This window comes from Methanocalculus chunghsingensis, from assembly GCF_018132105.1.
Classification (GTDB): Archaea; Halobacteriota; Methanomicrobia; order Methanomicrobiales; family Methanocorpusculaceae; genus Methanocalculus; species Methanocalculus chunghsingensis.
Genome location: NZ_JWHL01000001.1, coordinates 1 through 56,963 on the forward strand (window position 1 = coordinate 1; position 56,963 = coordinate 56,963).

A 56,963-nucleotide genomic window follows, 5' to 3' on the forward strand; every position below is an offset into this window, starting at 1 on the left:
CGCTGAGAATTGCGGCACGCTTCTCACCATCTGCCCTGAGGATTGCAGCACGCCGCTCACGTTCCGCAGATGTCTGCTCAGTCATCGCCTTTTTGACGGCACCGATCGGATCGACTTCCTTAATCTCGACACGCTCTACTTTGACGCCCCACTGGTCGGTCTCCCGGTCAAGCATGTCCCTGAGCTTGTTATTGATGAGATCCCTGTTGTAGAGTACCTCATCAAGCTCCATATCACCAATGATACCACGAAGGCTTGTCTGGGCGAGTGCAACGGTTGCAGCCTTATATGCGGCAACCTCGAAGTATGCCTTCTCAGGATCCATTACACGGACGTAGATGATTGCATCAACATTCGTCGGAGAGTTATCCTTGGTGATAACTTCCTGTGATGGGACATCGATCACCTGGGTTCGGAGATCCAGCTTGATCACTTCAGTGATGAAAGGAACGATCCACCGAAATCCGGGATTCATCCTGCCTGTATATGTTCCAAGCCGGATGGTCAGCCCCTGCTGATATGGCTGTATGATGACAACACCGCGGGCAAAGATGAATACGATCACTAAAATCAGAATGAACGTGGTTAAGTTTAATGTAAACAGATTATCCAGAATTGACATTATAATTGTACCTCCTCAACAATAACATGCACTCCCTCGGAACTGACGACCCTGACGGGAGTTCCGGGGGAGAGTACTCTTCCAGTTGAGCGTGCGCTCCACTCGACACCGGCGATTAAAACCTTCCCAAAGACTTCCTCACCGCCAACCTCCCGTATCACTTTTCCTTCCCTGCCAATCAGCGAATCCCTGCTTAGCGTGGTTGGTAGCTGTTCGGGAGAGAGGCGCCGATAGAGGAGGACGGAGAGGCTTGCTGCAATCAATGCCGAAGCTACTCCGAGGATAACGCCCCAGACTGTATTGAATACATCGATACCCATCAGGAACATGATACCCAGAACAATCATCGTCGTACCGGGTACCGCAGCAAAGAAGCCCGGATTGATGGCCTCATAGAGGATAAGGAGTGCCCCGATAATGATCAGTGCAAAATACAGGTTGGTCTCAAGCACCATATGGATAGATGGCAGGGAGGGGGTATAATTCCTTCCTTCAATCCATTTATCTGAGGATGCGGGCGATCTTCACACCTTTCGGAACACCCAGATCCCGTGCGATCGGCTCACATTTCACCATCATCAGAACTGCAATTGGGGGGAGTTCCTTATACTCTGATAAAGATTCATAGTTGGCAAGTCCTTTGGAGATAATAAGGGTCGCTCTTTGAAGCGCCTGCTGCAGATCAACGGGGATACAGTTGAGGTTAATTCCAAGTTCTGCTCCACCTCCTGTGGTGGTCAGGTGGTCGGCGACTTCTTCTATCCCGGCATCCCGTGCTTCATCCAGTGTCGCGTCGTTGAGCATGGGGGCCTCTTTGACAGCAACAGTAACATGTGCCCCGAGGTTCTTCAGCTCCTCGATCAGGAGTTTGTCAAAGAGGATTTCTCCGGTATTATCAGTTAGATAAACGACTCTGCGCGCACGCTCTGCGATTTCATCCGAGTCATCATGGTAGAGCCCATCTTCAAATTCGCGCCTGAAGAACCCGGTATAATCTTCGGCAATTGTATGGCCAAGAACTCCATAATCGATTGAATTACCGATCGTTGCTGCAATGATGGCTGATTTGAAGTCGGTTATATATGGCCGTACCTTTACCAGAACCTCACGTGCGGTCTTCGTATCATTATATTTCAGCGCTCTGTATGGATCCGTTGATCCAACGGATTTGTAACAGCAACGGTGAACTGCCCCGGCAATAACGGGTGCGGGAACATCATCGTTCCATCGTTCTTCAAGCAGGATTTTGGCGGAATCCACTGCTTCATCAATCCGGTCCGGATCATCTGTGCAGAGTGATGCTTCAAATCGTACGCGGGAAAGGAGACAATCCCTGCAATCATCGGTAATTCTCATGTGATCAACCTGATGTAAGAAAGAGTTGAAATGGGGCCACTGCGATTTGAACGCAGGTCAGAAGACCCCCAGTCTCCTAGGATGGCCAGGCTACCCTATGGCCCCGTCCTAATTACATTCGACAGGATGATTTATCTAGTTTACTCTTTTGTTGCCGGATAGCGGCTTTCCTGGTGATCAGGATGATTGAGCGTGGTGATATTCCCTTCAGCCCCCAAAAAAAAGCAAAAAGGTATTTATGTATACAGTTAATCAATCATTGATTTGTCTGTTTCAAACATTCATCTGTCGTGATCACCTGTTCGATCTTCGGATGATTGGCAGGATAATGATTTCAGGGGTTGGAAAATTACTGGAGAATACATAGATGTCATCACCAGGTACACTTAAAGAGAAGGTTCGTCATTATATCGATGATATACTGGCGGTTCCGGGGATTATTGATTGTGCCCTTGTTTCAAACGATGGTATCCTCATAGGCAAATCTTTCGAAGACTCAATTTCGGCACAATCATTTGGGGCAATGTGTGCGACGATGATTGCCTCCTCAGAAGCCGCAGCTTCAGTTGTAAATGTAAAATCTCCTTTTTGGGTTCTTGTAAAGAGTGAAGATAAGATGATCATTGTTATTGGAGCTGGTGCCCGCCTTCTGATTGCTGCGATTGTCGATGTAGGTGTGGATGTTGAAGTTCTCTCAACAAAACTCCTTGAAATCGGGGAAAGTATTGGGGGTACTCTCTGATGACTGCGACAATTCTGGTTATCGATGATAATCCTGCTATCGTTGAAGTCTTTGTCACCATGCTCAGACGGGGTGGGTATGAGACATATTCAGCCGGAAGTGGTCAGGAAGGTCTCAATCTCCTTGATGAAATATCCCCTGATCTGATACTCCTTGATATTATGATGGAACCGATGGATGGGTGGGAGACGCTTGAGAATATCAAACTGAATCCACAAACCCGGGATATACCGGTCCTGATGCTGACGGCAAAACAACTCACTCCTGATGAAGCGCAGGAGTATGGGATATATATTGAGGATTACATCATCAAACCGATCACCCATAAAGAGCTTTATGATGGAATTGAGCATGTTCTTGCCCGAAGGCGGGAGATCGCTGAAGCTATCCGTCTTGCTGAGGAACGGGGGACAAATATAGCTCTTGTCTCTGAATATGCGCGCCTTGTCAAGAGTGTGGATGTCAACAGGCGTCTTATACGAATACTTGAGAATACCTATTCGCTCAAGGATCTGCAAACGGGAAGTGTCGACAAGATTGAGATTGCAATGCGGAATATGAAAAATGGCCTCTCTATTCAGGAGGCCCGTCTTGAAGAGTTGCGGGATCAGATCGGGGTTGAAAAATCCGAATAATCAGAATCCTTTCTTTTATCGTCTACATTTCCGTCTTCCAGAGGACATAAATACCTGCGACCAATACTCCGATGATCCCGATGATCGCAATGGACTCTGTGATATGCATCTCTTCAATGTTGATGATCAGAACCTTTCGTACCATGGCGGTCAATCCTGCAATAAGAATCGGCCTGACAAGAATGCGCCCTGTGCGGAAATATGAGGTGACTGTCTCGAGTACCTCAACGACAATGATCGTCAGGAGAAGGACATAAAGGATCTCGACAATTCCCTGGATGAGGTTTTCGTGTGAGAATATTGTCAGTATCAGATAGGCTGCATCGAAGAAGGTGAGCAGGGCAATCACGATAAGCAGGATGGCGATCAGGGCATAGATGATGAGGGTGCTTCTTGATATGATATCAAGAACAGTCTTCATGGTGGGGCTGAGATGATCATAGTCTGACATATGTTCGTCACTTCTGTATTGATTTACTACTTCTTGCGCGTCCAACAAAAGGATGTCGATCTACAATTGATTTGATAGTATTAACAGTCGGGTCGGGGTTCTGCCAAGAATGATGGTGGGGGAATATCCGTTAAATTTATATGTGTAAATGACATTTTTATAATGCTAGGTTTCATTGACCAGTGGGTCCGTAGCTCAGTCAGGCAGAGCGCCTGGCTTTTAACCAGGTGGTCGGGGGTTCAAATCCCCTCGGGCCCGTTTCCACGGTCAAAACTGTGGTTTTTGTGCGGTGAGATCTCTGAACATCATCCAATTCAACACTATTTGTAGGGGCTATCATTGATGGGCACCAGGTTAAATGTTCTGATGCATGATATGGTGCCAAAGCATCAGATCATGGAAAATGAAGAAGTGAGCAAACTCCTCTCTGATTATAATATTACGATTGAGCAGTTACCAAAGATATATCATGATGATCCGATAGTTAAAGCTGTCGAAGCTTTACCGGGGACCGTCTTACGGATCACCCGTAAAAGTCATACTGCTGGTGAAGCTGAATCGTATCGCCTTGTCGTGAGGAGACCCAAGAAATAATCGGAGATGATCCATCTGATTGATAGAAGCGTATTATCGCAGGCATATTTTTCCAAAGATCATGTTGCACGTCACCAGTTTGAGTCTTATAACAATTTTTTAGATTTCAATCTTCAGAAAGTCGTCAATGAGCAGCGTATCATAGAAACTGATATTGAACACAGAGGGAAGAATAACGACCCGGTCTGGGTGGAACTTGGAAAGATCAGAGTTGAAAAACCGATCGTCCGGGAAGCTGATGGTTCTCAGAGTGAGTTGTTCCCAACCGAGGCGCGGCTTCGTAACCTCAACTATGCCGCACCAATGATCCTCGAGATGACTCTCTGCCAGGGTGACATACGGTATGATCCAATTGAGACGACGATTGGGCAACTCCCCGTGATGATTGGATCAAAAGCCTGCAACCTCTATGAACTCTCTGATAAAGAGCGGGTCGAACGTGGTGAGGATCGCCTTGACTCAGGAGGGTACTTCATCGTTAACGGGACTGAGCGTGTCCTGATGACGCTTGAGGATCTTGCATCGAATAAGATCATGACCGAGTATACTGAACGGTACAACGAACAGATACATGTATCAAAGGTATTCTCGCAGTATCGCGGTTATCGTGCGCTTGTGGTCGTCGAGAAGAATAAAAAGAATCTCCTTGATGTATCATTCCCCTCGGTGGCAGGAAACCTCAGGTTTGCTGATCTGATGCGCTCGCTCGGCCTCGAGACGGATGCGGACATTGTTACTGCCGTCTCACGGGACGAGGATATCCTCACATACATGCTTCAGAACCTTGAAGCGGCTGAATGCAGTTCTGTCGAAGAAGGAGTGATGTATGTTGGTAAGAAACTGGCTCCCAACCAGACGAAAGAGTATCAGCGGAAGCGTGCAGAGTTCGTCCTTGACAATTATCTCCTTCCACATCTCAATTACCTGATCTCGCCAACATTAAAAGAGGGTGATCCTGGTCATTCCGAGATGGTTCTGAATGTCAGGCTTGCCAAAGCTCACTTCCTCGGCCGGATGGCAGAGGCCTGTTTCCATCTCGCCCTCCATAAGAGAAAGCCTGATGATAAGGATCATTATGCCAACAAGAGGCTGAAGCTTGCCGGTGATCTGATGGAGGATCTCTTCCGGATATCACTTAATCGTCTGACAAGGGACATCAAGTACCAGCTTGAACGTGCGAGCATGCGACACCGTGATCTTTCGATCCAGACAGCAGTCAGAGCCGATGTCCTGACTGAACGGTTGCTCCATCCACTTGCGACAGGCAACTGGGTTGGTGGGAGGACCGGTGTCTCACAACTGCTTGACCGGATTGACCATATGTCGGTCATCTCCCACCTGCGAAGGGTTATTTCCCCTCTTTCAAGGTCCCAGCCACACTTCGAGGCTCGTGATCTGCACCCGACCCAGTGGGGCCGTATCTGTCCATCAGAAACTCCGGAAGGACCAAATTGTGGTCTTGTAAAGAATTTTGCCCAGCTCGTTGAGGTTAGCAAAGGTACGGAAGATGATGACCATCTCAAACAGGTGCTTCTAAGCATCGGTGTGGAACCTCTCAGAGGTGAGAACTGATGATGCAGAAAGCACGAATATTCGTCGATGGTGCCCTGATCGGTGTCGCGGATGATCCAGTTGCGCTTGTAAAGAAAATACGCGAGCTCAGGCGGCGTGGTGATCTCCCCTCCGAGGTCAATATCTCATTTAAGGAATATAGTAACGAGATTGTCCTGAATACCGATCGTGGACGTGCCCGCCGCCCTCTTATCATTCTCGAAGGTGGAAAACCGGTCATTACTGATGAGGATATTACAAGGATAAAATCGGGTGAGTATACTTTTGATGATATGATCATGCAGGGGAAGATCGAGTATGTCGATGCTGAGGAAGAGGATGATCTCTTCATCGCCGTCAGCCAGGATGGCATAACCACTGAGCATACGCATATGGAGATCGATCCCCAACTGATTCTTGGCATTGGTGCAGCACATGTTCCATTCCCTGAACATAATGCATCACCACGTGTAACGATGGGTGCAGGAATGATCAAGCAGGCGCTCGGATTTGCTCAGGCGAATATGAAGCTTCGGCCGGATACACGTGGCCACATGCTCCACTACGGGCAAAAGCCTCTTGTCAAGACTCAGGCAGCCGAGCTGATCGGATCTGAGGAGCGCCCTCAGGGGTACAACCTCGTCGTTGCCATCCTCAGTTATGAAGGATATAACATTGAAGATGCGCTTATCTTCAATAAGTCTTCAATTGAACGTGGTCTTGGTCGATCTCATTTCTTCAGAACCTATGATGGAGAGGAACGTCGATATCCTGGTGGTCAGATCGATCGGATTGAGATCCCTGACGAGGATGTCTCCGGCTCCCATGGAGAGGGTGCATATCGGAATCTCGATTCTGATGGTATCATCGGCCCTGAGACGATCGTCTCTGAGAAGTCGGTTCTCATCGGAAAGACTTCCCCACCCCGGTTCCTTGAAGAGCCGACAGCAGAGCTGATAGCTGTTGAGAAGCGGCGGGACACCTCGGTTACGATGAGGAGCAATGAACATGGCATCGTTGATACTGTCATACTGACCGAGGGTGAGAACTCCTCACGCCTCGTCAAAGTCAGAACCCGTGATCTCAGGATTCCTGAGATCGGTGATAAGTTTGCGTCACGTCATGGTCAGAAAGGGATCATCGGGTTGATTACCCAGCAGGAGAACCTCCCCTTCACCGAATCAGGTATCACTCCTGATCTTGTCATCAACCCGCACGCCATCCCGTCACGTATGACCATTGGTCATATGATTGAGATGATCGGTGGTAAGGTTGCGAGCCTTCAGGGGCGCAGGATCGATGCGACGCCTTTCCGTGGAGAGAAGGAGTTTACTCTTAGAAAAGAGCTCCAAGACCTTGGTTTCTCTCATAATGGAAGAGAAGTGATGTATGATGGCATCACCGGCCGACGCTTTGCTGCTGATATCTATGTTGGTGTCATCTACTATCAGAAGCTCTACCATATGGTCTCAACCAAGATGCATGCCCGTTCCCGTGGACCTGTTCAGGTTCTGACCAGGCAGCCGACTGAGGGACGTGCCCGTGAAGGAGGTCTTCGGTTCGGTGAGATGGAACGTGATGTCATGATCGGCCACGGTGCAGCCATGGCATTAAAAGAACGTCTTCTTGATGAGTCGGATGCTGTGAAGGAATGGGTATGTGCTCAGTGTGGCATGGTCGCGATGTATGATGCCAAGAGGAAGGTAACCTCCTGTCTTGCGTGTGGTGCAGAGACAGATATCTATGAGGTTGAGATGAGCTACGCCTTCAAATTGCTACTGGATGAGATGATCAGTATGGGAATTGCCCCACGACTGATATTAGAGGATATTGTCTGAGGTGATCGAGATATGCCAAGCCCAAAAAGAATAGGAATGATTGATTTTGGCCTCTTTTCACCAAAAGATATCCGTAAAGTAAGTGTATGCAAGGTGATCTGGCCGGATACCTATGATGATGATGGGTTTCCATACAGCAAAGGCCTGATGGATCCAAGTCTTGGAGTCATCGATCCTGGTCTCCGTTGTAAGACATGTGGCCAGAAATCCGGGGATTGCCCCGGTCACTTTGGTCATATCGATCTGGCGAAACCAGTAATTCATGTCGGGTTTACACGGTTGATCAGGAAACTCCTGCGTGTCACCTGCAGGGCATGTGGTCGTCTTCTTCTTGAACCCCAGGAGATTGAGAAGTTTTCTGCACTGGAAGAAGATCCTTTCTCTGCTGAGGTCGTCTCTGAGAAGGATATCAAGAAGGAACGGAGTTGCCCTCACTGTAATGAACAGCAGTTAAAGGTGAATTTCGAGAAACCGACGACCTTCATGGAGGTCTATGTTGATGATGGCAGAAAGGTCGAGCATAAGCTGACACCCGCAGATATCAGGGCCCGGCTTGAGCGTATTCCATCTGACGATCTCCGGATTCTTGGGATTGATGCCAGTGTTGCCCGTCCTGAATGGACGATCCTGACGGTTCTCCCTGTCCCACCGGTGACGATGCGTCCTTCTATCATTCTGGAAAATGGTCAGCGTTCAGAGGATGATCTCACCCATAAGCTCGTTGATATCATCCGGATCAACCAGAGGTTTAAAGAAAACCAGGATGCAGGGGCACCTCAGTTGATTATTGAGGATCTCTGGGAACTGCTTCAGTACCATGTGACCACCTACATGGACAATGAAGTGGCAGGATGTCCACCTGCACGCCATAGATCCGGCAGGCCGTTAAAAACCATCTCCCAGCGTTTGAAGGGTAAAGATGGCCGTTTCAGGGGTTCTCTCTCCGGTAAGCGTGTTAACTTCTCAGCCCGTACGGTTATATCTCCCGATCCGAATCTCTCTGTATCCGAGGTCGGTGTTCCACTTGCAATAGCGAATGAGATGTCCGTCCCTGTCAGGGTTACAAGCCATAACATTGAGGAAGTTCGTTCAATCGTCATGGTCGGACCTGAACGTCCGACCCTGCGTGATCCTTGTGGTGCAAACTACGTGATCCGGCCGGATAAACGGAGGATTCGCCTTCATGGTGGATCCGGACCTCTTGATAACCGTGAAACAGTTGCCCAGATGATTGAGGTTGGTTGGACCATTGACCGCCAGCTTCGTGACGGGGATATCGTCCTCTTCAACCGTCAGCCATCACTGCACCGGATGAGTATCATGTCCCACCGGATCAAAATTATGGGTGACAAGACGTTCAGGCTTAACCCTGCTGTCTGTCCCCCATATAATGCAGATTTTGATGGTGATGAGATGAACATGCATGTCCCGCAGACCGAGGAGGCACGGGCTGAGGCATATCTTCTTGCATCTGTTCAGGAGAATATTCTCTCCCCCCGTTTCGGGGGTCCCATCATCGGTGGTATTCATGACCACATCTCGGGCATCTTCCTGCTGACGCATATGCCGAAATGGCATACCAAGGCAGAGGTACTGTATCTTTTAAAGCATACCAATATCGAATACCTCCCAAAACCCGGTAAGATCGAGGATGGCATTGCATACTGGACAAATAAACAGGTCTTCTCCCTTATCCTTCCAAAAGGATTGAATATGGTCTATCGGGCCACGTCCTGTAAGAATTGTAATGAATGCAAACGCGAGCTCTGTGAACGAGACGCATACATCAGGATCGAGGATGGAGAACTCATTACCGGCACCATCGATAAAAAATCGGTTGGTGCATTTGATGGGGCTATCATGAACCGGATCATCCGTCAGCATGGACTTGAGCGAGCCCGCCAGTACATCGACGATATGACACAGCTCTCGATCCGGAGTATCATGCTCATCGGTTTCTCTTTTGGAATCGATGATGAAGATCTATCCAGAACCGAGTATGCCCAGATACGTGATCTCCTTGATGAGGCAGAGGTTGATGTTGAGAAGAGGATCAGCATCTACACGAACGGCCAGCTCGAACCAATGCCGGGCAGGACTGCTGAAGAGACGCTTGAGATGCAGATCATGCAGGTCCTCGGAAAGGCCAGGGATCGCACTGGTGATATTGCCGGCCGGCACCTTGGACTTGGAAATTCCGCTGTGGTTATGGCCGTCTCCGGTGCCCGTGGTTCGATGCTGAACCTGACCCAGATGGCAGGGTGTATCGGCCAGCAGTCGGTTCGTGGTGAGCGTATCGTTCGTGGATATGAAGGACGGACGCTCCCTCACTTCAAAAAGTATGATCAGGGTGCAGGAGCTCATGGTTTTATCCGGAACTCTTATAAGAGTGGTATCAATCCGACCGAGTTCTTCTTCCACGCGATTGGTGGCCGTGAAGGTCTCGTCGATACAGCAGTCAGGACCTCGCAGAGTGGATATCTCCAGAGGAGGCTGATCAATGCACTTCAGGATCTGAAGGTCGCCTATGATGGCACCGTCAGAACAACAGGTGGCCGGATCCTCCAGTTTAATTATGGAGAGGATGGAACCGATCCGACGAAGAGCGCGTTTGGAGATCCGGTGGATGTCAAAGGCATTATTGAGAGTGTTCTGAAGGAGGAGGTCTGATATGAGCGAGAAATATATTGAGAGACTTGAATCATTCAGTCTTCCGGAGACGATCCATGATCTGATCACAGAATGGCTCTCTGGAAAAGAAGTTGAAGAAGACGTCTTTACACGTATTCTTGATCGTATCTGCCGTATCAATGATGCCCATCTTCCCGTCAAGACACATGATCAGCTGATCAGTCTCCTTCTGAAGAAAGAGGATCAGGATAATCCCGTTACTGATGAGCAGTTTGATGAGATTCTTACACGTGTCATCAAGGAGTATGGTCTCACCAGAATAGAACCATGCGAAGCGGTCGGGATCATTGCAGCCCAGTCGATAGGTGAGCCTGGTACACAGATGACGATGCGTACCTTCCACTATGCTGGTGTCGCTGAAATTAACGTCACCCTGGGTCTTCCACGTCTCATTGAGATTATGGATGCACGAAAGGAGCCATCGACCCCGACAATGACGATCTACCTTGAGGATGGATTCCGCGAAGATCGTGACCGTGCCCGTGAGGTTTCCTGGGATGTTGAGGCATCTCCACTCCATGAATTTGGCGACATCGTCACTGACATGGAAAATATGCGTGTCATCGTCACCCTGAACAAGGCGGTCTGTGATAAGCGGAGGATAAAAATCTCCGAGATTCTTGAGCGCGCACCCGCGAAGATCCGCGAGCGCCGCCATTACCGGGACTTTGAGTTTGAGGTGAATGAGGCCGAGGGCATCATTCGTTTCATCCCAAAAGACCAGTTAAGCTATCAAAATCTCTTCCAGCTTGTCGAGCATGTCAGAAACGTCATCGTGCAGGGTATCGATGATATTCAGCGTGTCGTTGTCAGAAAAGAATCCGGAGAGTATATCCTATATACTGAGGGATCCAATCTTAAAGACGTATTCGAGGTTGAGGGCGTGGATACCACGCGAACCCGTACGAATAACATCAATGAGATCTCTCATATTCTCGGAATCGAGGCAGCACGAAATGCAATCATTCACGAAGCGAATAGTACGCTTCGTGAGCAGGGTATCGGTGTCGATGTCCGGCATATCATGCTCGTTGCAGATATGATGTGCATGGATGGTGAGGTCAAACAGATTGGCCGTCACGGTATTGCTGGAGAGAAGGAGAGCGTCCTTTCACGTGCGGCGTTTGAGGTGACAGTCAATCACCTCCTCGATGCGTCAATAGCGCATGAACATGACGTACTCTGCGGTGTCACGGAGAATGTCATCGTGGGCCAGCCAATTCAACTCGGAACGGGTGATGTCCGGCTGGTAGTCAGGCCGATGAACAACATCACCAGAACAGGTGAGAACTAATGGATTTCAATACATCTTTACGCAGGGCAATGAAGACCGGAACGGTCACACTTGGCCGGAACAGTACAGAGACAAGTATCAAAGATGCAACAGCTCGTCTTGTCATCATTGCACAGAACTGCCCGGAAGACTTTAAAAAATTTGTAGAGGGTCAGGAGAACCTGGCTGTTTACCCGTATAAGGGCTCAGGCCGCCAGCTCGGCCGAGAGTGTGGAAAAGACTTTATCGTCAGTGCGCTTGCCGTCATCGAACCTGGTGAATCTGACATTCTTACCCTTCAGAGAGCGTAATATGTCCGAAATTACCTTAACAGAAGACTGCATGCGGCTGATCTCTCAGTTTGAGAATCTCACCGGTGCTGGTGCACGTGACTGTGTCATCGATGATCGCTACGACAGGGTCATCTTCATCATTAATCCTGGTGAGATGGGTCTGGCAATCGGCAAGAAGGGTGCAAGCATCAAGAAAGCATCCGAAGTTCTTGACAGGCGGGTTGAGGTCGTTGAATATTCAGATGATCTCGTCCAGTTCATCAGAAACTGCCTCCTCCCGGCACAGGTGACATCTGTGACCATTGAAGGAGAAGAGGATGAACAGGTCGCCCATGTCGAGGTTAATGAGGAAGATCGTGGTCTTGCAATCGGAAAAGAAGGAAAGAATATTCTGAAAGCCAAGTACCTCGTCCGGAGACAGTTTGATATCGCAGATATCGAACTTATCCAGGAATAATCTCTCTTCATTTTTATCAGGATATATAGATGGAGAAGATAATCGTCTCCTTTACATGCATAGATGATGAGTCACCCCGCCTGCGTGAACGTGTCATCGCCCTTTTTGTCAACGGACGGTATGCAGCAACACCGATCATCATCCCCGACTCTGTCGAGGAGTTTGTCATCGGGCATCTCTTCTCAGAAGAGATCATCAGAACTCTGAAGGATATCGAATCCATCAGGGTTGAGGAGAACCGGGTCAGCGTCCTGACGACCGATCCCTTCAGGATTACCGGCAGAAGAAAGACAGTTCTCTCCGGATGTGGGGGGAGTACATCCTATATCGATCTCTCAAAACTTCCTTCGATCCAATCCGGGCTCTCCCTCTCTCTCTCTGATATTTCTTCTGCTCTGATGGACTGTTCCACTGATACCCCGTTTCCTGCCGGGGCATTCCTCTGTGGTAAAGATGGGGTGATTATTCGATCGGAGGACCTTGAGATCCTCCATGCGGTTGATCGTGTTATCGGTTCCGGGTTAAAGGCAGATATCACCTTCTCCGAGACGTTCCTCATCATATCCGGCATGATCTCTTCAGAGCTAGTACGTCGGAGTCTCCTTGCAGGCATTCCGATTCTTCTTGGACGATCTGCACCAACGGATCTTGCTGTTCGTATTGCAGGGGAGATGAATCTCACGCTCGGTACGTTCTCTTCAGATGGTGCCTTGGTCCTCTATACTCATCCGGAGAGGATCAGCGTCCCTGGTTGATCTCCTTGATAGCCGCTATCAGGAGATCAACCTCGTTCTCTGTTGTGTACAGTCCGATACTCGCCCTGACAGTACCTTCAGGGAGTCCGAGTCTCTCCATCAGCGGCTGGCAGCAGTGGTACCCTGAACGGACCAGGATCTCGGCATCGGCATCGAGCCGCTCTGCAACCTCATGGGGATGAAGCCCGTCGATGGTAAATGAGACGACTCCGATGCGATTTTCTGGCTCTGCTGGTGCATAGATAGTAACCCCTTTGAATCTTGAAAGGCCATCTATCAGGCGTGTTGTGAGTTCTTCCTCATGTTGCCTGATCGCCTCCATCCCGATCTCTTCGAGATAGTCGACAGCCACACCAAGTCCGATTCCACCTGCGATATTCGGGGTTCCGGCTTCGTAACGGCCATATCCCTCGACAGACTGGTAGCCATCCTGTGAGACTGACTCGACCATTCCTCCACCCAGAATGAGAGGGTTGATATTCTGCTCCTTCATCCAGAGGATACCGGTTCCTGTTGGTCCAAGCATCTTGTGACCTGAGAAACAGCAGAAGTCACAATCGATCTCCTGGAGACTGAATGGAATATGCGGCACTGATTGTGCGGCGTCGATGAGAAGGAGCGCCCCGTGGTCTCTGCAGAGCCGCCCGATCTCCCTGACTGGTGTGATGGTTCCGATAGCATTTGATGCATGGGTTATCGCAACGAGCCTTGCCCCTTTTGAAAGGGTCTCTTTCAGTTCATCGATATTCAGAGTATAATCGTTATTGATCCCGATAATCTCAAGTTCGACTCCTTTGGCAGCCAGTGCACGCCATGGGAGAAGATTTGAATGGTGTTCCAGGATGGTTGTGATGACCCGATCCCCGGGCTGCCAATCCAGCCCTGAAGCGACCATGTTGATGGATTCGGTTGTATTCTTTGTAAAGACCGTTGTCCCTGCCTCCCCATGGATGAACCGTGCGACCTTCGTATGGGCATGCCAGTATCGCTGTGTTGCTATCTGTGTGAACCTGTGGACTCCACGACCAACATTGGCACGGTACCGGTGTTCAAATTCAATAAGAGCATTGACGACCGGCTCAGGAGAGAAGCTCATCGCCGCCGAATCGAGATAGATTGCCTCATGGACGATCGGAAAATCCCGCCGTATCTTTGCGATCGGATACCCGGGTTCATCAATGGAAACTATTTCCTCCGCTATATCCGGTATCTTTCTCTCCTCAGCAGGAATTGAACGAAGTGTGTAGTCTTTTTCTACGGTGATTCCGTGATCCCGGCAGAGCTCCCGCATCTTTGGTGGGAGTGCCCTCCATCGCCAGAGGCCATATTCCGTAAAGCCCTTCGGCATCCCGGTCTTCATCGCCCATCGTTTGAGGAACGAATCCCACTTATCAGTGAGATCCGGATGTATCTTTCTGATAGTCTCGTATTCGCTCTCGAGCATCGCAGGGCAGAGATAACAACCGATCCGTTCAAGTCCCATCTCGTAGAGGGGGTTGATTTTTGCATTCTGCCACCAGAGGTAAAGGAAGACTTCAAGTGCACGCCAGTTTCTGATCGGTGAGACATTCAGCTGGAGTGGGTTTGCAGGATTCTGGCTCGTCTCTTCGAGATCTGCTCTGTTCCATGACTCATACCATCGATTTCCCTGAAATGTAACACAAGGTCCTATTTCTGAGAGATATAGTCGGAGCGGGTGGAGTTTGAGGAGCTTACAGCACCACCGGTGATCTTTCCCCGGCGGTCCGGCTCGTTCGACTGCTGCGAAGAAGTCACCAGCCTTTCTGATGATAGGAACCCCCATGGATTCTATATACGCAATCGTCTCCGGAAGCTCGATCCCTGTGTCAATGAAGAAAGCTGACGTGACACCGGCTTTCCGGGCGAGATGGAGGACTGCCGTGCTGTCTTTCCCACCCGAGAATGAGACATTTGCGACGGGACGATCATGTATATGGGCTTTAATGATCCGCAGGGCATCCCGTTCAAGGAGCTTAAGATGGTACCTGTTCTGTTCGATAACCTTCTTCCAGTCCGGGTTATCTGGTGTTACCGGATCCACCTGTCCGAGTTCCTTTACTCGTACATGACCCTCCTTTACAATGCCGGTTCCGTATTTCTTTCTATAGGAGATGATGCATGTACCCTCGGGAACCGGGGTTTTAAGAGGGAACCGCTTTCCCCCGATACGGACTTTGCTGGTCTGGTCGAGGTGCTCGTCCAGTTGCAGAATACCTTTTTTTGCAAAGGGGAGGAGGAAGGGAAGAGCCTCAGGTACGATGTCAAGGGAGTATCTTCGTTTCACCGGATCAAAGAGGAGCCATCCGAATCGCCTCCCATGCATGATGATGAGATCTGCCCTGTCCGTTCCGCCCGATTTATTCAGGATAACGATCTTTGGAATCGGGATATCACCAAATTGTGCCAAAAGGAGAGCTCTTATGAGGTCCATATCCGCTCTGAGTGCAGGCCTGAGATCATAGGGTTCAAGAAGGGGTATACTTCGTCCCTCAGCTCCACATCCACATCTTCGACCGAGGAGGGGAATATTGCAGGTGTCACACCAGAAAAGGATCTTCTTGACGGCAGGCTCTCTCATTGTCTGATATGTGTGTTGTTTGAGACAATGAAAGATATGGTGGGGATATAATCTCAGATGAGTACCCGTCGATCGGCGGAAGAAATACTTCCAGCAGTCTCGGGTGTTGTATCTGAGTGGTATTCGGTGAACTGCTTGAGTGAGACGGTCAGATCACGAGTGAAGGCAAAGTATCCAATCTGGGTATTTTTACAGAGGTTCATCGCCATATCCATCAGACCCCGGGGATCAGGTCGTGCCTCTCCAAGCCAGATGTGGAAGATATTGCCTCCATCAACAATCGGGAAGAAGACATGTTCAAGTTCCATCCTCTTTGTGAGTGTCACCGGTGCAGAGGGGGTGACGTGGATACCGTTTGTATAATAGACCGGGAGATCAAGCGTCTTCTTCGCCCTCTCCAGGAGGTTCTTCGTGTCGCCTTTCACAACCTTGAGCGCATATGGCCGGAAGGTTTCATCAAGGAGATCGGCGACGGCAAATCGCTGTCCTGTCGTCTCTGCCGGGGTTCGGGCGAGTGCAATTGTCATTCCGTGCTCAGCCGAGAGCTTCTTGGCGTACTGTTCCATCTCGGTCATCGTTCGAACTGCGAAACGGAAGGCTTCCTTCGTCTCATGAAGCTGGGATCCGGTATGATGCTGAATCATCTCATTGACGCCCACAATCCCGATGGTATAGACGAGCCCTTCGAGATCGACTGCAACTGATCCACGCTCATGCGTGATGGGATCTTTGGGTCGCTGCATTGCAAATGGCATCCTGCCGTTTGCCCGGACAAGTTCCATCCAGCGGCGTTTGATCCGGAATATTGAGACCGCCGAATCCATCATGCCCCGCAGTTCTGCAAAGAGTGCTTCATCATCATGATCGGCCCGATATGCTGCTCGTGGACAGTTGACTGATATCACCTGCCAGGATCCCATCGAGAAATGTGCCCCATTCTGGAAATTGAGCTTATCATCGAAGCTGGTGTCATTTGCGGCTGTTGTTGAGAACTGATATGCACAGCACTGGTAGCAGGATATTCCCTCACCTGCCCCACGGTACTCCGGGAGCTGGTTATCATAGTAGGGTGTTCCGAACTTCGAGGCGAGTTCGAAGGTCATCAGATAGAGTTCCCGGTATGTCGGGATATCCTGATGGTCGCGGTTGAAATCCTCGTCTTCATCGATGAAATCGGGCTCGATACTGATCTCAGGTTTTGGGAAGTTGAAGGGCTTCCCCCAGTCATCCCCTTCAAGCATCACTTCCATAAGCGTAGCAAAGAGGAGCCGTACCTCTCGTTCAAATTCCCCATAGGTCCGTAGCGGCGCCTGCTCCCCGTTCCAGACTTTTCCTTTGAAGACGATTGGCTTGTCACGCCAGAGTTTTGGAACACCTGGTGAGAGCTGAACCGATGAAAAGACCACCTGGCCGCCACGGGCGACCATCATCTGGGTCATCTCGTAGACGAACATCTGCATCAGTTGTTTGATCTCGGTCTTATTCATCCCCTCGACATAGGGTGCGAGGAAGGTGAGGAAGTTGTAGTATCCCTGACCCCCGGCAAAGTTTGTCTGAGCAGATCCAAGGGCTTTGACGGCATGCAGAACGGCAACCTCCGGGCGTTTCGCAGGACCTGCAACGCTTGCTTTGGTCCCGTTTCCATCCGGCATCAGGCCATAGTAGAAGAAGTAGCGGAGGTCCCAATCCTGGCAAAATGGTCTGCTCCCAAAATATTCCAGGTCATGGATGTGCATATCTCCTGTGAGGTGAAGATCGGCCAACTCCGGAGGGAGCTGGAGGAGATACTGCTCCTTACTGATCTTGTCAGCCTTCTTCTTATGCGAAGTTTCGGCATTCTCCTGAAGATTGGAGTTATCCTTGGACTCAAACCCTCTGCCGACATCGATCAGGTGCGCATCAAAAACAGGAGTTCCGACCCGTGTGCAGACGTTCCGGTAGTCGACCAGCCCCTCTTCGAGGAGGGTCATGTTCATGATCTCACGGATAAGAGGGCCTGAGAGAAAGGTGAGTCCAAGCTTTTTTATTCTGTTTTCAACTTCAAGTGCAATCCGCTCGGCGAGCTCGCGCTCCGCCCCTTCCCTCCCATAAAAGGTCTGGACAAGCCGTGTCTCCTGAAGGATTTGGTTCTCGATTTTTGTCCGGTCCCAGTCCATCATGTGGCCAAACGAGGTCCTGACCTTCGGCATAGCGGGCCGAAATGCTCCGTCGAGGGTCGACTGGCGTGTATCTTTCATTCGGCCTTCACCGTTTACATAATTCTTCGACAGAGTTCTGTACCTCTCCATGTGCGAAGATTTCTTTTGAAGTGAGATACTCTTCGTCTATCTGGAGGACAGGTGCTTCCATCACAAAGATACCGTTCATCCGGAGATCGGTCAGTGCTTCGGGATCATCGAGGCTTCGTTCTGTATACATAATCTCCTTCTTCTGGAGGTAGCTCTTGAGTATTTCACAATTTGGACAGACTTCGAGTGAATAGACGATGATATTTTTACTATCTGACATAAGGAGTACCCCGGGTTGTGATGATCTATTGGTTCTGGCTAAGAAACTACTTTGCCCTTTTGTAATATCAACTATCCTTTTTGTATATGATGGCAGGTGAAACCTTAACCTTCATAAACACTGATTAACTGGGTAATTGCTATGGTCCGGCTGTTTATCGCAATTGATATAACCGATTCTTGCCGGGATGCCCTGTCTTCCCTGCAGAATCCTCTCATCGGAATGAAGGGGAGACTTGCAATCGTTGATCCCTCTCTTCTGCATATAACACTGAAATTTCTTGGAGAAGTACCGGGAGATCGCATCACATCGATCATATCCGCGCTCAAAACCATTCGCTCACCATCATATGAGGTTGATATCCGGGGAATAGCATCCAATAATCCACGTCGGCCGCGTGTCATCTGGACAGAAGTCCGGGATGGCGGCCGGAGCGCTCAGCTTGCCGGTATGATCGAATCTGTCCTTGAACCTCTTGGATTTCCATCTGAAACTCGTCCTTTTCGTCCGCATATCACCCTTGCGCGGGTAAAGGAGTTTCATCCTGATCTCCCTGGTCAGCTCAGAGAGATCTCTTCTTCTGAATCATCCGGGTGTGCATCAATGCCCGTCTCGTCTTTTCTTCTGAAGAAGAGCACCCTCACCCCCCGCGGCCCTGTTTACGAGACACTTGCCGAGGTGACGTTATGACCCGAACCAGGCTTGAGGAGGATGTCCTCTCCCGTATCAGGCCGACACCCGAAGAGGTCCGACATATTCGCGCAATATCAGATGAGATCATTCGGTATCTTAGCGAAGAGCACAACCGGCCATCGATGGTTGTCGGCTCAGTGGCGCGGGGCACATTCGTCAGGGGAGACCGTGATCTTGATATATTCATGCTCTTCCCTCCCGATCTCCCACGTGATGATCTTGCTGAAGAGGGAATCAGAATCGCGCGAAATGTCGTTGATCACTTCGGGGGAACAGCTGTTGAGAAGTATGCCGAACATCCATATTTAAATGCCCGCATCTATGATCTCGACTGTGATCTCGTTCCCTGCTATCATGTCGCTTCAGCACGGGAGATCAAGAGCGCGGTTGACAGAACACCCTTTCATACTCTGTACATCACCCCCCGTATTCCACCTCTTGTCGATGATGCCCTCCTTTTAAAGCAGTTCACCAAAGCAGGAGGTGTCTATGGGTCAGACCATATGACGGAAGGTTTCTCCGGATATCTCTGTGAACTCCTCATCCTCTATTATGGCGGGTTCCGGCCGCTCATCGAAGCGGCGGCGGCATGGCGACCCGGATGTCTCATCGATCCTGAGAATCACCGGACCCGTTCATTTGATGAGCCGCTTGTGGTGGTCGATCCCACTGATCCCAACAGGAATGTCGCCGCCGCCCTTTCACTTGATCGGATGTGTGAATTCATTGAGCTTGTCCGGGCATATCGTGCCGCCCCTTCCGATGCCTTCTTCTCCTGCCGCCAGCCCGTTTCCTTCTCAAGGAATCAGCTCATAATGGCTCTGGAGGAACGGGGGACCGAACTCTATCTCCTGAACTTTGGGACTCCGGCATATGTCCCCGACACAGTCGTACCCCAACTTCGGAAAAGTCTTACTGCAATAGCAGATCTCCTTCTGCGAAATGGTTTCCATGTTAACAGGACTGACTGTTTTATGGGAGATGATGTATCGGTTCTCCTTTTTGAACTCTTCAATGAGACAGTGCCGCCGGTTGTCCGGCATATCGGACCCCCTGTCTGGAATGGTGGAAACGCTGAAAAGTTTGTGCAGAAATATCTTGATGACTCACCCCTCTCCGGACCTTTTATCGAGGATGGTCGGTATGTGGTCGAGATACGGCGGCCATATACGAAAGCGGCCGAGCTTCTCTCATCAGAGACTCTTCTTCATGCTGCCCTCGGGAAGCATGTCAGAAAGTCGATGATGATCGGATGGGATCTTAAGAGTGGTGAAGACTGCTGGACTGAAGATCTTGCAGTCTTCTTTGCGAACTTCTTCGAACGTTCAGGCCCTGGCGTTCGGATAATGAGGCTTGGCGAGGAGTAGGGTGTGAATCAGGTCAGCGTTAATCAGCATACCGTCCGTGTCTCCTGGTTTTATCTGCTGCTCTGGATCGCCTCCGCCTCCGCTTTTATTATTCTTCTGGCGATGCGGAGCCCCTACTGGCTGGTTGCACTCCCTGGTCTTGTCTTTATTTACATGTGGTTCATGCTTGTGACCCTTTATCCCGGATCGCTCCTCCTCAGCGAGACACATATGACGCTTCTGATGATGGGGTCAGGCAGGAAGCGGGTCATCCCATTATCTGATCTCATGGTGGAGGAGCAGGAACACAATTTTGAGCTGAAATCAGCTACCATAGAAGAGAAGAGGCGATATCTTCTCTCAAAGAAGGACCTCTCCCCAGAGATGGCCGACTATCTTCGCAGACGATCAAAACGTGCTCCCCGAAATCGAAAACGGTGAATGGTGACCATATGGTCATCTCCTATCCGAATGTATGAAGGGTTGCTGCAATGAAGACAAGTCCGCCGAGTGTTGTATTGATTGCCGGGAGATACCAGTATAGTATCTTAATGTCAACGTCTCTCTTCAGCAGCAACAGGAGAGGAATTGCAGGGTATATCAGTACAAGGAGGCTTGCCGGGTGTATTCCTGAAGCAAATATGACAATTATGGAGAGGCTCGCCCAGAAGAGGAGACAGAGGAGAAGTGATGGCCTCTCACTCAATACAACTGCTGTTGTTTGCAGACCTGCTTTTTTATCATACCCGATATCCGGGATGGCGGAAAAGAGATGCATGGCGGCTATATGGAAAAACCCAGCAAGAATAAGGAACCATGGTGGCAGATACCCTGACGCAAGGTAATAGCCGAATATCCCTGGCATGATATAAAGCATGTTTGAAGCAAAATCGAGACCTGGCAGCTCTTTAAAGCGCAGGGGTGGGGCGCTATAGAAGAATGAGAGGAAGAGAAAGATGGAGAAGATCACCCGTTCTGTCCAGTCTGCCTGGGTGGCAAGGAGGATGAAACTGATGCCTGCAACGAGGGTGAGGAGGAAGAAGAGACCCTTTTGATCCTTCTTTTGCCATCGATACTCCTGTACATCTTTTTTAGGGTTATTTTTGTCCGTCTCCTGATCAAAATAATCATTGACGCCATAAATGAAGATATTTGCGGGGATGAAGAAGTAGAAGAGATAGATCATATATTCTGGCCGAAGAAATGCCTCCCAGGATGCCATCCCGAGGGCAAATCCGACAACATAGGTTCCACCAGTATATATCCAGAATCGTACTCTGGAGATGCGAAATGCAAGAGAGAGAAGGTTCTCAGACATCACTCTTCACTCTTGCGGGAGCAAAGCCATGGAGCGGTTCCACAGGCTCTTCTGGAGGATATTGCAATGGTATTTCCAAGGGCTGTTGCGACGATCCGTGGAATTGAGGGCTTCACCTTTCGTTCATAGACGATTGAGGGACGCGTCTGAATTACACGGGCAGTCCAGGTATACATATCGGATGCCGTCTTCACCGGAATAAGAGATCGGGCTGGAATTGAAGAAAATCCTTTCTCTGCCTCTTCCTGCCATATCTCATACCTCTCAATCTGTCTTTGCAGGAATGCGTCGAATGCCTCAGGATTGCGCCGTATATGATCCTCATCGAGGCTCGCAAGCCCAAACTGACTGAGTTCCTCCACCGGGAAATAGAGCCTTCCCAATCTTAGATCTTCGGGGATATCCCTGATAAAATTGATATATTGCATTGCTCTTCCAAGCAGGCGGGCTGCATGATCTGCTCTCTCCGGGAGTCTGAGGATACGTGCCATCATCAGGCCGACAACCTCGGATGATCCGTACAGGTATCCGAGGAGATCCTCCTCTGTTTCATAGTGGCTGACAGTAATATCCATCTCCATGGATCTGAGGAAGGCATCAACCCACCCGGGTTCAAAAGAGAGGCGCAGAGCCAGATCTGCAAACCCGTCGATGACCACATTCCCGGTTATCTCACCAGATGCCGCCCTCTCATAGGTATCAACGAATGAATAAAACGCCTCAGTCTCCTGGGGGATGGCATCAACATAATCATCTGCCACACGGACGAAGCTGTAGAGGATGAAGACATCTCTTCTAATCTCGCGGGGAAAGAAGAGTGTACTGTAGAAGTACGTCCTGCTTCCACCATAGAATATCGATAATAATGTCGTATCCATTCATATCCCCGCTATCTCTTTCGTCCGGCGATCTCATCGGCAATGATCTGCGACGATATCAGCGTCATCGGAACGCCGATCCCGGGATGGGTATACTGGCCGGTATAGTAGAGATTCTCAACCTTCCTGCTCTGGTGTGCCGGCCGCCAGAAAGCTGTCTGGAAGAGGGAGTGTGTCAGCCCAAGTGCTGTTCCACGGTATGCATTGTATCGCTCCTCAAAGTCGCCCAATGCAAAAATCCTCTTCGTTACGACTGCATCTCTGATGCTCTCCCCGGTTGTTGATTCGATGTGATCGATGATCTGGTTGTAGAATCTCTCCCGAATCTCCGGCGAGTCCGGGATGCCGGGTGCAAGAGGGACAAGGATGAAGAGTGCCTCTCCATCTTCAGGGGCAGCCGATGCATCGGTCTTTGACGGGACATTCACATAGTATGACGGACTCTCGGGCCATTCAGCCTGTGCAGGGTCGAAGATGCGGTGGAAGTTCTCCTCCCAGTCCTTATCGAGGAAGAGGGTGTGATGCGCAAGAGACTCTGCTTTCTTGTTAATACCAAGATAGACGACAAATGCGGACGGTGCTATCTCCCGCTTCTTCCAGTACTTCTCCGGATAGGTGGCATATTGTGGTTCAAGCAGGGCCATCTCAGCATGCGGATAATCCGCATTGACGATGACGATATCTGCTTCATATGTATCGTTTGAGGTGGTAACACCGGTTGTCACACCGTCGCTGACATCTATCGAGGTGACGGGTTCATTGAAACGGAATGAGGCACCGTTCTGTCTGGCGAGATCATAGATCCCTTCAACAACCTTCCGCATACCACCATCCGGGTACCATACCCCCATGCTCAGATCAATATAGGACATCATATGGTAGAATGCAGGCGTATTCTTCGGCGAGCTGCCGAGGAAGCCGACAGAATATTGTACGATCCTGCGTGCTTCATCGCTTGAAAAACGTTTTTTAACGAAGGAATCGAGGCTTTCGAAGATATGAAATTTTCTCCCTTCCAGGATCATATGGGGATCGAACATATCAAAGATGGATCGATAGTCCCGGTACAACATCTGCCCAATTGCGAGGTCATACTTCTCTTTTCCCTCATTGAGGTATCTTCTGAGTTTCTCTCCTCCATCTTTTTCGAAGGTATCAAATAAGGCGAGGTTTTTTGACACATCTGATGCGATGTCGATGGTCGGCCCTTCTTCGAAGTAAATCCTGTAGGACGGATCGAGGCGGGCCAGATCATAGAAATCCTCTGGCTTCTTCCCAAACTCAGCGAAGAACTTCTCATAGACATCCGGCATCAGATACCATGACGGTCCCATGTCGAATGCATACCTCCCGTCTCTATGAGTACCTGCCCTGCCACCCGGCTGTTCATTCTTCTCTATGACGGTGACATCAAACCCCTCTTTGGCAAGCAATGCAGCCGCCGAAAGCCCTCCAAATCCTGCTCCAACAATAATCAGTTTCATCCAGGCACGCTCCTCTGTTTATAATTATGTTGTTATTATTATCTTTTATAGACTATAATTGCATATCTCATTAATAAATCTATTTTTTGAGGTTTTCTGGTGATATTTCATCTTCAGGGAAGAGTGGGTCTATCTGTGTCAGATACAGGAGGCTGATAAGAAGTATGGCCCCGATAATGAATGGGATGAGTAATCCGGCATACAGGAGGTACCCGGTCCATAATGAGATGATCAGAAGAAGACTGGATGCCATACCTATGGCAATCGGTCTCTGGCATATCAGTCTCTCTTTCATCCCGAGATAGAGTATTCCGGAATAAATGAGTCCTGTCAGCAACCAGCCAAGGAAGTTGATGGCCGGCACTCCATAATACCAGCCTCCACCTGGCCATATCCAGAGCCCTGCATGAACGATCGCCGGATCAATGGCAAGATCAATGAGGACGAGCAGGAGGGCACCTCCAATGATCAGGCGCCAGGGATGCGTACCTGCAAGATGTGAGGCAATAGTAAAAGCACCAAGCAGTATTGGAAGATAGGCGAAAGCAACGGTGAATGGAACGAGATCAAAGAGCAGAAACCCGAGATTATCAGAATAGTGAAATTCACCATAGGGCAGACCTGTGACAATCGCCTGTGCCTCAACAATGAGAGGAATGATGCTGAGGATCGTCAGGAGAAGAATCCCTCTCCACAGTCCGGCTTCCTTACAGAGAATGAAATAGGAGGGCAGGGCGATTGCGATGATAAAAAGCCCTGAGATAGCGGGAATATTAATATCCGTATCGAATCGTATGATCAGAAACCCTGCCAAAAAAAGAACGATTGATATAACCATCAGGACTGTCGTAAGATTTCTCCGCATCATGAACGGATACTATCCCCTGATGATAAAAAAGGATTTCCGGGTAGCTGATACTATCCCCGTGGGATTCCTCGTGCCGCCTTCCTTGCGGCAAGAGACTCAATTGGCTGCCGGTCAATCGTCTCATCCGCGATGAGTGCCCCCGCAGCGATGGCAGAGTGTACAAACGCCTCTCCCACCCCGCTCCGGATGATGAGTGTCGTATACCCTTCCGGTGATCCGATTGCCCCTGCTGAGATGTCCGATTCTCTTGCCGTTAAATCTGTACAGATTGTACATCCAGGCCGGATCGCCTCCTCCAGTTCCTTCAGGGGAATCCTGATCACCCCTCCATCCGTCTTTGTCACATCGAGACCGCCTTTGACATTGAGCCTCTCAATATCGTAGGGCATGAGATGATGGCGCCTGCCGAGAATGTCTCCGACAAGATGATCGTAATCGAATGTCTCAGTACAGAAGAGACCCAGTACGAGCCGTATGGAGCGGGCGTATGGCCGCACAAGATCGTTGTCGCTCTTCTTCATCAGAGCAAGCGCTTCTGTGACGCAGGGGAGGCCGATGACCGCGATACGTCTGCATTTCTTCTTCAGAACGGCCTCTTTCAGGGCTGCAAGGAGCGGAACCCACCAGGCGTATCTGCTTCCTGCATGCCGGATAAGATCTCCTGATGATGTGATGACGACTGACTGTGGCTGCAGCGTAAACCGATCTTCTGTGACGGTGACAACTGCATCTATCATTTCCGTCTCTAAAGCGTGGGCGAGAATCGCTGTCACCGCACCACCGCTCTGCTTATGTGGGATCTCGGATCCGGCCTTCGCTGCAATTATTGACCGGTACTCCCCAAGAAGGCCGCGCCCCTGTATCGTTCCTACACGTGGACAGACGGCATAACAGGCGCCGCAGGGGACACCATCGACGACCTCTTTACAATAGAACCTGTTCTCCGGACAGATGGTCTGATCTGAACAGAATACGATAGCGTCGGCCGGACAGACCGCTACACAGGCACCGCAACCAGAACAACGGCCGGTATTCCACACTTCACGCTGCAGGTCCTGATAATTACTTCCTGACACCACACTCACTCCCAGGTATATTTATTTGCAAACGGCCGGCCGCTTGCAGGGGTTATCCTCGTATATCCATCTTCAATGAGACGACTCGGATCGACAGAAAACCGCTCGGCATACTGCCTGATGAAGGGAATGATCCGGGCTTTGTCTTCCTCTGTTGCTTCTGCTTTCTTCGCACCGACCCCAAGGAGGCGTTCGGGAACGTCACCCCGTATGAATATCTCGCCTCCATGAATCCCTGATCCGATTCCGCGATCCGGCAGGACTCTCTTCTCCTGCAATCCAAGAATGATCACAAGTCCTCCTGCCATATATTCTCCAAGGAAGGCACGGGCATTTCCACCGACGACCAGGACCGGGCGGTGTTCGCCATATTCTTTCATATGGATCCCCCCACGGTACCCGATATCGTCACGAACCATTACCATTCCTCCCCGCATCGAATGGGCTGTGGCATCTCCGGAACTTCCATGAATGATAATCTCCCCTGCATCCATGGTGTTGCCTGGTGCATGGTCGCAGTTGCCGAAGACCTCAACCGTAGGACCGCTCATAAACATCCCGAGATCCCCGCCCGGAATTCCATTGACAGTGATGGTAACCTCGCCCTTCAGTCCATCGGCAATGAACCGCTGGCCAAGGACATTATCGATCCGAATCTGCGACACTCCGTCCTGGACAGCGGATCGAATCTTCTTGTTCAGGGGTGTATAGTGCAGTCCGTCTGCATCGATCACGATCTCCTTCCTCATACTTATGCCCCCACCGGCTTGACATCAAGGACGTTCATCATCGCCTCGTCAAGCAGATACGCCCTGAGCCTGTCGCGGTTCCCACGCAGGCTCTCGATACTGTTAATCCCGGCCGCACCCATCAGCTCGCTGATCTCAAGCGTCCAGCCTTTGAAGAGGTTGGCGACATGCTGCCACTCGACATCCGGATTAAGGCGTTTCGTCAGTCCGGGTATCTGGGTTGCGATGCCCCAGGGACATTGCCCGCGATAACATGTGCCGCAGACCCTGCAACCCATAGCGATCAATGCGGCAGTTCCAATATAGATGGCATCAGCTCCGAGCGCGATCGCTTTTGTTACATCGGCTGCATCCCGGATGCCTCCGGAGGCGATGATCGAGATCTCATTTCTGATACCCTGTGATCTGAGCTTCTGATCAACTGCCGCGATGGCAGCCTCGATCGGGATGCCGACATGATCCCGGAATACCCGTGGTGCGGCCCCGGTGCCTCCCCTGAATCCATCAATGACGACGGCATCGGCAGATGATCGTGCAATTCCGGATGCAATGGCCGCGACATTATGGACGGCGGCAATCTTTACAAAGATAGGCTTCTTCCACTCGGTCGCCTCTTTCAGGGAATGGACGAGCTGTTTGAGATCCTCTATCGAGTAGATGTCATGATGGGGCGCAGGGCTGATCGCATCGCTCCTCTCCGGGATCATCCTGGTCTGTGAGACGTCAGGTCCGACCTTCTCTCCCGGCAGGTGGCCGCCGATACCAGGCTTTGCCCCCTGCCCTATCTTGATTTCGATGGCTGCTCCACGTTCCAGGTAGTCAATATCAACACCAAACCGCCCTGAAGCGACCTGGACGATCATATTATCCTGGTACTGACGGAGTGACGGGTGTAATCCACCCTCGCCTGTTCCCATGAATGTGCCCTGATCCGCAACTGCACGTGCCATCGATAGCTGGGCATTCAGACTGATTGCGCCATAGCTCATATGCCCGATCATGATCGGTGTGTTTATGCGGAGATTTGGCGCAAGGGTTGTCTTGAGCAGAACATCCCCTTTATCATTCCGGTGAAGATCCAGTTTTCGTGGCTTCTTCCCAAGATAGGTCCGAAGCTCCATCGGTTCGCGGAGGGGATCGATGCTTGGGTTGGTTACCTGGCAGGCATCAAGGAGCAGGCGGTCGAATATGCTCGGGAGATCCTGTGCATTTCCCATCCCGGCTAATACAATTTTTCCTGTTCGTGCCTGATTATAGATCGCCTCACGCGCCTCCCTGCTCCAGACCGGATGGCTCCTATAGTCGATCGGCTTCTCCTCGATGGTTATTGCGTCACGTGGACACATCGCAACACACCGGTGACAGGCAACGCATCGGCGCGAGTCGATATGAATCTTCTCGCCTTCAAGGCGATATGTTCCGTATGGGCAGTTCTCGATACACCGCTCGCAGAGCATACACTCGTCGGTATCAATCCTGACCTTGAACTTCATCGGTACTGATCCAAGACTCATATCCTGACCCTCCCAATGACCGGCTCCCCGGCTTTTGGCATCCAGACCCGATCAAGGGCTGGCTCCATACGTCTGATCGCCGCTTCCTCGCTTGATATGTATAAGCGGTCTCCTGATTCCGCAGCGATGAGGGGCCTAAGCTTGATACGATCAGTAAAACCGACGATGCCCTCAGCTGTTGCAACAACGATGGCAAAGGGTCCGTTCATCAATGCGGATCCATAGGTCAGGCGGATCGCCTGATTCAGCCTCTGCTGTTCATCCGGCATCTGATCGATCTCATCCCAGAATGGAGGGGCGAACGCCCGGACCATCAGATCTTCAGGTAGGCCATGTTTTCGTCCGAGGAGATCACAGAGGTACGCAACGACCTCGGTATCGGTATACATTGTGCACCGATAGCCGTAACTTTCAATATAACGGCGGTTAGTGCCATACGAGGTTATCTCACCGTTATGCACCACACTCCAGTCGAGGAGGTTGAAGGGGTGTGCTCCACCCCACCACCCGGATGTGTTTGTTGGATATCGGTTATGGGCAAGCCAGATATACCCTTCATATTTCTCGATCTGGTAAAAGTCTGCCACCGCTTCAGGCCAGCCTGATGCCTTGAAGACGCCGATATTTTTCCCTGATGAAAAGACTATTGCACCGGGAATTGTCGTGTTAATCTGCATGACGAGCTTCATCACGATATCCTCATCCGGTGTCCTGCTTCCCGGCATCAGGGATATATCAGGCTTGAAGAAGTACCGCCATGGAATATGGGTCCGTCTGAGATCAGGCTGTTCAACAGTTGGAATTTCTTCCTGATCTTCGATATGACCCCATTTTCTGAGTATCTCATCAACTGCGACCTTCGGCTCCACAAGGTTATCGTAGAAGATATGGAGTGCGTAATACTCTGCATAATCGGGGTACACTCCGTATGCAGCATAACCGGCCCCTTCGCCACTTCCCCGTTCATCCATCAGAGAGAGGGCCTTTTTAATGCTGGATCCATCCATCCCGGATCTGGATCTGTCTATGACACTGATAATTCCACACATGGGTAATCACACGAGGCTGAATATAACCTCATTATCTGGTATCTATATGGTTGTTCCATTAAATATTTATAGTAATCAGTAGAAGTAATCTTCCATATGACAGGAGACAGTGTGTCCAGGATCCTGGAAAAGATAGAGGAAGACAGGGTGCAGTTCATCCGTCTTCAGTTCACTGATATCCTTGGGATGTCAAAAAATGTTGCTATCCCTGCGAAGCAGGCTGAGAAGGCACTGACCGACGGGATAAGCTTTGATGGTTCTTCTATCCAGGGCTTTGCCAGGATTGAGGAGTCTGACATGGTCTTAAAGCCGGATATCTCGACATATCAGATTCTGCCATGGCGCTCTGAGAAGAACCGTGTTGCACGGTTCATCTGCGATGTATATACTCCAAAAGGAGCTCCATTTGAGGGTGACCCCCGGTATATTCTCAGGAAGCAGGTTGAGGAAGCCAAAAAAATGGGTTATATCTTCAACACCGGCCCGGAGCTTGAGTTTTTCCTCTTCAAGCAACAGAATGGAGTTCCATCTCTTGAGTTTCAGGATGTCGGAGGATACTTCGATCTCGCCCCGACGGATCTTGCAGAGGATGTCCGGCGGGATATCATCATTGCCCTCACTGATATGGGCTTTGATATCGAGGCGTCCCATCATGAGGTGGCGAAATCCCAGCATGAGATTGATTTCAAGTACGGTGATGCCCTCACGACGGCAGATAATGTCATCACCTTCAAGTATGCAACAAAGACGATTGCTCTGCAGAACGGGCTGCATGCAAGCTTCATGGCTAAGCCAATCTTTGGGATTAATGGTTCAGGAATGCATACCAACTGTTCCCTTGGTACAATGGATGGCCAGAACGCATTCTATGATCCTGATGCGCCAAAGCAGCTCTCAGAGACCGCCATGCAGTTTATTGCAGGCCTGCTGAAGCATGTGAAGGGGATCACCCGACTTGCAAATCCGACGGTCAACTCCTACAAGCGGCTTGTTCCGGGGTATGAAGCTCCTGTCTATATCGGCTGGAGCGCCTCCAACCGGACTGCGCTTGTGCGTGTGCCTGCTCCCCGTGGACGGAGCACCCGGGTTGAGCTGAGGAGCCCTGATCCAACCTGTAATCCGTATCTCACCTTTGCGGCGATACTTGCCGCAGGCCTTGATGGGATCAAAAACAAGCTTGAGCCCCCTGCAAGCGCGGATAAGAACATCTTCCATATGACAAATGAAGAGCGGAACAATGAGGGGATCTACACCCTGCCAGGAAGCCTCATAGAGGCCAACCAATACATGATGCAGGATGCTCTCATCTGCGCCACCCTCGGTCCTCATGTGACTGAGAACTTAAACTCAATCGCAGAGATTGAATGGGACTCGTTTAGGACCGCCGTCACCGACTGGGAGACGAACCGGTACCTCTCGACCTACTAAAACCACCCTCCCTTTTCTTTTTCAGACCGGTTGCGGAGCTGTATTATTCAGCCTGATCTCTGTATGTGTTGTCCTCACTTTTGATCCCGTCTCTTTTCGGCGCTTTTGAATGCTGAAAGGACTGTTTTCTGGATCGTTTATAGGAAGTTATATAAACAATAGAAGATAACTTCCTTCTATGTCATGTGTGAAGGGAGATGAGTCCATGCCTTTCGGGCTTCATCAATCCTTCATATCTGACGTTGGTGGTCCATCTGCCCGGGGTATCCCCGGAGGTGGCCATGTGCTGATTGAACAAACTCGGAAATGGGGTTGAAACAGAATGGAACTTGATTCAGGTGCAACCGCCTTTGTGCTGATTGCAACTGCAATGGTTATGCTGATGACGCCCGGTGTTGGGCTCTTCTATGGTGGCATGGTACGGAGGAAGAACTTCATTTCAGCGATAGCGCTGGCGATGATATCGTTTGCGGTGGTCAGTGTTCAGTGGGTACTGATCGGGTATTCACTTGCATTCGGGCCGGATGTCGGGGGCTTCATCGGTAATCTGGATCATGTTGGGCTTGCTGGTGTCGGCATGGAAGGTGATGGAATACCGGATCTCCTCTTCATGGTCTTCCAGCTGGTCTTTGCCGGGCTGACCCTTGCGATACTGACCTCAGCTCTTGCTGAACGGGTGAAGATCAGCTCATTCATCGTCTTCGGCCTTCTCTGGACGACCCTCGTCTATGATCCGCTTGCTCACTGGGCATGGGGTGGTGGCTGGGCTCACCAGCTTGGAGCACTGGACTTTGCAGGGGGAACGGTTGTTCATATCAGTTCAGGGTTTGGTGCTCTGGCTGCTGCGCTTGTCATCGGAAAACGGATCGGCTTTGGTACCCATTCAATGGAACCACATAACATCCCGATGACCCTGCTCGGTGGAGCACTCCTCTGGTTTGGGTGGTTCGGATTCAACGCCGGTTCAGCCCTTGCTGCTGATGGACTGGCCGCAAGTGCCTTCGTTGTGACAAACACTGCCGCGGCGGCTGGTGCCCTCTCATGGATGTTTGCTGCATGGCTCCATGGAAAACCATCATCACTTGGAATGATCTCAGGTGCAATTGCCGGACTTGTTGCGATAACTCCTGCTGCAGGTTTCGTCGATCCCCTTTCGGCCATTGCAATAGGTTTCATCTCTGGACTTGTATGTTACAAAGCGATGTTGTGGCGGATTAAAAAAGGACTTGATGAGACTCTGGACGCATGGGCCATCCATGGTGTCGGAGGTTTCTGGGGTGCCCTGGCGACCGGTATCTTTGCAACAGCTGCAATAGGTGGTGTTGATGGTCTCCTCTATGGAAACTATGCTCAGTTTGGGATTCAGGCAATCGATGCGATAGCCGCGGTTATCTATGCCTTCGTCGTCACCTATATCCTCGCCTATGTGGTTCATAAGACGATAGGCCTGCGGGTAACCGAAGAGGAAGAGTATGTCGGCCTTGACATCTCCCAGCATGGGGAGAAAGTCGCAAACTGATGGAGGAACTCTGAGATGAAAAAGATTGAGGCAATCATTCGGCCTGAGCGGTATGAAGTCGTTGAGAAGGCTCTTGAAGAGAATGGGTTTACAGCCATGACGATATCGGAGGTACAGGGGCGGGGTGCCCAGAAGGGCATCACCCTTCAGTACCGTGGTGGAGTGATGAAGGTGAATCTCATCCCAAAGATCAAGATCGAAATCTTCAGCAGGGACGAGGATGTCGAGAAGATAGTTGGGATCATTAAAAACAGTGCAATGACGGGGAAGGTCGGGGATGGTCGGATCTTCGTTCTGCCTGTCGAGGGGGAGTACTGGGTCCGAAACCACGAAGGTAACTAAAAACAGATGGGCTCCATCAGTGTACTATCTCCCACCATGGTGAGGGGGGCAGATGGAGCCCTACAATGTCCCCCTCATCATATTCTAACGATTATATCCAGCCGCGAAGCTTCATTGCATTAATGATGCGTTCTGAGGCGACGACATATGCCGCTTTTCTCATGGTAATACCGCTTGTCCTGGCCATCTGGAAGACGTCACGGTATGCCTTGATCATCTTCTTCTCAAGCCTCTGGTTAACCTCTTCCTCGGTCCAGGCATCAAATGTCTTGTTCTGAATCATCTCGAAGAAGGAGACTGTTACTCCTCCGGCATTGCAGAGGATATCAGGGATGACATGGACGCCTTCCTCAAAGAGAATCCGATCCGCTTCAGGTGTTGTCGGTCCGTTTGCAAGCTCGGCGACGATCTTCGGGGTCATCCTCTCGGCGATTGCAGGGGTGATCGCATCTTCAAGCGCTGCTGCAATGACGATATCTGCCTCAAGGGTGAAGACGTCATCACCGTTCAGTTTCTCTGTATTTGGAGATCCGACGACGCTGCCTGTCTTCTTCTTCTGGGCAGTCACCTCTTCAAGGTTTAAGCCCTCAGCATGGTAGACGCCTCCTTGTGAATCGGATACCGCAATGACCCGTGCATTGAGGAGGTTTCGTGCAAGATATGCCGCATTGGCTCCGGCATTTCCAAAGCCCTGTATTGCAACCGTTGCATCTTTCAGCTGGATATTCAGCTCCCGGGCTGCTTCACTGATGGTTGCGATACCTCCACGTGCTGTGGCTTCTGTCCTTCCAAGTGCACCACCAATCTGTATTGGCTTGCCAGTAATAACACCTGGCTGGAACTTGCCCGCAAGCCGTGAGTACTCATCCATCATCCATCCCATTACCCGTGCATCAGTTCCGACATCAGGCGCCGGTACATCGGTCTCGGGGCCGATGAAAGGTGCAATCCGCTGGATATATTTCCGGGTCAGCCTCTGCAGCTCTCTGTCTGAGAGGATTTTCGGATCGCAGACGATCCCTCCTTTTGCACCACCAAGGGGGAGATCGAGGAGCGCTGTCTTCCAGGTCATCCATGCGGCCAGTGATCTGACGGTGTCGATCGTCTCTTCAGGGTGGTACCGGATACCTCCCTTCATTGGACCGAGTGCATCGTTCCACTGGATTCGATATCCGGTGAAGACCTTTACCCGTCCGTCATCCATCCGGATCGGGATAGAAACAGTCAGTTCACGGATTGGGTGGCAGAGCAACTCTGTCGTCAGCATATCCAGATTCATGAACCGTGCACAGTCAAGGATTTGAGGTGGAAGACCGTTATGTCTGTGGTCGAACATTTCAGGGACCTCCGTTGTTTCTGTTCTTTTTTCACTCATGTACTATCTCCGAAAACGGTGCGTCCGGGGTATCCCTCCCCAAACGTCATTAAATCTGTACAGCGTGAGAATAATAAGTCCTTGCCTTCCACCCTTTTATAAATATGTTGAAAAGTCTGTCAATCGCCTCAATATTCAGGGCAGAATTCCTATCATTGCTATGCCGATGATCATCATCATGATGGCAAAGACCCTCTTCAGCCTCTCTGCGGGAAGACGGTGTGCTGTTGCGACACCTGTTCGTGAGAGTGGGATCATCGTTCCTGTCAGGATAATCCATTGCAGAAGGTCGATATATCCGAGGTATCCTGATCCCAGATCCGCGACTCCCAGTCCATGAACGATGTAGGCGAGAATCCCACCAATAGAGAAGAAGAGAATACAGGCAGATGACGTGCCCACTGCCCGATGGATCGGGAGATTGAAGAAGAGGAGGAGTATTGGGACGAGCAGGATACCCCCGCCCATACCAAGAAGCCCTGAAAGAGTGCCGATGACCCCTCCGAGAAGTGTCCATGAGAAGAGGCAGGAGTCATCCTTCCCCTGGCATACCGGGGTGCCGGTCACCATCCGGATTGCGGCGATGATAATCATTACTCCAAAGAGGGGTTTCAATATTTCTGCGGGGAGGTGTGATGCCAGTGTTCCTCCTGCAAAGCCTCCGATCAGTCCTGCAATCCCTATTGGAACTGCGGCATTCCAGTCTATTGCGCCCCTTGAATGATGAGCAAAAGCAGCTGCACAGGATACTGGAAAAACGACCGCCAGACTCGTTCCCAAAGCGATCCGGATCGCCAGTGTCGGATCAATCCCTGAGGAGACCAGGATCATATACTGGACCGGTACCATGAGGAAACCGCCACCCACGCCGAGGAGCCCTGCGAAGAAACCGGCGACAATCCCGGTCAGAAGGAGAATAGAGATGATGAAAAGGAGCTCCATCGACAGGATCACAACTGTTCAGATCGGCTCCTCGCCCCGATATTCTGCAAGGAGCCGCTCCATACGCTCATTCTTTCTGATACGGCCGATGAGATCCCTGATCTGATCCTGTTCATCAGACTGGTGGAGTGCATCTTCAAGTGCCGGGACAGCGATCGTTCCGATGCGAATGAGAACGGCTGATGCTGCATCTCTCAGAGCCGGATCCTCTGCATAGATAGCACCAATGAGTGCAGGAAGTGCATTCCTTCCCATTCCTGTGAGCGTGTCTGATGTCCGCTCACGGACGCGACGTCTCGGATCAATGAGGAGATCCATAAGATGCGGGACTGCAGCAGGCCCGATATGGATCAATGCTGCTATTACATGGTCAGCGAGGCGTGTGTCTGCCGAGATGAGTGAATCGATGAGATGCTGGACCGATGTTGGATCTGAGGCGGCGATGAGCGCCTCGGATGCTGCTTCCCGAATTATGCTGTCCTCCTCAAATCTGAGCATCCGGAGGAGATCAGGTATTGCATCTCCGCCCGCTTCATCAAGGATCGCCAGAAGACAGGATTGTTCATCTGCATCTGCTGAAGCATATCGTCTCATCAGTGCAGGGAGTGAACGTTGGATTATAAGACGATTAACTGCCCGTGCGCGCTCACGAACCGCCGGGTCCGGACTCTTCATCAGGCTGGCAACCCGGTCAATTGCCCGCTCATCCCCGATTGCACCAAGTGCAGTCAGGGCAGCATAGATTACTGTGATGGAAGCGCTACTCGTTGCAGAAAGGAGATGGATGATCGTCTCTTCAAATCCTGCCCGCTCAAGGAGCCTGATGGCCCGGACAATCCGGATCTCGTCGTTGCTTTGGAGTGCCTCCTCAAGTGTCGGCGTTGAATTAATTCGCATTCTTCTGAGGGCATGGCCGATCTCATCAAGGAGAGCAGCGGATCGCTGCCCACCACCTTCCTCAGGTGTTTTCATCTTCAATGCAATCTGAACATAGATGTCTGCACAATCCTGATCGTCCAGAGCAAGAAGTGTATGGAGGGCACGAAGCCGGATTATGGGATCATCATGTGAGAGAAGAGGCCGGATATGCCGGGTTGATCCCCTTCCAAGGTTGATCAGTATTCCTGCTGCTTTCTTTGCCTTTGCGTCGCCTGCATGCTCCAGCATGCGGGCAAGCTGCTCATAATCTGCCTCTTCCCGGAGCGCCTCAAATTCACGGTCCCCATCTCGTACCGCCTGTTCACGGTTCATCATCCGGATTGCTTCCCGGCGTGCCTCAGTGGCATGATGATCTGCCGGCTTCTCCTCCAAAACATGGTCGAATGAGATGATTGCCTGCCGGTAGCGCCGCATTCTGAGAAGGGCCCGCCCCCGTGCATACCAGGCATCCGGGTCATGGATATCCTCCCTGAGCGCGGCATCAAACATAATAAGCGCCTCATCATCCTGACCTTCGAATGCAAGGATGCTGCCGAGGGCATATTGGGCAGGCCCGGGATTTTTTAATGTCCCGATGGCTTTTGTCAGGCTTTCCTTCGCAAATGCCCGGCTTCCAATCATATTCATCAGAAGGCCATGCAGGTACCAGCCATCCCCGTCATCAGGATAGCGTCTCAGCACCTCCTTGATCTGCTCTTCTGCTTCTGTAAGCATCCTGCATTTCATGAGTGCTTTTGCACGCTCGATCCATGCCTTGGGATCTTCGGGATTTCTCTCCATCGCTTCTGTGGCGAAGAATAGTTTTCGTGTGGGATCGCGCTCGAGACGGGCACGCGTCAGCAACTCATCTGCTGTTAATTGATTTGCCGCCTCTTCTGTCACCACGCTACGCCACTCCTGATCCTGAAGAGATATAGAGTCGTTATTAACTATCTACTCTTCGCTATCAGGGGATGATCTCACAGCCATTGAATCGTGTATGCTGAAAGGATGAGAGATTGATTGTACCCTTTTGAATGAGATTCTGTATCTCAGGAATGTGATCCAACAACGTTGATCGAAGGTGATGAATTGTCGAACAGACCTCTTCTCTTCCTTCTTCCGGCCAGGGTCGTATGATATTTGAATAGAGACACCTTCCCCCGCAGAATTCGTGGATAGAACATTCTGTGCATGGAAGCCCTGGGAGTGATATGGGGAGATTGCAGGGATCTGCGGTTTTAATTGAACCGAGGATGAGATCCTTCATCCCGGTCATGATAGGGCAGGGAATGATCGATCCATCGGTCTGGATGGTATAGTTTGTGACTCCTGAACCACAACGAAGGCCGGAGGTTCTGTTGAGGAGGAGGTCTTCGGTGGTGGAGAGGAAGGGGTACCACCTGAGTACGTCCCCGTGCTCCCTCATATGGCGTATCCAGTCCTCAAAAAGAGCATTGATGCCGGGGTTATAGCTCTCTGCAACCCACTCCCTGAATCTTCTCTTCTTGTAATCTCCCCAGAAATTTGCATCCATCTGCCAGTGAATCGATTGGAACGGACTGCTCGTTCCGAAGGCGAGATGGGTGACTGAAGCATGGATGTCCGTCTCTTCATCGACGGTCATCCTGGCGATGAGTTCCCCTGAAAAACCGTTATCTTTCAGGACCTGTATATTGGCAGCTATCCGGTTATAGACCCCCTCACCACGGTTATAATCGGTCAGATCCTCTGGTCCATCTATGGAGATGAGGATCGTCTCAAACTGGTTTCGGTAATCGGGGGATAAGCTGTTGAGAAGAAGTCCATTCGTCTGAAGCATGAAGCGGCTGCATGGCGCTTCGTCGATGATCCGGCAGATGAGATCCTGGCGGAGGAGTGGTTCACCGCCGATAAAGGTGACAACAGGATCGGGATCTCTGGCGAGGAACCGGTAGAGCGGGTCCAGAAGGCTCTCATCGAACTCAGGAGGGAGATTGGATGCTATCTCGCAGGGAAAGTCTATCTCATCGAGATCATCAAACATCTTCCCACGGCAGTACCGGCAGCAGAGATTACAGTCATCGGTCAAATAGATGTGAAAGAATACCACTCAGATCTCTCCATTATTTGCCGGAGGATCGGATAAGAGCACTGGTTCAGGCATATTTACCCACAGTAATCAGGGTAATTCGAGGAGAATTATTTTGTGGAGCGTTGATGCCAAATCATGGAATTAATTATCTTTCGGGCACTCTTCAGATAAGATTCATATTCTTTCATGAACAGTCCTTATGCATGCGAGTCCTCATTGCATATGCGACACATGCCGGATCAACAGCAGAGATTGCTGCCTTCATTGCATCAGAACTCAATAATGATGGCATCTCTGCAGAGGCGAAGGAGATAAAGGAGATCTCCAATCCCGGAGAGTATGATCATCTCATCATCGGCGGGCCTGTCTATGTGGGCCGGATGAAAGAGGTGGAGGAGTTCTGCAAACGCAATCAGGCGACGATCAGGGAGCGGATCATCGGAGCATTTATAGTTGGCATGGCATTTACCGGGGATGAGGGGAAGCAGGAGGAGGCAAGGAAGATTCTGGATACGGCGATTGCTCCATTTCGGCCGGGAAGGCTTGGATACTTTGCAGGGAAGATCGATCCCTCCAAACTTTCGTTTTTTGAAAGGACAGCACTCAAACTTGTCAAATCCCCAATCGGGGACTTTCGGGACTGGGATGCGATCAGGGTATGGATCACGGGCGTTGCGGAAGATTTGAAGGGTTGAGATTTGTCTACTGCGGGGTCGTTTCCCCTGGCCATCCATAAAAGTATCTTTACCCTCTATCTCCGGTGAAGAAAGGAAGATATATCTGGAGTATCTGCATCCAGTAGTATGTCCGGGATCTGATATCTGATGGCTGAGATGGCAATCGTCTTTGGTACCCTTCTTCTTGCCCTAGTCCTCTTTGCGACAGGGAAGATACGGTACGATATCGTCGCCCTCATTGCCCTTCTTATTGTAACAATTGCAGGAATCATCGATCCGATGGATGCATTCCTCGGATTCGGCCATCCGGCTGTCATCACCGTTGCAGCTGTTCTGATCGTCAGCAGGGGGCTTCAGAACTCCGGGCTCATTGATATTCTGAGCCGATGGGTTGGAAGGGTCGGTGATGGCGAGGTGAAGCAGATCTTCTCGATGACCGGCATCGTGGCTGTTCTCTCTGCATTCATGAATAATGTCGGCGCTCTTGCCCTGATGATGCCTGTTGCAATCCGAACTGCGAGGAAGAACGGGCGATCCCCTTCCTTCCTTCTCATGCCGGTTGCGTTTGGCTCTCTCCTTGGCGGGATGATCACCCTCATCGGAACACCGCCAAATATCATCATCGCGACATACCGGGTTCAGAACGGTGCCGATCCCTTTCTCATCTTTGACTTTGCATATGTCGGTATCGGGGTGGCGATCTGTGGTATCCTCTTTATATCGCTCGTCGGCTGGCGCCTGATACCGATGCGTGAGAGTCCTGCCTCTACTGACGAACTCTTCTCGGTGAAAAATTACCTGACAGAAGTGAAGGTTCCCGAAGGCTGCAAACTCTCAGGGAAGATGATCGCCGATATCGGAGCGGTTAGTGAAGCTGAAGTGATGGTTGTTGGTGTGATCAGGAGTGGGCGGCGGATCGTTGCCCCATCCAGCTATGAGAGGATACTTGATGAGGATATCCTGATCATCCGGGCGGATTCGGATGATCTTCAGACACTCATTGATGCAACGGGCTTTGAGCTTGCCGGGAAGGCAGATGTCTCTGAAGAGGTGATCGGATCCGATTCTGTCGGTATTATCGAGGCGATTGTCAAGCCGGACTCGCCGATAATCGATAACACCGCATACTCCGCAAACCTCCGCTGGATTCATGGCATTAACCTTCTCGCTGTTGCAAGAGAGGGATCGAGGATCCGGGAACGCTTAAACCAGATACGATTCCGGGCTGGCGACATTCTTCTTCTGCAGGGGAAGAAGGATGCGATGGCTGCGAGCCTTCCTGCTCTTGGCTGCCTCCCCCTTGCCGAACGGGAGATCCGGATCGGCGCACCAAAATGGATCCTCCTTGCGATCGCCATTTTTGGATCGGCCCTCCTTGTATCTGCATTAGGTATTCTCCCTGTCCAGGTTACGTTCAGTGCCGCCGTTGTGCTGATGATTCTCACCTCCATCATTTCGCTCCGTGAAGCCTATGCCAGTGTGGAATGGCCGATTATTATTCTCCTTGGTGCGATGATCCCGGTCGGCCAGGCACTTGAGACGAGTGGCGGCGCTCAATTGATCGCAGAGAGTATTGTCATCGGCTCTTCGATGTTCCCCCCATGGATGACCCTTACTCTCCTTCTGGTCATAACGATGTTCCTCTCTGATCTTGTCAATAATGCCGCCGCGGCTGTTCTGATGGCCCCGATTGCCATCGGTATAGCGCTGGATTTTGGGGCTTCCATCGATCCTTTCCTTATGGCAGTTGCTATCGGTGCTTCATGTGCGTTCCTTACCCCTATCGGCCACCAGTCCAATACCCTGGTGATGGGGCCGGGAGGATACCGGTTTACCGATTACTGGAGGATGGGGATCGTTCTGGAGATGATCATTGTCATCGTCTCGATCCCGCTCCTCCTCATCTTCTGGCCGATGTACTGAGTTCACCTGGAGTAGATTGCATGTGTTGATCCAAACTGGATAACACGCCCCGCAAGGGCGGCGGCAAGCTCTTTTTTCGTTGCTCCCGCTTCAAGAGAGAGTGGTGCATCAAGTGCATAGATCTTGAAGATATACCGGTGTGGGGTTCCGGACTCGGGGCAGGGGCCGCGGTACCCTATCTCTCCATAATCGTTCCTCCCCTGGACAGCACTGACCGGGAAGCTGATGGTTGGTTCTTTCTCCAGTCCTTCTGGAAGTATCCTGACCGGATCGATATTCCAGATGATCCAGTGGGTAAAGTTACCGCCCTCTTTTGAGCTTTCATCCTGCATGATGAGGGCGAGTGCCTTGACATTTTCGTTGAGGCCTTCAATGTTCAGGGGCGGGGAGCGGTCTTCGCCATCACAGGTATAGTCTGCTGGAAATTCACGGGTTCCAAAGCTAACAGATAATTTTTCCATTCTGTCACCATTGGATGAGAGAGGCCTCCCCCTATAAAAAACCAAATGGTGGAATGCAGGGATCTTTGGTGTCTGTTGCCGGGGGATTACCGCTGGCAGACCGCTTTCGTATCGCCATACTGGATGACATGCCCTTTCATCGCCTCGATAACGGCATGCTTGTCAGATCCTGGTGGAATGCCGAGTCTGGAATCAAGGCCATATACTTTGAAGAGATACCGGTGCGTCTCTCCGGGTGGTGGTGCAGGGCCGCGATACCCTGTTTCTCCATAATCATTTGTCCCCTGTACTGCATGGACCGGATGATCGATCTCCGGCAGGGGTGGAAGTCCGGCGGGGATACGATGATCAGCGGGAATATCCCAGGCGACCCATGCACAGAATGAACAGCCCGGCTCAAAGGGGTTAAATGCAAAGACTGCGAGATATGGAGATTTAAGGTTGGCAAGACGTATCAGTGGAGAGAGATTCTGTCCGTCTCCGGTATGGGTTGGTGGAAACTCAACAAATCCGAGGTTGACTGTCAGTTTTTCCATACGCCGATGTATTGCCGGTTAAGATGAAATAACCAGTGGTTCGTAATGACGAAGAAAGTACAACTCTATACAGATGGTGCATCCCGGGGAAACCCGGGGAATGCAGCAGTCGCCTACCTAATAGTTCAGGATGGACGGATCATCAGGGAGCATGGTGAATATATCGGTCTGGTGACCAACAATGAGGCTGAATACAGGGCGATCATCGAAGGGCTGAAGGCGGCCGCACAGCTTGGTGCGAATGAGGTTGAGGTCTTCTCAGACAGCCAGCTCGTCGTCAGGCAGATGAACGGGCAGTATGCTGTCAGGGCAAAGGGGCTGATACCGCTTCATCAGAAGGCTCAGGAGGCAGTCAGTATGTTTTCCTCTGTACGATTTGCCTCTGTTCCACGGGAGCACCCCTATATCCGGATGGCAGATCAGCTTGCAAATGAGGCACTGGATGGAAAAACATCCTCTGTGCAGGTCGAAAAGAAGAATCTTCCTGGCGTCGGACTCCGGCCGATTGGTATTGTCCGATCTGCATACAAAGTGCAGGCTGATGCTCCACGACAGGGGCGGCTTGAGCCGGTTGAGAGCATTATTGAGATATATCCTGACTATGAAGCAGGATTAGAGGGTATTTCTGCATACTCTCATCTGCTCATCCTCTCATGGTTTGACCGGGGCAGCCGTGATACACTCTCTGTCGAACGCCCCGAATGGGGAGCGCCGCGCGGGGTCTTTGCGACCCGCTCCCCGAACCGGCCAAACCCGATTGGCCTCTCGCTTGTCGACCTCCTCAGCATCGATAGCCGGGTGCTCCGGGTGAGAGGTCTTGATGCGCTCGATGGGACCCCGGTTCTCGATATCAAACCATACTCAGCTGCTATCGATTCCCCGGAAAACGATTCTTTATCTGATAAATAGTGATTTTGGGTTTCAAATTCCTTTTTTTCTTTTCATGCACCGATCTATACACCTATAATCTCTCTTTGACAACCTCTTGTAGGAATAAATCTGAGGAATACTATGGCGAATCAACCAGATGGACAGGATTGTAATGGACAGTGTGAAGGATGCACATCAAAGACGGAAGGGTGTGATTCAAACCTTCCAAAGAAGGCTAATATCGATGTAAAACACGTGGTGCTGGTTCTCTCCGGAAAAGGCGGGGTCGGGAAGAGCACCGTCTCGGTGAATCTGGCATATGCACTCTCAAACCATGGGTTCAAAACCGGCCTGATGGATCTCGATATCCATGGTCCAAGCATCCCGAAGATGCTCGGCCTTGAGGATCATAAGCTTCAGATCATGGGAGAGAAGATCCAGCCGGTGAGTGTGACGGGATCGCTTGCGGTCATCTCGATGGCTTTCCTCCTCCCTGAGCGTTCCACTCCGGTCATCTGGCGTGGACCTATGAAGATGACGGCTATCCAGCAATTTCTCTCTGATGTCAACTGGGGGCCGCTCGACTTCCTCGTTGTTGATCTTCCGCCAGGTACCGGTGATGAAGCACTCTCGATCATTCAGCTTGCGCCAAATATCGCCGGTGCAATCATCGTGACGACTCCGCAGGATGTCGCTGTTCTCGACTCGAGCAAAGCGCTCAAATTTGTCGAACAGATCGGGATCAGGCCCCTTGGAATCATTGAGAACATGAGTGGGATGGTCTGTCCACATTGCAAGGAATCGATCGACCTCTTTGGAAAGGATGGCGGGATGAAGGCTGCCGAGGAGTTCAAGGTACCGTTCCTTGGCAGCATACCTCTCGATATTGATATGCGAAAGGCTGGCGATGAAGGGAAGCCCTTTATCATCCGCCGCGGGGACAGCCCAACATGGGCTGCTGTCGATGCCGTCATGGAGAAGCTTATTGACGTCATCGAGAGCTAAAAACTCTCCATTCCGTTTTTAAAAATCAAAAACAACAATACTTAAATCATCTTCTATCGATGATCTCATACGTATCATATCTGATACTATGGTGGGAAATTATGAAGATTGGAATTGTTGGTGGTACTGGAGATATTGGTGAAGGGATGGCACTCCGTCTCTCCCATCTCCATGAAGTGACTCTTGGATCAAGAGATGAGTCAAAGGCATGTGCGACGAGCGACTGCACGATTGAGACATTGAAGGGTCGGGGAATTATCTCCCACTGCAAGGGTGTCTCTAACCAGGAGGCTGTTGATGCAGCTGATGTCATTGTTCTTGCCCTGCCGTTTCAGCATGTCAGGGCAACTCTCTCCGGTCTGACCGGGTTTGAAGGGAAGATCGTCGTCTCCCCTGTCAATCCGATGGGGAAGAAGGGTCATTTCTTCTATGATCAGCCTGAAGAAGGCTCCGCTGCTCTCTATATCAAAAAGATGCTCCCTGAGAGTGCACGGCTCGTCACCGCGTTTAACAATATCGCTGCGCATAAGTGGAAGGAACTTGATGCAGTCCTTGATTACTCAGTAGCTGTCTGCAGTGATGATCAGGAGGCAAAGAAGATTGTCATGAAACTCATCTCCGATCTTCCAAACCTTAGGCCACTTGATGCCGGTCCTCTCTCTTCATCATCAATCGTTGAGAGTATCACCCCTCTCCTTCTGAATATCGCCAAGAATAACGGTATGCGGGATGTCGGGGTCTATTTCAGGTAAATAACAACCTACTTTATCCCCTCTCTTCTTCTTTCGATCAGGTACTTGTGGACCTGACCATATTGCATGTCACATTCCCTTCTTTTTTATACTCTCTTCTTGCCAACTCGGGATTATGCGCTATCTTTATATAACTCATTTTTAGTAATATTTATATAATGGTGGAAGGAAATCTCTTATAACTATGGGACTCAACAGAATATTGAGGTTTCATGGCGCTGCCCAACTGCCTCTTTCAAGGAGATAGAATATGAATCTGCGAAGACCCAATGCAAATGAAGCAATCGGGACGTTCAATCGTTCACGTGATGTCGTACCGATGTCAGGTATCTGTACGCGATGTGTCGATGGTTGTAAAGGTGGCTGTGATATCTGGCTTTCATCATTCCGTGGCCGTGAGGCCATATATCCTGGTCCTTTCGGTGAGATGACTGCCGGGGCTGATAAGAACTATCCTGTTGACTACTCGCATCTGAATATACAGGGATATGCTGTTGGTGCAAAAGGTCTCCCTGAAGGCACTGAGATCAACTCGGATACCGCCATCTTCTCAGCCGCAGATACGACGACAGAGTATGGATGGGATCATAAGGTGCAGATGCGGGCCCCGATCTTCACCGGAGCACTTGGATCCACTGAGATTGCCAGGGCAAACTGGGAGCATTTTGCCATCGGTGCTGCAATATCCGGAATTACCCTTGTTTGTGGTGAGAATATTTGTGGTATCGATCCCGGTCTCGTCCTTGATTCCGCTGGTAAGGTGAAGGAGTGTCCGGAGATTGATCGACGGATCACGACCTATCAGAAGTTCCATGACGGCTATGGTGAAATTCTTGTTCAGCTCAATGTTGAGGATACCCGTTTTGGAACAGCAGAGTATGTTTCATCGAAACACAATCTTGAGACGATCGAACTGAAGTGGGGCCAGGGTGCCAAGTGCATCGGTGGAGAGATCAAGGTGCAGTCTCTCAACTGTGCAACCGAGCTGAAGAACCGGGGGTATATCGTCCTCCCTGATCCGACTCTTCCTGAAGTGCGCAAGGCATACGAATCCGGAGCAATTAAAGAGATCGAGCGTCATTCGCGTGTTGGTTTCATTGGAAGAGAACAGTTCCTTGATGAAGTCGATCGTCTCCGTGATATCGGGTTTAAGCGGATCACCCTCAAGACCGGTGCGTACTCGGCAGTAGAACTTGCTATGGCGATCCGCTATGGGTCAGAAGCGAAGATCGATCTTCTGACCATCGATGGTGCGCCTGGTGGAACCGGCATGTCACCGTGGCCGATGATGAACGAATGGGGTATCCCGACGATTTATATTCAGAGCCTTGCCTACCAGTATGCCGAAGTTCTCAGGAACCGGGGGATGCGGGTACCGGATCTCGCCATCGCAGGTGGTATTGCTGACGAGGCAAACGGGTTTAAGGCACTCTGCATGGGGGCGCCGTACTTTAAGGCCGTCTGTATGGGCCGTGGCCTCATGATCCCGGGAATGGTCGGAAAGAATATTCAGAAGTGGCTTGATGCAGGTGATCTGCCGAAGAATGTAGCAAAATATGGAAGTACCGTAGAAGAGATCTTTGTCTGCTATCAGGATCTCAAGGAGAAGTATGGTGCCCGTATCAGCGAGATCCCGCTCGGTGCGATGGGTATCTACAGCTATGTTGAGCGCTACAGGCTTGGTATGCAGCAGATCATGGCAGGGAGCAGAAATTTCAGCCTGAAATCAATCTCCCGAAATGATCTTATGGCACTCACCGAGGAGTCTGCAAAGGTGACGGGCATTCCGTACGTCATGGATGCATACAGTGATGCAGCCGAGGCTATCCTGCTCAGCTGAGTGCCACAGGCACTCTCCCCCCATACCCTCTTTATTCGATATCCGGCAGTATTCTATACCCCGGATGTCAACTATTTTCTGTTCATGTTCTGGCGTACTGTTCTTCTCCTGCTTTTTCTTTTATCCCTCTCTTCAGGATGCTTCCAGCCCGACTCTATTCCTCCATCCATAACTCCTCTTGATACCGATACCACAGTACGTCTCGTCAGCCATAGCTTCCTCTTTGAGGAGAGCAGGGTGACGATCGATGTTCCGGTTGATATGGGAGTCTATCGTGGGGCACAGCAGTCGGATAAAAGGATTTATCTCTACAGGGATCTTGCTGAATCAGAATGGTACCCGATCTATTATGCCGCTTTCATCGATGATCCCCACCAGGAAACCTTCTTTCAGGACCTGATTTCGACACTCCGGACTGTCCGAAGTGATCTCAGGCTTGATGATGACCGGTATCTTGAACTCTGCTCGGTCTTTGTCCAGTCGCTCCCCTATGATGATGATACCGTCCTCATCGAGCCGAAGTTCCCGATAGAGACGTATGGGGACGGGACCGGGGACTGTGATGATAAGACACTTCTTCTTGCCGGAGTACTTTCACGTGAGGGGTACGATGTCGCTCTTCTTCTGTACCTCGAAGAGAAGCATATGGCTCTTGGTGTACGGGGGGCTGGATGCCGTGACGCTGGCGATGGGTATTCCTATCTTGAGACGACGAAGACTCATTTTGTCGGGATCGTTCCCGACCGCCTTGCCGGGAATGTGACCATCTCGTCGGATCCGGTTATCATCCCCATTGGCGATGGAACGCTTGGGTATATGGCGTGTGACGAGACGACTGCTCTTTCGGATCTTCTGGCATACTGCCGTGCCATGGTGGATGCGTTGAATCTTGAGATGGACCGTGAGCGTCAGGTTCTTGAAGATATGAACGATGAGATCGCCGCCCGCCAGTCTGCGCTGGATCTCCTCCGCAGCCAGGGGCGGTACCTGGAGTATAACCATCAGGTCGCCGGGTTCAATGCCCTTGTTGAGCGGTATAATGACCGCCTGAAGAGGTATAATGGTCTTGTCGGGAAGGTTGAGCGGTATGTGGGAATTCATACCACCATACTGGGGCGGATGTATGACCGGTATGGGTTGTACCGGCAGATGGAGAGGGACGGACTGCTTGCGGAGATGAGGGGGATGTAGCTCCAATGTCTCTTCTCACCGCACCATTACTACGAAGTTTCTTCCTATTCCTTCTATGATTCCAAAGGTGATCGTTCACAGTTCGATCTCTCTTGATAATGCCGTCACAGGCTTTGATATTGATATTGAACTCCATTATGCCCGCCTTCATTCGTTATCCCCTGATGCGGTCCTTGTTGGCTCAACGACGGCCCGCACCGGTATTGAGATGTTTATGGATGCCGCCATGCCTGAGGAGCCGGAGGATATGAAACGTCCCCTGCCTGTTGCCGGTGATACCCGCCCACTCGGCATCTTCGTTGATAGTACCGGTGTTCTTCTCAACCAGCTTCATTTCTACCGGCGAATGGAGCATATCAGGGATGTCATCGTTCTCATCTCAGAGGCGACACCGGCCGGGTATGTCGCCTACCTCCGGGAACGGGAGTATCCATATATCGTCTGTGGGAGAGAGAAGGTGGATATTGCCAAAGCATGCAGAATTGCCGGAGAAGCGTATGGGATCTCTTGCATCGTCTCGGAGAGCGGCAGGGACCTCAATGATTACCTGATACAGGAGCGGATAGCAGACGAGATCAGTCTTCTGCTGACGCCGGTGATCGCCGGGCCGGGTGGGAAGCGGCTCTTTGCAACAGTGCAGGCGCCGGTTACCCTTGATCTCTTCGGTATCGAGGATTTGGGGAAGGGCCGGGTGCATCTTCGGTACCGGGTGGTGAAGGAGGACGTGGTGACGGGTGGCGGTGAATGAGGGAACGGGTCAGGGAAGCTCTTTGAGGTGGGTTTTCTGTCTGAAGGGTATGAATTGGCTTCCTTCCACCATGATTGTCAGGTATACCTGATAATCAGTCACCTTCCTTCAGCTGTCGGTAGATCTCGCGTATCCTGCCCCAGCACGCTTCCCCATGGCTCTTCCAGTCTTTTGCGGAGAGGCCGGAGGTTGATGGAGCGACAAATACGGAGCTCTCTCCGATCATATCGGATTGTACGCCGTAGGTGACCCTCCTTTTCTGTAGAGCGTATGTTGCGGCTGCCTTGCCATTAAAGACGATATATTGTGGATCGTATTCCAGCATCGCCCTGATGAATCTCTCCCTGTCGTACTGCTCTTTGGATAAGGATTTGTCTGAGCCTGATTCCGTTTTATTCAGGTCTGTCAGTCCTATCTTGTATTGTAATACGATTCTGCAATCCTCAATTGAAACCGGAAAAACGTTCTCTGCACCGGTTATTATTGAGAACTGCGTCCAGAATTTGTTGCCTGGCCCGCAGTAGTAACACCCCCTCTCTGCTGATTTCCTGCTGGCAGCAGATCCGCAAAAGACGATTGAAAGGTTATGAGCCAGGATATCTTCGAGAATGTGCATCTGTTTGTGGTTGTGAGGATTGATCACCCATTCATTTTCCTCTGACTGGTGTCGATCCTTAAGGAATTGAAGCTCATTTTCATGATCAACGAAGTTTTGTTGAGACATTCGTAGACTACGTTTATGTCAATGTAACTGATTAAGGAGAGGGTGTGTGGCGGACATCTGATATGAGGCAATTAAAAGGGTCACCCTCTCTTGTTGATGGTCTCAGGTGGATCAGTTTGTGATGAGTGGATACGAAATATTATATTCTATACCTCCCTATGGGTTATTATGGCAACAACAATTCAACTTCAGCCGGAGACAAAATCCCGTCTGGATGAATTAAAAATACATCCCCGGGAGAGTTATGATGAGACGCTCAACCGCCTCCTGGATATAGCATATGACCCAGAACCCCTCTCTGAAGAGACATTGCAGCAGATAGAGGAAGGGATCGCAGATATTCGGGCCGGTCGCTTGCGCTCACTTGAAGATATTGCTTTGGAACTGGGTCTGGAATGATCTGGCGAGTCCTCTTCACTCCGAAAGCGGAACGTGACTTGAAACGTCTTCCAATGTCTGAGGAGCAGCGGATAAAAGACGAACTAACTGCTCTCGCAGAAGAATCATATCCTCGCTTACACATAAAAAAACTGAAGGGACACCAAAGCATTCCGATTTACTCTTATCGGATAGGGCGGTTTCGGATTATACTCACAATTGAGGATGATGTGATGGTCATCTTTGTGATTGAGATCGGAGATAGAAGCACAGTCTACCGAAAGTATTGAGATGTAGAGGTTTCGTATGGCTCTTCGCTGATACATGTTAATAGAAACGGATGGTACTGCAGGGCAATCTTCCTGAGCCAATCGCAAGAGCGTTTCCATGCCTTCACCATGTCCAGGTCAGACCAGTCATCATTCCAGTACCCTGGAGCCAACTCAGGAAGGAACTCCAAACGCTCGAAAAAACCCTTCCAAAGAGATCCGAAGATAATCTGGCTCTCTCTGTTTCTTCATGATACATTGGGAGGGATGTGTACATCTCCATCATCTGGCCGAGTCAGTTGCCTTTATCTGCCAGAAACTTCTCTGAAAGCAGGGTGATCTCCTCAAGGTCGATGACATGATACCCCTCATCACGGAGCTGCTCTTTTCCGTCAATTTTCCTGGCGACCAGTGCATAGCGCTCTTTCCGATCGCCATCTCTCCATTGCACATATTCTGCCTTCTCCCTGAGAGCAGCGATGACAGATCGTGCGTCCCGGGTGCTGAGCTCGGGCCATTTGCACTCAAAGAAGAGAGACGAGCCTATCCGTTCATGCACTTGGATTTCTGCGAATGATAGCAGTCCAGAAGGAACCGGAGTTCATCATCACGATCGACGAAGGTTTGTTGAGACATAAGTATACTACTTTGTCGTCAACTTAGATGATAGGGTGATGGGGTGATCGGGATCGAAGATCGGAGCAGAGTCTACGGATGGTATTGATGGGGGAAAACAAAAAAAGGCGTATTGATGACGGATTGAGAATCTGACTTCTTTAAGCCGCCAGGGGGATTCGAACCCCCGACCTGCTGATTACGAATCAGCCGCTATACCGGGCTAAGCCACGGCGGCAGTGTGTCAAATAGATTGGTGTTGAAAAGTATAAAAGGTTCTGATCAGGAGTAGCCCCGCATCGTCACCGATTCGTTCGCCTTCTGCTCGGTCGGCTGTTCGATTGTCCCGAATTTCGATTCAAACTCTTTTACGCTCTGGTCAAGAACCAGAAGCAGCTTCTTTGCATGTTTTGGGCTGATGGTGACGATTGCCTTTGCCTTTGCCTGATTGATATTTGGTATCTGGTGGAGGAACATCAGGGTGAACTCGTCGTCACGGAAGGCAATCTGGATCATATTGCTATAGACCGGATCGAGATTTCCGGGGACATTAACGGTAATTTCCTTCTGGCTCATGCAAATCTATTAGCGGAGTGGATGCAAAAACCTTTGTGTACAATGCTTCCACCTTCCTCTGCCAGAAGGCCCGAATTCATCCCGATCTCCACCCTCGTCCGGGCCTCTGCCTGTCCGGTCCGGGTCTATCTTGAGCGGCACGATCCAATCCAGGAGCCATATGAATACACCGTTGCAAAACAGGTCGGCTATCACCTTGGTGGCAATCTGGATGTTGATACAATCTGGCGTGAGATCACCCTTGTCCGGCCGGATATTTCCGTCACCATGCAGGGGTATCTGCGGGGCTGCATCTCTGCATGTGCGGGCCTCCCCTGGCGGCCACCACGGACTATCGATCTCACCATCACGAACAGACGGTATGCGGTATCCGGGCGTATCGACTGGTTCTTTGATACCGAGCCGAAGATCGGCATCCTTCGCGCAACACGGGCCCCGGATCACGGGGTCTGGCGGCAGGATCGCCTCAGGGCTGCCGGGTATCTTCTTGCTGCCGAGGAGCTTGATGGTGAGACGGTCAGTGAGGTGCAGATTGCATATCTGCCTTCGGGCATCGTCCGCAGGGTTATCCCGAATGCATCGGATCGCCGCACCCTGCTCTCTGCACTGAAGAGTGTGGAGGCGATCTATCGCGGAGAGACACCACGCTCACCACCCAACGCCCCCTGTGATCGGTGCGGAAAAAAGGATCTCTGCAACAAGGAGCCGCCGACGCTCTTTGAGCGGTTCTTTAAAAGATGATTTGGGGGATTATCAGCGTTTCAGAAGCGTTTTGGAGATGATATACTCGCCACGTGCCTCACGGGTGGTTCCAACGACGAGCCAGCGCTCATCACCATGCTCCTCGATCACCCCTGCCGCCTCGATCACCTCACCATCCCGGGCCTGGCCTGAGTAGGTATGGGTAAACGAGAGGACATAGGCGATCTCATCATGGTCAACTGCATAGATCGCCGGGCTGTCAAAGGAGAGTGATGCGTCTGTCACGACCGCCTCGATGACCCCTCTCCCGACCGGCTCACCTTTGCGTATTCTGACCTGGTTCAGGTTTTCATATGCACGTGTATAGAGGAGATCAAAATAGGTTCCCTCATATTCTCCCCGGTTAAATTTTCTCTCTTCGTGGGTGACAAATTCATCAAAAGATATCTCAGGTACCCGCTTTGTATAGACCTTCTGCCACATCTCCATGCTCATCGGGGGGATCCTGCCGGCTGCAACCGCTTCCTGCAACTGACGCTGTGCAGAGAACCAGTGATCCCCATAGACGACGAGATCAATGTCGGATGCTTCATTTTCCAGTCCGCAGAGAAGGGAACCGGTACAGCCGACCGTCCCCTCAGGGAGTGGGAAGAGGTTCATCAGCCGCTGGAGGCGGGGAATACGCTCCTGCATGGCTGCCATCATCTCCTCAGGCTTGAAGACACGGGCAATCTCTGATAGAGGTATTCGATGGACGGTATCAGCCCATTCAGGGCGGTTATTCCGAATCCATGTATAGGCGTCCTCAAACTCTACCTTCCGGTACCGTACTCCGTCCGGCCCTCTTCGTTCTCCTTCGGGATCCGGGAGGTACCGGAGGATACAGCCGGCATGGGTCTCGTTATCATAGACTGCAACCGAATAGATGGCACCATCCTCTGTGGCGACGAAGTCCCTGAGCCGGATCGGTTTTGTCACCCTCAGCCCATCCTGATAAGGTAATCGACGATTTCATCGAGCTGACTGCCCGGTCGGATGATCTCTTTGCTGTGCAGATCCACGACCGTGCTTGGTGTTCCCGGCAGCTCTCCCCCATCGACGACGAGATCATTTCTGACATTCACTTCAGAGATACGCCTTGGGGAGATCTCACCGGAGATATTGGCGCTTGTTGCGGTGATCGGGGCATCCAGCTCCCTGATGATGGTAAGTGCGATCTTATGATCAGGCCACCTGATTCCGATCTTCCCGGTTCCGCCGGTCAGTTCATCCGGGACGCACTTTTTAGCTTCAAGGATCACGGTGACCGGGCCGGGGAGGAACCTGTTGATGAACCCCATTTCCTTCTTATCGATATATGCGACACAGGCGAGCATCTCGATGTCGGAGATTGCTATTGATATCGGCTTTCCCCGGAGCCTGTTCTTCGCCTCATACACCCGTTCTATAGCTATGTCGGAGAAGGCATCGCCACCGAGACCATAGATGGTATCTGTCGGGTAGACGATGATTCCATCTCTTCGAAGCACACTCACGGCACGTTGAATTATATCATCCATCAGAATTCACGCCCTTTAACACGATTAATATCAAAAATTGCTTTTCCTGAGACATGCATTACAGCAAAGACACCTGCCTGGATCGGATCCGTGACGACGAGATCGGCATGATCAACGACGCTTCCAGCCATCTTCAGGGCTATCACGGGTATCCCTTCTGCCTTCACATTCTCCACTGCCTGGCTGATCTTTCCACCCATTATGGAACCGGCAAGAACCAGAATCGATGCACGAGGCAGCCGGGTGACGGCATCCACCGCAAGGGCAAGCGTCTCCTCCCCGACAAGAGGGATGGTATCGACCGAGATCCGCTCTCCCCGGATATTATGCCGATCCGCCTCATTCACAGCACCCATTGCGACCTGGGCGACCTGGGCACCGCCCCCGATGATGATCACCCGCTGGCCGAATATCTTTGAGAAGGATTCATGGGTCTCCACTTCCCGGACATAGGGATGGGCAGCAAGGTCTTCAACGATTGCCCCATAATCCTCAACCTCCTCAATCTCAAGATCTGCCCATGCAAGACCTGCTTCAGGGCCCCGTTTAATGATCTCCTGCTGAATCGTCAGGATATTGACATTATGGCTGGCAAGAATGATGGCAATATCACGAAGAACCCCCCTTTTGTTCTCTGTAATTATGCTGATGGCGTAGCTCTGAGAAGAGTGCATTCCGATGCGATAACTGAGGTTCTAGAGAGTTCTTCCAGAATCCATTACATTTTTCTTCATATACGATCCCTTCAGGTTCATGTCAAATACCTGCTTTCATCCTATACCAGATCATTACTCACGATAGGAAGAAAAAACCATCGCACAAGCATTTGCTGATGGAAATGTGACAAACGTACCGTTGACCGGGCATCCCGATCAAGTACGGCCGGCATTTCCCGATATAGTCCATGCAGATCTGTAGCGTCTCTCCTCTCTCGCTCTTCTCTTCCGGGATACCCCCCGGAGATCCACTTCGCCCCAGGCGATCCCCCGTTCTTCGCAGATCTTCCTGAGAGAGGGGAAGATCCGGGGCGTTAGTTCGTCCCGTTCAGCCTTCATGTTCCGGAACGTCGAGGAGACGAAGACGTTGATCTTCTTCTGCTGGTAGCGTCGAACAAATGGCCTTTCATCGCAGGGTTCCAGAGTGCCCAGGCTGGTGTCTGCGGGTGGATGAGGAGAAAGGATTGATTTTATTTTATTCCTGAATACCGTGATATGTACCCCCTTAGGGCAACAGATATTGCATGATCGGCATTAAGGTTCCTCTTTTTTCAAATGGCCGATTTACCCGTGACAGTGGCCGAAGACTGTCCTGTTCCGGCATGAGCTCCCCTCATTAACCACTCCTGACTGCCTGCAGAGGCGCCAGGTGTCCGGAAGAAGGCGATCAGCGGGAGGCTGGCATCCACACGGGTACTACTCCTGCCTGGCAACTCCTTCGATCCGGGGGTGATGGCTTCGGAAAATCCCGGGTTAAATCTATCACTAATTATATATATTACTTTGATTATATTGAAGGGTGGTGAACAGACATGGTATCATTCAAATGCAAGGACATCGGTATGGACTGCCAATTTGAGGCAACTGCCCCGAATGTGCAGGAACTCGACGAAAAGATTGCCCAGCATGCAAGAGAGGCCCACAATATCCCGAACCTGGATAAGGAGATGTGGATCAAGATTCACCGGGCAGAGAAGTAACACATTTTTTCCACGCGGGATACCCGGATATCCCGCGATTTATCGCCCTGATACATCCCGGGAGGGTCATGTCCCGTCCGATTTTTCATCAGGATATCTATACAATCTTATTTATATTAAAACATACATTCTCTATTATTCTCTCAAGGAGGATTGAGATGTTATGAAACTACGTGTTTTAGGTATTGGTACGGCATTACTTGTCGTTTTGCTTCTTGTCTGCGCTGGTTGCACCCAGCCGGCAACCCCCCCGGCTACCCCCACTCCTACCGCGATATCGACACCGGTTCCAGAGCAGATGGATATTGTGGAGACTGCGGTTGCTGATGGCAGGTTTACGACACTCGTTGCAGCTATTCAGGCCGCAGATCTTGCCACAACCCTTAGCGGTCCCGGACCGTTTACGGTCTTTGCGCCCACCGATGATGCCTTCAATAAATTACCGGAAGGTACAGTCGAGACGCTGTTGCAAGATCCCGAGGGTCAGCTGAGCCAAATCCTACTCTACCATGTTGTGCCAGGAAAACTGATGGCTTCGGATGTCGTTCAACAGACATCACTTACAACCGTACAGGGGGAACCATTAACAATTACCGTTCAGAATCAGACCGTGATGGTCGACGGTGCGATGGTGATCATCACCGACATCGAAACTAAAAATGGGGTTATCCATGTGATCGACTCCGTGATGATTCCGCCAGCTTGATGAAATAATCTATTTTTTCCTCCCTCCGTTTTTTATAAGGAAAGTTTCAACCATCTCACCTGGCCAGAGCGATCTGTCCCTCTCTTCGAAATATTCCTTGAGATTGGCCAGGGCGAAATCAATCCGGTAAGATGCTTCCCACCTCGAACCTGGTTACCCATCATCAGACTCAATGGAAATGGTATCCCGGACTTTGAGAGGGAGAAAATTGTCCAGCAATATGGCGAAAAGACTGTAAGAAGGAGAGAGTTCACGAATACCGGGTGGTACTCCTGAGAAACCACTTGATTATCATTGAGATGAGAAGGGGTGTGATCAGTCTATCGAGGTGGGCCAGCACGATGAATGGATCGCTTTGAAACGGAAAAAACCTCCGCATGCTGGTTTAAAAACATCATTGGAAAAAAGGCAGAAATACCGGGAAATGTTGTAGTGGCTTCTGGAAGATCTCTCTTTATGCGATAACCGGGATTCGAACCCGGGCTAGAGGCTTGGGAAGCCCCTGTCCTACCACTAGACTATTATCGCGCTTCCTCATTCTATCTGCGTTCTGGCATATAGAAGTTTTTGTTTCGGATCATAGGGATGCGCACGGCAAAGGTTCCGATTAGGGAACGTAACTTCTCTGGTGTTGAACCTGGGGTCCAAAAAAGATATCAGAATGGATAATCATTCGGATCTCCGATATACTGGTCAAGGTTTTTGAAGGTGACCTGTGTCCCGCCACTCGTCACATAGAACCCGTCACGGGCGATGACCACCCCTTCGAGGAATGCTCCATTAAAGGTCACTCTGCCGTTTGGTGCAAAGAAGACGCCGGTAACGCCACTTCCACCCATTCCGGTGATGGTGATGTCACCAGTACGAGCGATGATAATCACATTCGTGGCTGTGGGTTGCCAGCTTGTGGATGAGTAGCTGTCGGCAAATACCTTCATATTGCTCGTTAAAGCTCCACTGGTGATATACCCACGTGCTGTATACCAGCCAGCAGATTTTGTGGGGGGAATATCCTGATCCGGCATGTCGAATCCGGGAACCGTTGGTTGATGGATGCATTTGGCAAGGATATTTGCATTATAATTTGCCGGATGCGTAATCGTGCCGGTATAATATATCCGGGCATCATCTGCGAGCAAGGGCGTCCATCCCAATTCAAGACTCCCATCAACATAGATATTCCCATGGATACGGGCATCTTTTAATCTGAAATCTCCTGCGACATAGACATCACCGTAGATGTTTCGTGATCCAGTCCACAAGTCCAGATTTCCATTGACGTAAATATTTCCAGGATGGCTCTGAGATCCAAGGCCTGCAGATCCATCACTCAGCATAACATCTCCATCGATGTAGATGGTGCTTACATCAATAGAAGCTCCCAGATTTGTATCTGCCGTATCCAGTCCCCCGGTGATCACAACAGTTGACCCCGGCCCGGTGACACTGTTCCCAGCGAAACTGAGCACGTTACCATAGACGAAGACATTCTCGTTTATAATGAAATGAACGAATGACTCTTCATCATCGACGACGATATAGCCGACTTTCGTTTCAGTTTCCTGAACACCATTCTTCTTCACCGTCAGGCTGACGGTATACGTTCCCGGTGCCAGATAGGTGTGGGCAGGGTTTTGCTCAGTTGAGGTACTTCCGTCTCCAAAGTTCCATATCCATTCAATTGGCGATCCATTTGAAAGATCAGTAAAATGCACTGTTAGTGGGGCTCCTCCGTTCCTCACATTGCTCGTAAATTCAGCAACCAGCTGGTCCCACGGCCCTGGCGGCACCCCGATA

At 50.7% G+C, this 56,963-nt stretch carries 59 protein-coding genes and 4 tRNA genes (1 of these 63 running past the window's edge); 30 read left to right on the plus strand and 33 right to left on the minus strand.

The features are described from left to right. The 4 genes from RJ53_RS00005 to RJ53_RS00020 all read right to left on the minus strand — a co-directional run. Window positions 1-622: SPFH domain-containing protein (locus RJ53_RS00005; RefSeq protein WP_246495896.1), on the minus strand; the 622-nt coding region annotated here is incomplete at its 3' end. Continuing rightward, window positions 622-1,077: an NfeD family protein gene (locus RJ53_RS00010; RefSeq protein WP_211529564.1), complete on the minus strand. Its 456-nt coding sequence runs from the start codon at window positions 1,075-1,077 to the stop codon at window positions 622-624. The genes RJ53_RS00010 and RJ53_RS00005, both read right to left, overlap by 1 nt. 46 nt (window positions 1,078-1,123) lie before the next feature. Continuing rightward, window positions 1,124-1,978 carry a damage-control phosphatase ARMT1 family protein gene (locus RJ53_RS00015; RefSeq protein ID WP_211529565.1) on the minus strand — a complete coding sequence of 285 codons (855 nt, stop codon included), beginning with the start codon at window positions 1,976-1,978 and terminating at the stop codon, window positions 1,124-1,126. A 31-nt stretch (window positions 1,979-2,009) separates the two neighbouring features. Continuing rightward, a tRNA-Pro gene (locus tag RJ53_RS00020) sits at window positions 2,010-2,083 on the minus strand. Window positions 2,084-2,345: 262 nt separating this feature from the next. Between RJ53_RS00020 and RJ53_RS00025 the strand changes: the two genes are divergently transcribed. Both RJ53_RS00025 and RJ53_RS00030 read left to right on the plus strand, forming a co-directional pair. Beyond that, window positions 2,346-2,720: a roadblock/LC7 domain-containing protein gene (locus RJ53_RS00025; protein WP_211529566.1), complete on the plus strand. Its 375-nt coding sequence runs from the start codon at window positions 2,346-2,348 to the stop codon at window positions 2,718-2,720. Continuing rightward, window positions 2,720-3,355, plus strand: coding sequence for a response regulator (locus RJ53_RS00030; RefSeq protein ID WP_211529567.1), 636 nt, complete (start codon window positions 2,720-2,722; stop codon window positions 3,353-3,355). The genes RJ53_RS00025 and RJ53_RS00030 overlap by 1 nt, the downstream gene beginning before the upstream one ends. A gap of 22 nt (window positions 3,356-3,377) precedes the next feature. Here the strand turns inward: RJ53_RS00030 and RJ53_RS00035 are convergent, their stop codons facing one another. Then, window positions 3,378-3,806 carry a phosphate-starvation-inducible PsiE family protein gene (locus RJ53_RS00035; protein WP_211529568.1) on the minus strand — a complete coding sequence of 143 codons (429 nt, stop codon included), beginning with the start codon at window positions 3,804-3,806 and terminating at the stop codon, window positions 3,378-3,380. Window positions 3,807-3,990: 184 nt separating this feature from the next. Between RJ53_RS00035 and RJ53_RS00040 the strand changes: the two genes are divergently transcribed. The 9 genes from RJ53_RS00040 to RJ53_RS00080 all read left to right on the plus strand — a co-directional run bounded on the left by RJ53_RS00040 (window position 3,991) and on the right by RJ53_RS00080 (window position 13,258). After that, a tRNA-Lys gene (locus RJ53_RS00040) sits at window positions 3,991-4,064 on the plus strand. Window positions 4,065-4,148: 84 nt separating this feature from the next. Then, a complete protein-coding gene (locus tag RJ53_RS00045; protein WP_211529569.1) occupies window positions 4,149-4,400 on the plus strand; it encodes a DNA-directed RNA polymerase subunit H in 252 nt (83 codons plus the stop codon). Between the two features lie 6 nt (window positions 4,401-4,406). Then, complete coding sequence (locus RJ53_RS00050; protein ID WP_211529570.1) at window positions 4,407-5,972, plus strand: DNA-directed RNA polymerase subunit B''; 1,566 nt, start codon at window positions 4,407-4,409, stop codon at window positions 5,970-5,972. A gap of 2 nt (window positions 5,973-5,974) precedes the next feature. Beyond that, entirely contained in the window at window positions 5,975-7,789 is a 1,815-nt protein-coding gene (gene rpoB / locus RJ53_RS00055) for a DNA-directed RNA polymerase subunit B (protein ID WP_211529820.1), read from the plus strand. Between the two features lie 12 nt (window positions 7,790-7,801). Next, window positions 7,802-10,459 (plus strand): DNA-directed RNA polymerase subunit A', encoded by a 2,658-nt coding sequence (locus RJ53_RS00060; RefSeq protein ID WP_211529571.1) that lies wholly within the window; start codon window positions 7,802-7,804, stop codon window positions 10,457-10,459. Between the two features lies 1 nt (window position 10,460). Continuing rightward, window positions 10,461-11,774, plus strand: coding sequence for a DNA-directed RNA polymerase subunit A'' (gene rpoA2, locus RJ53_RS00065; RefSeq protein ID WP_211529572.1), 1,314 nt, complete (start codon window positions 10,461-10,463; stop codon window positions 11,772-11,774). Then, on the plus strand, window positions 11,774-12,064 hold the full coding sequence (locus RJ53_RS00070; RefSeq protein ID WP_211529573.1) for a 50S ribosomal protein L30e: 291 nt from the start codon (window positions 11,774-11,776) through the stop codon (window positions 12,062-12,064). The genes rpoA2 and RJ53_RS00070 overlap by 1 nt, the downstream gene beginning before the upstream one ends. A gap of 1 nt (window position 12,065) precedes the next feature. Then, window positions 12,066-12,503, plus strand: coding sequence for a NusA-like transcription termination signal-binding factor (locus tag RJ53_RS00075; protein ID WP_211529574.1), 438 nt, complete (start codon window positions 12,066-12,068; stop codon window positions 12,501-12,503). A gap of 29 nt (window positions 12,504-12,532) precedes the next feature. Next, window positions 12,533-13,258 (plus strand): formate dehydrogenase accessory sulfurtransferase FdhD, encoded by a 726-nt coding sequence (locus tag RJ53_RS00080; protein WP_211529575.1) that lies wholly within the window; start codon window positions 12,533-12,535, stop codon window positions 13,256-13,258. Here RJ53_RS00080 and RJ53_RS00085 read toward each other — a convergent pair. The 3 genes from RJ53_RS00085 to RJ53_RS00095 are packed head-to-tail and all read right to left on the minus strand — an operon-like array spanning window position 13,242 to window position 18,365. Next, on the minus strand, window positions 13,242-15,857 hold the full coding sequence (locus tag RJ53_RS00085) for an aminotransferase class V-fold PLP-dependent enzyme (protein ID WP_211529576.1): 2,616 nt from the start codon (window positions 15,855-15,857) through the stop codon (window positions 13,242-13,244). The genes RJ53_RS00080 and RJ53_RS00085 overlap by 17 nt on opposite strands. A gap of 53 nt (window positions 15,858-15,910) precedes the next feature. After that, window positions 15,911-18,094: an anaerobic ribonucleoside-triphosphate reductase gene (gene nrdD, locus RJ53_RS00090; protein ID WP_211529577.1), complete on the minus strand. Its 2,184-nt coding sequence runs from the start codon at window positions 18,092-18,094 to the stop codon at window positions 15,911-15,913. A gap of 7 nt (window positions 18,095-18,101) precedes the next feature. Then, window positions 18,102-18,365 (minus strand): glutaredoxin family protein, encoded by a 264-nt coding sequence (locus RJ53_RS00095; RefSeq protein WP_211529578.1) that lies wholly within the window; start codon window positions 18,363-18,365, stop codon window positions 18,102-18,104. Between the two features lie 141 nt (window positions 18,366-18,506). Here RJ53_RS00095 and thpR point away from each other — a divergent pair, with 141 nt between their 5' ends. From thpR to RJ53_RS00110, 3 genes are read left to right on the plus strand one after another with little or no spacing between them, the layout of a single operon-like run. Beyond that, window positions 18,507-19,055, plus strand: a complete 549-nt coding sequence (thpR, locus tag RJ53_RS00100) for an RNA 2',3'-cyclic phosphodiesterase (RefSeq protein WP_211529579.1) — start codon at window positions 18,507-18,509, stop codon at window positions 19,053-19,055. Next, window positions 19,052-20,425, plus strand: a complete 1,374-nt coding sequence (gene cca, locus RJ53_RS00105) for a CCA tRNA nucleotidyltransferase (protein WP_211529580.1) — start codon at window positions 19,052-19,054, stop codon at window positions 20,423-20,425. Before thpR ends, cca begins: the two co-directional genes overlap by 4 nt. A gap of 3 nt (window positions 20,426-20,428) precedes the next feature. Further along, window positions 20,429-20,845 (plus strand): hypothetical protein, encoded by a 417-nt coding sequence (locus RJ53_RS00110; RefSeq protein WP_211529581.1) that lies wholly within the window; start codon window positions 20,429-20,431, stop codon window positions 20,843-20,845. 22 nt (window positions 20,846-20,867) lie between these two features. Here the strand turns inward: RJ53_RS00110 and RJ53_RS00115 are convergent, their stop codons facing one another. The 8 genes from RJ53_RS00115 to RJ53_RS00150 form a co-directional block, all read right to left on the minus strand. Continuing rightward, complete coding sequence (locus RJ53_RS00115; protein WP_211529582.1) at window positions 20,868-21,722, minus strand: prenyltransferase; 855 nt, start codon at window positions 21,720-21,722, stop codon at window positions 20,868-20,870. Then, window positions 21,722-22,600, minus strand: a complete 879-nt coding sequence (locus RJ53_RS00120) for a phytoene/squalene synthase family protein (RefSeq protein WP_211529583.1) — start codon at window positions 22,598-22,600, stop codon at window positions 21,722-21,724. The genes RJ53_RS00115 and RJ53_RS00120 overlap by 1 nt, the downstream gene beginning before the upstream one ends. 11 nt (window positions 22,601-22,611) lie before the next feature. After that, entirely contained in the window at window positions 22,612-24,084 is a 1,473-nt protein-coding gene (locus tag RJ53_RS00125; RefSeq protein ID WP_211529584.1) for a phytoene desaturase family protein, read from the minus strand. A 79-nt stretch (window positions 24,085-24,163) separates the two neighbouring features. Next, on the minus strand, window positions 24,164-24,952 hold the full coding sequence (locus RJ53_RS00130; protein ID WP_211529585.1) for a carotenoid biosynthesis protein: 789 nt from the start codon (window positions 24,950-24,952) through the stop codon (window positions 24,164-24,166). Window positions 24,953-25,002: 50 nt separating this feature from the next. Next, window positions 25,003-26,028 (minus strand): Coenzyme F420 hydrogenase/dehydrogenase, beta subunit C-terminal domain, encoded by a 1,026-nt coding sequence (locus RJ53_RS00135; RefSeq protein WP_343221791.1) that lies wholly within the window; start codon window positions 26,026-26,028, stop codon window positions 25,003-25,005. A gap of 5 nt (window positions 26,029-26,033) precedes the next feature. After that, entirely contained in the window at window positions 26,034-26,777 is a 744-nt protein-coding gene (locus RJ53_RS00140) for a GltB/FmdC/FwdC-like GXGXG domain-containing protein (protein WP_211529587.1), read from the minus strand. Between the two features lie 2 nt (window positions 26,778-26,779). Continuing rightward, window positions 26,780-28,291 (minus strand): glutamate synthase-related protein, encoded by a 1,512-nt coding sequence (locus tag RJ53_RS00145; protein WP_211529588.1) that lies wholly within the window; start codon window positions 28,289-28,291, stop codon window positions 26,780-26,782. Next, the gene (locus RJ53_RS00150) at window positions 28,288-29,340 is read right to left on the minus strand and encodes a class II glutamine amidotransferase (protein ID WP_211529589.1); all 1,053 of its coding nucleotides are present in this window, start codon (window positions 29,338-29,340) and stop codon (window positions 28,288-28,290) included. Before RJ53_RS00150 ends, RJ53_RS00145 begins: the two co-directional genes overlap by 4 nt. A gap of 96 nt (window positions 29,341-29,436) precedes the next feature. Here RJ53_RS00150 and glnA point away from each other — a divergent pair, with 96 nt between their 5' ends. The 3 genes from glnA (at window position 29,437) to RJ53_RS00165 (ending at window position 32,629) form a co-directional block, all read left to right on the plus strand. Then, entirely contained in the window at window positions 29,437-30,768 is a 1,332-nt protein-coding gene (glnA, locus tag RJ53_RS00155) for a type I glutamate--ammonia ligase (protein ID WP_211529590.1), read from the plus strand. A 322-nt stretch (window positions 30,769-31,090) separates the two neighbouring features. Continuing rightward, window positions 31,091-32,287 (plus strand): ammonium transporter, encoded by a 1,197-nt coding sequence (locus RJ53_RS00160; RefSeq protein WP_211529591.1) that lies wholly within the window; start codon window positions 31,091-31,093, stop codon window positions 32,285-32,287. Between the two features lie 15 nt (window positions 32,288-32,302). Continuing rightward, a complete protein-coding gene (locus tag RJ53_RS00165; protein ID WP_211529592.1) occupies window positions 32,303-32,629 on the plus strand; it encodes a P-II family nitrogen regulator in 327 nt (108 codons plus the stop codon). A 91-nt stretch (window positions 32,630-32,720) separates the two neighbouring features. Here RJ53_RS00165 and RJ53_RS00170 read toward each other — a convergent pair whose 3' ends face one another. The 4 genes from RJ53_RS00170 to RJ53_RS00185 all read right to left on the minus strand — a co-directional run bounded on the left by RJ53_RS00170 (window position 32,721) and on the right by RJ53_RS00185 (window position 37,956). Then, on the minus strand, window positions 32,721-34,004 hold the full coding sequence (locus RJ53_RS00170) for a Glu/Leu/Phe/Val family dehydrogenase (RefSeq protein WP_246495897.1): 1,284 nt from the start codon (window positions 34,002-34,004) through the stop codon (window positions 32,721-32,723). 135 nt (window positions 34,005-34,139) lie between these two features. After that, window positions 34,140-34,946, minus strand: coding sequence for a sulfite exporter TauE/SafE family protein (locus tag RJ53_RS00175; RefSeq protein WP_211529593.1), 807 nt, complete (start codon window positions 34,944-34,946; stop codon window positions 34,140-34,142). 18 nt (window positions 34,947-34,964) lie between these two features. Next, window positions 34,965-36,770: a HEAT repeat domain-containing protein gene (locus RJ53_RS00180; protein WP_211529594.1), complete on the minus strand. Its 1,806-nt coding sequence runs from the start codon at window positions 36,768-36,770 to the stop codon at window positions 34,965-34,967. A gap of 61 nt (window positions 36,771-36,831) precedes the next feature. Continuing rightward, on the minus strand, window positions 36,832-37,956 hold the full coding sequence (locus RJ53_RS00185) for a TIGR04084 family radical SAM/SPASM domain-containing protein (protein ID WP_211529595.1): 1,125 nt from the start codon (window positions 37,954-37,956) through the stop codon (window positions 36,832-36,834). A gap of 185 nt (window positions 37,957-38,141) precedes the next feature. Between RJ53_RS00185 and RJ53_RS00190 the strand changes: the two genes are divergently transcribed. After that, window positions 38,142-38,633 (plus strand): flavodoxin domain-containing protein, encoded by a 492-nt coding sequence (locus tag RJ53_RS00190; RefSeq protein WP_211529596.1) that lies wholly within the window; start codon window positions 38,142-38,144, stop codon window positions 38,631-38,633. A 129-nt stretch (window positions 38,634-38,762) separates the two neighbouring features. Then, the gene (locus RJ53_RS00195; RefSeq protein WP_246495898.1) at window positions 38,763-40,538 is read left to right on the plus strand and encodes an SLC13 family permease; all 1,776 of its coding nucleotides are present in this window, start codon (window positions 38,763-38,765) and stop codon (window positions 40,536-40,538) included. A 2-nt stretch (window positions 40,539-40,540) separates the two neighbouring features. Here RJ53_RS00195 and RJ53_RS00200 read toward each other — a convergent pair whose 3' ends face one another. Beyond that, window positions 40,541-40,999 (minus strand): YbhB/YbcL family Raf kinase inhibitor-like protein, encoded by a 459-nt coding sequence (locus tag RJ53_RS00200; RefSeq protein WP_211529597.1) that lies wholly within the window; start codon window positions 40,997-40,999, stop codon window positions 40,541-40,543. 86 nt (window positions 41,000-41,085) lie between these two features. Next, window positions 41,086-41,535 (minus strand): YbhB/YbcL family Raf kinase inhibitor-like protein, encoded by a 450-nt coding sequence (locus tag RJ53_RS00205; RefSeq protein WP_211529598.1) that lies wholly within the window; start codon window positions 41,533-41,535, stop codon window positions 41,086-41,088. Window positions 41,536-41,580: 45 nt separating this feature from the next. On the opposite strand from RJ53_RS00205, the gene tsaA reads away from it, so the two are divergent. The 6 genes from tsaA (at window position 41,581) to RJ53_RS00235 (ending at window position 47,941) form a co-directional block, all read left to right on the plus strand. After that, window positions 41,581-42,444 carry a tRNA (N6-threonylcarbamoyladenosine(37)-N6)-methyltransferase TrmO gene (gene tsaA, locus RJ53_RS11815; protein ID WP_343221792.1) on the plus strand — a complete coding sequence of 288 codons (864 nt, stop codon included), beginning with the start codon at window positions 41,581-41,583 and terminating at the stop codon, window positions 42,442-42,444. Between the two features lie 102 nt (window positions 42,445-42,546). Further along, a complete protein-coding gene (locus RJ53_RS00215; protein WP_211529599.1) occupies window positions 42,547-43,410 on the plus strand; it encodes an Mrp/NBP35 family ATP-binding protein in 864 nt (287 codons plus the stop codon). A gap of 101 nt (window positions 43,411-43,511) precedes the next feature. Then, window positions 43,512-44,162, plus strand: a complete 651-nt coding sequence (gene npdG, locus RJ53_RS00220) for an NADPH-dependent F420 reductase (RefSeq protein WP_211529600.1) — start codon at window positions 43,512-43,514, stop codon at window positions 44,160-44,162. A gap of 250 nt (window positions 44,163-44,412) precedes the next feature. Further along, window positions 44,413-46,002 carry an FMN-binding glutamate synthase family protein gene (locus RJ53_RS00225; protein ID WP_211529601.1) on the plus strand — a complete coding sequence of 530 codons (1,590 nt, stop codon included), beginning with the start codon at window positions 44,413-44,415 and terminating at the stop codon, window positions 46,000-46,002. A gap of 84 nt (window positions 46,003-46,086) precedes the next feature. Beyond that, complete coding sequence (locus tag RJ53_RS00230) at window positions 46,087-47,193, plus strand: hypothetical protein (protein ID WP_211529602.1); 1,107 nt, start codon at window positions 46,087-46,089, stop codon at window positions 47,191-47,193. 55 nt (window positions 47,194-47,248) lie between these two features. After that, entirely contained in the window at window positions 47,249-47,941 is a 693-nt protein-coding gene (locus tag RJ53_RS00235; protein WP_211529603.1) for a dihydrofolate reductase family protein, read from the plus strand. Window positions 47,942-48,035: 94 nt separating this feature from the next. Here RJ53_RS00235 and RJ53_RS00240 read toward each other — a convergent pair whose 3' ends face one another. After that, window positions 48,036-48,557 (minus strand): mismatch-specific DNA-glycosylase, encoded by a 522-nt coding sequence (locus RJ53_RS00240; protein ID WP_211529604.1) that lies wholly within the window; start codon window positions 48,555-48,557, stop codon window positions 48,036-48,038. 276 nt (window positions 48,558-48,833) lie between these two features. On the opposite strand from RJ53_RS00240, the gene RJ53_RS00245 reads away from it, so the two are divergent. Beyond that, window positions 48,834-49,064, plus strand: a complete 231-nt coding sequence (locus RJ53_RS00245) for a DUF7557 family protein (RefSeq protein ID WP_211529605.1) — start codon at window positions 48,834-48,836, stop codon at window positions 49,062-49,064. Between the two features lie 53 nt (window positions 49,065-49,117). Then, window positions 49,118-49,333 (plus strand): type II toxin-antitoxin system RelE family toxin, encoded by a 216-nt coding sequence (locus tag RJ53_RS00250; RefSeq protein ID WP_343221800.1) that lies wholly within the window; start codon window positions 49,118-49,120, stop codon window positions 49,331-49,333. 274 nt (window positions 49,334-49,607) lie between these two features. On the opposite strand, the gene RJ53_RS00255 is transcribed toward RJ53_RS00250, so the two are convergent. From RJ53_RS00255 to RJ53_RS00265, 3 genes are all read right to left on the minus strand, one after another. Then, the gene (locus RJ53_RS00255) at window positions 49,608-49,871 is read right to left on the minus strand and encodes a hypothetical protein (protein WP_211529607.1); all 264 of its coding nucleotides are present in this window, start codon (window positions 49,869-49,871) and stop codon (window positions 49,608-49,610) included. 220 nt (window positions 49,872-50,091) lie between these two features. Next, window positions 50,092-50,165, minus strand: a tRNA-Thr gene (locus tag RJ53_RS00260). A 44-nt stretch (window positions 50,166-50,209) separates the two neighbouring features. Next, window positions 50,210-50,503 carry a DUF3467 domain-containing protein gene (locus RJ53_RS00265; protein WP_211529608.1) on the minus strand — a complete coding sequence of 98 codons (294 nt, stop codon included), beginning with the start codon at window positions 50,501-50,503 and terminating at the stop codon, window positions 50,210-50,212. 42 nt (window positions 50,504-50,545) lie between these two features. Between RJ53_RS00265 and RJ53_RS00270 the strand changes: the two genes are divergently transcribed. After that, the gene (locus RJ53_RS00270; RefSeq protein ID WP_211529609.1) at window positions 50,546-51,244 is read left to right on the plus strand and encodes a PD-(D/E)XK nuclease family protein; all 699 of its coding nucleotides are present in this window, start codon (window positions 50,546-50,548) and stop codon (window positions 51,242-51,244) included. A gap of 12 nt (window positions 51,245-51,256) precedes the next feature. On the opposite strand, the gene RJ53_RS00275 is transcribed toward RJ53_RS00270, so the two are convergent. From RJ53_RS00275 to RJ53_RS00295, 5 genes are all read right to left on the minus strand, one after another. After that, the gene (locus tag RJ53_RS00275; protein ID WP_211529823.1) at window positions 51,257-52,189 is read right to left on the minus strand and encodes a nucleotidyltransferase domain-containing protein; all 933 of its coding nucleotides are present in this window, start codon (window positions 52,187-52,189) and stop codon (window positions 51,257-51,259) included. Next, the gene (locus RJ53_RS00280; protein WP_211529610.1) at window positions 52,186-52,764 is read right to left on the minus strand and encodes an L-threonylcarbamoyladenylate synthase; all 579 of its coding nucleotides are present in this window, start codon (window positions 52,762-52,764) and stop codon (window positions 52,186-52,188) included. Before RJ53_RS00280 ends, RJ53_RS00275 begins: the two co-directional genes overlap by 4 nt. Beyond that, the gene (locus RJ53_RS00285) at window positions 52,764-53,438 is read right to left on the minus strand and encodes a DUF5612 domain-containing protein (RefSeq protein WP_211529611.1); all 675 of its coding nucleotides are present in this window, start codon (window positions 53,436-53,438) and stop codon (window positions 52,764-52,766) included. Before RJ53_RS00285 ends, RJ53_RS00280 begins: the two co-directional genes overlap by 1 nt. A 198-nt stretch (window positions 53,439-53,636) precedes the next feature. After that, entirely contained in the window at window positions 53,637-53,819 is a 183-nt protein-coding gene (locus RJ53_RS00290) for a hypothetical protein (protein ID WP_211529612.1), read from the minus strand. Between the two features lie 212 nt (window positions 53,820-54,031). Continuing rightward, a complete protein-coding gene (locus RJ53_RS00295; protein ID WP_211529613.1) occupies window positions 54,032-54,169 on the minus strand; it encodes a hypothetical protein in 138 nt (45 codons plus the stop codon). A 123-nt stretch (window positions 54,170-54,292) separates the two neighbouring features. Between RJ53_RS00295 and RJ53_RS00300 the strand changes: the two genes are divergently transcribed. Then, the gene (locus RJ53_RS00300; RefSeq protein ID WP_211529614.1) at window positions 54,293-54,460 is read left to right on the plus strand and encodes a DUF1059 domain-containing protein; all 168 of its coding nucleotides are present in this window, start codon (window positions 54,293-54,295) and stop codon (window positions 54,458-54,460) included. A 208-nt stretch (window positions 54,461-54,668) separates the two neighbouring features. After that, on the plus strand, window positions 54,669-55,166 hold the full coding sequence (locus tag RJ53_RS00305) for a fasciclin domain-containing protein (RefSeq protein WP_211529615.1): 498 nt from the start codon (window positions 54,669-54,671) through the stop codon (window positions 55,164-55,166). Between the two features lie 457 nt (window positions 55,167-55,623). Here the strand turns inward: RJ53_RS00305 and RJ53_RS00310 are convergent. Both RJ53_RS00310 and RJ53_RS00315 read right to left on the minus strand, forming a co-directional pair. Next, window positions 55,624-55,694: transfer RNA gene (locus tag RJ53_RS00310), tRNA-Gly, on the minus strand. 128 nt (window positions 55,695-55,822) lie between these two features. After that, window positions 55,823-56,963: the 3' portion of a PKD domain-containing protein gene (locus RJ53_RS00315; RefSeq protein WP_246495899.1), read on the minus strand. Its footprint extends 401 nt past the window's final position; only the last 1,141 of its 1,542 coding nucleotides appear in the window; its start codon lies beyond the right edge, outside the window; its stop codon occupies window positions 55,823-55,825.

Bases quoted from the DNA above. Each gene is read 5' to 3' on its own strand.
- RJ53_RS00080 (WP_211529575.1), top strand. From the start codon at position 12,533: ATGGAGAAGATAATCGTCTCCTTTACATGCATAGATGATGAGTCACCC.
- RJ53_RS00160 (WP_211529591.1), top strand. From the start codon at position 31,091: ATGGAACTTGATTCAGGTGCAACCGCCTTTGTGCTGATTGCAACTGCA.
- RJ53_RS00145 (WP_211529588.1), bottom strand. From the start codon at position 28,291: ATGAGTCTTGGATCAGTACCGATGAAGTTCAAGGTCAGGATTGATACC.
- RJ53_RS00140 (WP_211529587.1), bottom strand. From the start codon at position 26,777: ATGAGGAAGGAGATCGTGATCGATGCAGACGGACTGCACTATACACCC.
- thpR (WP_211529579.1), top strand. From the start codon at position 18,507: ATGGTCCGGCTGTTTATCGCAATTGATATAACCGATTCTTGCCGGGAT.
- RJ53_RS00050 (WP_211529570.1), top strand. From the start codon at position 4,407: ATGATCCATCTGATTGATAGAAGCGTATTATCGCAGGCATATTTTTCC.
- RJ53_RS00025 (WP_211529566.1), top strand. From the start codon at position 2,346: ATGTCATCACCAGGTACACTTAAAGAGAAGGTTCGTCATTATATCGAT.
- RJ53_RS00300 (WP_211529614.1), top strand. From the start codon at position 54,293: ATGGTATCATTCAAATGCAAGGACATCGGTATGGACTGCCAATTTGAG.
- RJ53_RS00290 (WP_211529612.1), bottom strand. From the start codon at position 53,819: ATGAAGGCTGAACGGGACGAACTAACGCCCCGGATCTTCCCCTCTCTC.
- RJ53_RS00240 (WP_211529604.1), bottom strand. From the start codon at position 48,557: ATGCACATTCTCGAAGATATCCTGGCTCATAACCTTTCAATCGTCTTT.
- cca (WP_211529580.1), top strand. From the start codon at position 19,052: ATGACCCGAACCAGGCTTGAGGAGGATGTCCTCTCCCGTATCAGGCCG.
- RJ53_RS00225 (WP_211529601.1), top strand. From the start codon at position 44,413: ATGAATCTGCGAAGACCCAATGCAAATGAAGCAATCGGGACGTTCAAT.
- RJ53_RS00250 (WP_343221800.1), top strand. From the start codon at position 49,118: ATGTCTGAGGAGCAGCGGATAAAAGACGAACTAACTGCTCTCGCAGAA.
- RJ53_RS00150 (WP_211529589.1), bottom strand. From the start codon at position 29,340: ATGTGTGGAATTATCAGTGTCATAGACAGATCCAGATCCGGGATGGAT.
- RJ53_RS00280 (WP_211529610.1), bottom strand. From the start codon at position 52,764: ATGGATGATATAATTCAACGTGCCGTGAGTGTGCTTCGAAGAGATGGA.
- RJ53_RS00030 (WP_211529567.1), top strand. From the start codon at position 2,720: ATGACTGCGACAATTCTGGTTATCGATGATAATCCTGCTATCGTTGAA.
- glnA (WP_211529590.1), top strand. From the start codon at position 29,437: ATGACAGGAGACAGTGTGTCCAGGATCCTGGAAAAGATAGAGGAAGAC.
- RJ53_RS00130 (WP_211529585.1), bottom strand. From the start codon at position 24,952: ATGATGCGGAGAAATCTTACGACAGTCCTGATGGTTATATCAATCGTT.
- RJ53_RS00120 (WP_211529583.1), bottom strand. From the start codon at position 22,600: ATGGATACGACATTATTATCGATATTCTATGGTGGAAGCAGGACGTAC.
- rpoB (WP_211529820.1), top strand. From the start codon at position 5,975: ATGCAGAAAGCACGAATATTCGTCGATGGTGCCCTGATCGGTGTCGCG.
- RJ53_RS00070 (WP_211529573.1), top strand. From the start codon at position 11,774: ATGGATTTCAATACATCTTTACGCAGGGCAATGAAGACCGGAACGGTC.
- tsaA (WP_343221792.1), top strand. From the start codon at position 41,581: ATGACGAAGAAAGTACAACTCTATACAGATGGTGCATCCCGGGGAAAC.
- RJ53_RS00125 (WP_211529584.1), bottom strand. From the start codon at position 24,084: ATGAAACTGATTATTGTTGGAGCAGGATTTGGAGGGCTTTCGGCGGCT.
- RJ53_RS00010 (WP_211529564.1), bottom strand. From the start codon at position 1,077: ATGGTGCTTGAGACCAACCTGTATTTTGCACTGATCATTATCGGGGCA.
- RJ53_RS00045 (WP_211529569.1), top strand. From the start codon at position 4,149: ATGGGCACCAGGTTAAATGTTCTGATGCATGATATGGTGCCAAAGCAT.
- RJ53_RS00170 (WP_246495897.1), bottom strand. From the start codon at position 34,004: ATGAGTGAAAAAAGAACAGAAACAACGGAGGTCCCTGAAATGTTCGAC.
- RJ53_RS00235 (WP_211529603.1), top strand. From the start codon at position 47,249: ATGATTCCAAAGGTGATCGTTCACAGTTCGATCTCTCTTGATAATGCC.
- nrdD (WP_211529577.1), bottom strand. From the start codon at position 18,094: ATGAAAGATACACGCCAGTCGACCCTCGACGGAGCATTTCGGCCCGCT.
- RJ53_RS00195 (WP_246495898.1), top strand. From the start codon at position 38,763: ATGGCTGAGATGGCAATCGTCTTTGGTACCCTTCTTCTTGCCCTAGTC.
- RJ53_RS00230 (WP_211529602.1), top strand. From the start codon at position 46,087: ATGTTCTGGCGTACTGTTCTTCTCCTGCTTTTTCTTTTATCCCTCTCT.
- npdG (WP_211529600.1), top strand. From the start codon at position 43,512: ATGAAGATTGGAATTGTTGGTGGTACTGGAGATATTGGTGAAGGGATG.
- RJ53_RS00060 (WP_211529571.1), top strand. From the start codon at position 7,802: ATGCCAAGCCCAAAAAGAATAGGAATGATTGATTTTGGCCTCTTTTCA.
- RJ53_RS00115 (WP_211529582.1), bottom strand. From the start codon at position 21,722: ATGTCTGAGAACCTTCTCTCTCTTGCATTTCGCATCTCCAGAGTACGA.
- RJ53_RS00285 (WP_211529611.1), bottom strand. From the start codon at position 53,438: ATGCACTCTTCTCAGAGCTACGCCATCAGCATAATTACAGAGAACAAA.
- RJ53_RS00095 (WP_211529578.1), bottom strand. From the start codon at position 18,365: ATGTCAGATAGTAAAAATATCATCGTCTATTCACTCGAAGTCTGTCCA.
- RJ53_RS00270 (WP_211529609.1), top strand. From the start codon at position 50,546: ATGCTTCCACCTTCCTCTGCCAGAAGGCCCGAATTCATCCCGATCTCC.
- RJ53_RS00215 (WP_211529599.1), top strand. From the start codon at position 42,547: ATGGCGAATCAACCAGATGGACAGGATTGTAATGGACAGTGTGAAGGA.
- RJ53_RS00075 (WP_211529574.1), top strand. From the start codon at position 12,066: ATGTCCGAAATTACCTTAACAGAAGACTGCATGCGGCTGATCTCTCAG.
- RJ53_RS00265 (WP_211529608.1), bottom strand. From the start codon at position 50,503: ATGAGCCAGAAGGAAATTACCGTTAATGTCCCCGGAAATCTCGATCCG.
- RJ53_RS00165 (WP_211529592.1), top strand. From the start codon at position 32,303: ATGAAAAAGATTGAGGCAATCATTCGGCCTGAGCGGTATGAAGTCGTT.
- RJ53_RS00245 (WP_211529605.1), top strand. From the start codon at position 48,834: ATGGCAACAACAATTCAACTTCAGCCGGAGACAAAATCCCGTCTGGAT.
- RJ53_RS00200 (WP_211529597.1), bottom strand. From the start codon at position 40,999: ATGGAAAAATTATCTGTTAGCTTTGGAACCCGTGAATTTCCAGCAGAC.
- RJ53_RS00175 (WP_211529593.1), bottom strand. From the start codon at position 34,946: ATGGAGCTCCTTTTCATCATCTCTATTCTCCTTCTGACCGGGATTGTC.
- RJ53_RS00190 (WP_211529596.1), top strand. From the start codon at position 38,142: ATGCGAGTCCTCATTGCATATGCGACACATGCCGGATCAACAGCAGAG.
- RJ53_RS00035 (WP_211529568.1), bottom strand. From the start codon at position 3,806: ATGTCAGACTATGATCATCTCAGCCCCACCATGAAGACTGTTCTTGAT.
- RJ53_RS00015 (WP_211529565.1), bottom strand. From the start codon at position 1,978: ATGAGAATTACCGATGATTGCAGGGATTGTCTCCTTTCCCGCGTACGA.
- rpoA2 (WP_211529572.1), top strand. From the start codon at position 10,461: ATGAGCGAGAAATATATTGAGAGACTTGAATCATTCAGTCTTCCGGAG.
- RJ53_RS00085 (WP_211529576.1), bottom strand. From the start codon at position 15,857: ATGAGAGAGCCTGCCGTCAAGAAGATCCTTTTCTGGTGTGACACCTGC.
- RJ53_RS00205 (WP_211529598.1), bottom strand. From the start codon at position 41,535: ATGGAAAAACTGACAGTCAACCTCGGATTTGTTGAGTTTCCACCAACC.